The 51,997-nt window shown below is 72.3% G+C and carries 42 protein-coding genes; 21 read left to right on the top strand and 21 right to left on the bottom strand.

Annotated elements, in window-relative coordinates; translation table 11 throughout:
* Positions 1–181 precede the first annotated feature (181 nt).
* The gene (trxA, locus tag ACFFGY_RS20550; protein ID WP_377046406.1) at positions 182–511 is read left to right on the top strand and encodes a thioredoxin TrxA; all 330 of its coding nucleotides are present in this window, start codon (positions 182–184) and stop codon (positions 509–511) included.
* A 41-nt stretch (positions 512–552) separates the two neighbouring features.
* Complete coding sequence (locus ACFFGY_RS20545; protein WP_377046405.1) at positions 553–744, top strand: hypothetical protein; 192 nt, start codon at positions 553–555, stop codon at positions 742–744.
* Between the two features lie 31 nt (positions 745–775).
* Here ACFFGY_RS20545 and ACFFGY_RS20540 read toward each other — a convergent pair whose 3' ends face one another.
* Both ACFFGY_RS20540 and accD read right to left on the bottom strand, forming a co-directional pair.
* Complete coding sequence (locus tag ACFFGY_RS20540; protein ID WP_377046404.1) at positions 776–2,113, bottom strand: bifunctional folylpolyglutamate synthase/dihydrofolate synthase; 1,338 nt, start codon at positions 2,111–2,113, stop codon at positions 776–778.
* An 80-nt stretch (positions 2,114–2,193) separates the two neighbouring features.
* Positions 2,194–3,174: an acetyl-CoA carboxylase, carboxyltransferase subunit beta gene (accD, locus tag ACFFGY_RS20535; protein ID WP_377046403.1), complete on the bottom strand. Its 981-nt coding sequence runs from the start codon at positions 3,172–3,174 to the stop codon at positions 2,194–2,196.
* Between the two features lie 244 nt (positions 3,175–3,418).
* Here accD and ACFFGY_RS20530 point away from each other — a divergent pair, with 244 nt between their 5' ends.
* Positions 3,419–5,545, top strand: coding sequence for an AI-2E family transporter (locus tag ACFFGY_RS20530; RefSeq protein ID WP_377046402.1), 2,127 nt, complete (start codon positions 3,419–3,421; stop codon positions 5,543–5,545).
* 55 nt (positions 5,546–5,600) lie between these two features.
* Here ACFFGY_RS20530 and ACFFGY_RS20525 read toward each other — a convergent pair whose 3' ends face one another.
* Complete coding sequence (locus ACFFGY_RS20525) at positions 5,601–7,937, bottom strand: FdhF/YdeP family oxidoreductase (protein WP_377046401.1); 2,337 nt, start codon at positions 7,935–7,937, stop codon at positions 5,601–5,603.
* 241 nt (positions 7,938–8,178) lie between these two features.
* Between ACFFGY_RS20525 and ACFFGY_RS20520 the strand changes: the two genes are divergently transcribed.
* A complete protein-coding gene (locus ACFFGY_RS20520) occupies positions 8,179–8,637 on the top strand; it encodes a GNAT family N-acetyltransferase (protein WP_377046400.1) in 459 nt (152 codons plus the stop codon).
* 163 nt (positions 8,638–8,800) lie between these two features.
* Here the strand turns inward: ACFFGY_RS20520 and ACFFGY_RS20515 are convergent, their stop codons facing one another.
* Positions 8,801–9,298 (bottom strand): GNAT family N-acetyltransferase, encoded by a 498-nt coding sequence (locus ACFFGY_RS20515; RefSeq protein ID WP_377046399.1) that lies wholly within the window; start codon positions 9,296–9,298, stop codon positions 8,801–8,803.
* A 575-nt stretch (positions 9,299–9,873) separates the two neighbouring features.
* Between ACFFGY_RS20515 and ACFFGY_RS20510 the strand changes: the two genes are divergently transcribed.
* Entirely contained in the window at positions 9,874–11,127 is a 1,254-nt protein-coding gene (locus ACFFGY_RS20510; protein ID WP_377046398.1) for an alginate lyase family protein, read from the top strand.
* A gap of 167 nt (positions 11,128–11,294) precedes the next feature.
* Here ACFFGY_RS20510 and ACFFGY_RS20505 read toward each other — a convergent pair whose 3' ends face one another.
* Entirely contained in the window at positions 11,295–12,140 is an 846-nt protein-coding gene (locus ACFFGY_RS20505; RefSeq protein WP_377046397.1) for an MBL fold metallo-hydrolase, read from the bottom strand.
* Between the two features lie 181 nt (positions 12,141–12,321).
* Here ACFFGY_RS20505 and ACFFGY_RS20500 point away from each other — a divergent pair, with 181 nt between their 5' ends.
* Positions 12,322–13,932 carry an ABC transporter substrate-binding protein gene (locus ACFFGY_RS20500; protein WP_377046396.1) on the top strand — a complete coding sequence of 537 codons (1,611 nt, stop codon included), beginning with the start codon at positions 12,322–12,324 and terminating at the stop codon, positions 13,930–13,932.
* Positions 13,933–14,175: 243 nt separating this feature from the next.
* Here the strand turns inward: ACFFGY_RS20500 and ACFFGY_RS20495 are convergent, their stop codons facing one another.
* The 3 genes from ACFFGY_RS20495 to ACFFGY_RS20485 all read right to left on the bottom strand — a co-directional run bounded on the left by ACFFGY_RS20495 (position 14,176) and on the right by ACFFGY_RS20485 (position 19,094).
* On the bottom strand, positions 14,176–16,122 hold the full coding sequence (locus ACFFGY_RS20495; RefSeq protein ID WP_377046395.1) for an alkaline phosphatase family protein: 1,947 nt from the start codon (positions 16,120–16,122) through the stop codon (positions 14,176–14,178).
* 133 nt (positions 16,123–16,255) lie between these two features.
* Positions 16,256–17,701: a metalloprotease TldD gene (tldD, locus tag ACFFGY_RS20490; protein ID WP_377046394.1), complete on the bottom strand. Its 1,446-nt coding sequence runs from the start codon at positions 17,699–17,701 to the stop codon at positions 16,256–16,258.
* A gap of 67 nt (positions 17,702–17,768) precedes the next feature.
* Entirely contained in the window at positions 17,769–19,094 is a 1,326-nt protein-coding gene (locus tag ACFFGY_RS20485; RefSeq protein ID WP_377046393.1) for a COX15/CtaA family protein, read from the bottom strand.
* A gap of 60 nt (positions 19,095–19,154) precedes the next feature.
* Here ACFFGY_RS20485 and ACFFGY_RS20480 point away from each other — a divergent pair, with 60 nt between their 5' ends.
* From ACFFGY_RS20480 to ACFFGY_RS20470, 3 genes are all read left to right on the top strand, one after another.
* Positions 19,155–20,192 (top strand): glycosyltransferase family 2 protein, encoded by a 1,038-nt coding sequence (locus tag ACFFGY_RS20480; protein ID WP_377046391.1) that lies wholly within the window; start codon positions 19,155–19,157, stop codon positions 20,190–20,192.
* A 1-nt stretch (position 20,193) separates the two neighbouring features.
* Complete coding sequence (locus ACFFGY_RS20475) at positions 20,194–20,910, top strand: TVP38/TMEM64 family protein (protein ID WP_377046390.1); 717 nt, start codon at positions 20,194–20,196, stop codon at positions 20,908–20,910.
* 125 nt (positions 20,911–21,035) lie between these two features.
* Entirely contained in the window at positions 21,036–21,932 is an 897-nt protein-coding gene (locus ACFFGY_RS20470) for an EamA family transporter (RefSeq protein ID WP_377046388.1), read from the top strand.
* A 196-nt stretch (positions 21,933–22,128) separates the two neighbouring features.
* Here the strand turns inward: ACFFGY_RS20470 and hflX are convergent, their stop codons facing one another.
* Positions 22,129–23,508: a GTPase HflX gene (hflX, locus tag ACFFGY_RS20465; RefSeq protein WP_377046386.1), complete on the bottom strand. Its 1,380-nt coding sequence runs from the start codon at positions 23,506–23,508 to the stop codon at positions 22,129–22,131.
* A 317-nt stretch (positions 23,509–23,825) separates the two neighbouring features.
* Between hflX and trpB the strand changes: the two genes are divergently transcribed.
* A complete protein-coding gene (trpB, locus tag ACFFGY_RS20460; RefSeq protein ID WP_377046384.1) occupies positions 23,826–25,043 on the top strand; it encodes a tryptophan synthase subunit beta in 1,218 nt (405 codons plus the stop codon).
* Between the two features lie 14 nt (positions 25,044–25,057).
* Positions 25,058–25,888 carry a tryptophan synthase subunit alpha gene (trpA, locus tag ACFFGY_RS20455; RefSeq protein ID WP_377046383.1) on the top strand — a complete coding sequence of 277 codons (831 nt, stop codon included), beginning with the start codon at positions 25,058–25,060 and terminating at the stop codon, positions 25,886–25,888.
* Positions 25,889–26,032: 144 nt separating this feature from the next.
* On the opposite strand, the gene ACFFGY_RS20450 is transcribed toward trpA, so the two are convergent.
* A complete protein-coding gene (locus ACFFGY_RS20450; protein WP_456316177.1) occupies positions 26,033–26,290 on the bottom strand; it encodes a sulfurtransferase TusA family protein in 258 nt (85 codons plus the stop codon).
* Between the two features lie 114 nt (positions 26,291–26,404).
* Here ACFFGY_RS20450 and ACFFGY_RS20445 point away from each other — a divergent pair, with 114 nt between their 5' ends.
* The 3 genes from ACFFGY_RS20445 (at position 26,405) to ACFFGY_RS20435 (ending at position 28,376) form a co-directional block, all read left to right on the top strand.
* Entirely contained in the window at positions 26,405–26,845 is a 441-nt protein-coding gene (locus tag ACFFGY_RS20445; RefSeq protein WP_377046381.1) for a MucR family transcriptional regulator, read from the top strand.
* Between the two features lie 161 nt (positions 26,846–27,006).
* Positions 27,007–27,477 carry a Fur family transcriptional regulator gene (locus ACFFGY_RS20440; protein ID WP_377046380.1) on the top strand — a complete coding sequence of 157 codons (471 nt, stop codon included), beginning with the start codon at positions 27,007–27,009 and terminating at the stop codon, positions 27,475–27,477.
* Positions 27,477–28,376, top strand: coding sequence for a GNAT family N-acetyltransferase (locus tag ACFFGY_RS20435; RefSeq protein WP_377046379.1), 900 nt, complete (start codon positions 27,477–27,479; stop codon positions 28,374–28,376). The genes ACFFGY_RS20440 and ACFFGY_RS20435 overlap by 1 nt, the downstream gene beginning before the upstream one ends.
* 142 nt (positions 28,377–28,518) lie before the next feature.
* Here ACFFGY_RS20435 and rhaM read toward each other — a convergent pair whose 3' ends face one another.
* Complete coding sequence (gene rhaM, locus ACFFGY_RS20430) at positions 28,519–28,833, bottom strand: L-rhamnose mutarotase (RefSeq protein ID WP_377046378.1); 315 nt, start codon at positions 28,831–28,833, stop codon at positions 28,519–28,521.
* Positions 28,834–28,916: 83 nt separating this feature from the next.
* On the opposite strand from rhaM, the gene ACFFGY_RS20425 reads away from it, so the two are divergent.
* Together ACFFGY_RS20425 and ACFFGY_RS20420 are read left to right on the top strand one after the other, a co-directional pair.
* Positions 28,917–29,681 (top strand): SDR family NAD(P)-dependent oxidoreductase, encoded by a 765-nt coding sequence (locus ACFFGY_RS20425; protein WP_377046377.1) that lies wholly within the window; start codon positions 28,917–28,919, stop codon positions 29,679–29,681.
* Positions 29,682–30,073: 392 nt separating this feature from the next.
* Positions 30,074–31,360, top strand: a complete 1,287-nt coding sequence (locus ACFFGY_RS20420; RefSeq protein WP_377046376.1) for an arabinose transporter — start codon at positions 30,074–30,076, stop codon at positions 31,358–31,360.
* A 161-nt stretch (positions 31,361–31,521) separates the two neighbouring features.
* On the opposite strand, the gene ACFFGY_RS20415 is transcribed toward ACFFGY_RS20420, so the two are convergent.
* From ACFFGY_RS20415 to ACFFGY_RS20405, 3 genes are all read right to left on the bottom strand, one after another.
* Positions 31,522–32,124 (bottom strand): hypothetical protein, encoded by a 603-nt coding sequence (locus tag ACFFGY_RS20415; protein ID WP_377046375.1) that lies wholly within the window; start codon positions 32,122–32,124, stop codon positions 31,522–31,524.
* Positions 32,125–32,270: 146 nt separating this feature from the next.
* The gene (gene rpsA, locus ACFFGY_RS20410) at positions 32,271–33,983 is read right to left on the bottom strand and encodes a 30S ribosomal protein S1 (protein WP_377046374.1); all 1,713 of its coding nucleotides are present in this window, start codon (positions 33,981–33,983) and stop codon (positions 32,271–32,273) included.
* 437 nt (positions 33,984–34,420) lie between these two features.
* Entirely contained in the window at positions 34,421–34,873 is a 453-nt protein-coding gene (locus tag ACFFGY_RS20405; protein WP_377046373.1) for a GNAT family N-acetyltransferase, read from the bottom strand.
* 281 nt (positions 34,874–35,154) lie between these two features.
* Between ACFFGY_RS20405 and ACFFGY_RS20400 the strand changes: the two genes are divergently transcribed.
* Both ACFFGY_RS20400 and ACFFGY_RS20395 read left to right on the top strand, forming a co-directional pair.
* A complete protein-coding gene (locus tag ACFFGY_RS20400) occupies positions 35,155–35,973 on the top strand; it encodes a class I SAM-dependent methyltransferase (RefSeq protein WP_377046372.1) in 819 nt (272 codons plus the stop codon).
* 267 nt (positions 35,974–36,240) lie between these two features.
* Positions 36,241–37,818 (top strand): ABC transporter substrate-binding protein, encoded by a 1,578-nt coding sequence (locus tag ACFFGY_RS20395; protein WP_377046371.1) that lies wholly within the window; start codon positions 36,241–36,243, stop codon positions 37,816–37,818.
* 338 nt (positions 37,819–38,156) lie between these two features.
* Here ACFFGY_RS20395 and ACFFGY_RS20390 read toward each other — a convergent pair whose 3' ends face one another.
* From ACFFGY_RS20390 to ACFFGY_RS20380, 3 genes are all read right to left on the bottom strand, one after another.
* Entirely contained in the window at positions 38,157–38,498 is a 342-nt protein-coding gene (locus tag ACFFGY_RS20390; protein WP_377046370.1) for a hypothetical protein, read from the bottom strand.
* A gap of 96 nt (positions 38,499–38,594) precedes the next feature.
* On the bottom strand, positions 38,595–39,284 hold the full coding sequence (locus ACFFGY_RS20385) for an endonuclease III domain-containing protein (RefSeq protein ID WP_377046369.1): 690 nt from the start codon (positions 39,282–39,284) through the stop codon (positions 38,595–38,597).
* Positions 39,285–39,646: 362 nt separating this feature from the next.
* Positions 39,647–43,147, bottom strand: a complete 3,501-nt coding sequence (locus tag ACFFGY_RS20380; protein ID WP_377046368.1) for an FG-GAP-like repeat-containing protein — start codon at positions 43,145–43,147, stop codon at positions 39,647–39,649.
* A gap of 372 nt (positions 43,148–43,519) precedes the next feature.
* Here ACFFGY_RS20380 and tcuC point away from each other — a divergent pair, with 372 nt between their 5' ends.
* Positions 43,520–44,824 (top strand): MFS transporter, encoded by a 1,305-nt coding sequence (gene tcuC, locus ACFFGY_RS20375; protein WP_377046367.1) that lies wholly within the window; start codon positions 43,520–43,522, stop codon positions 44,822–44,824.
* A gap of 322 nt (positions 44,825–45,146) precedes the next feature.
* Here tcuC and cmk read toward each other — a convergent pair whose 3' ends face one another.
* Together cmk and aroA are read right to left on the bottom strand one after the other, a co-directional pair.
* Positions 45,147–45,827: a (d)CMP kinase gene (cmk, locus tag ACFFGY_RS20370; RefSeq protein ID WP_377046366.1), complete on the bottom strand. Its 681-nt coding sequence runs from the start codon at positions 45,825–45,827 to the stop codon at positions 45,147–45,149.
* Positions 45,828–45,858: 31 nt separating this feature from the next.
* Positions 45,859–47,211 carry a 3-phosphoshikimate 1-carboxyvinyltransferase gene (gene aroA / locus ACFFGY_RS20365; protein WP_377046365.1) on the bottom strand — a complete coding sequence of 451 codons (1,353 nt, stop codon included), beginning with the start codon at positions 47,209–47,211 and terminating at the stop codon, positions 45,859–45,861.
* Positions 47,212–47,349: 138 nt separating this feature from the next.
* Here aroA and ACFFGY_RS20360 point away from each other — a divergent pair, with 138 nt between their 5' ends.
* Positions 47,350–47,676, top strand: coding sequence for a TIGR02300 family protein (locus tag ACFFGY_RS20360; RefSeq protein ID WP_377046364.1), 327 nt, complete (start codon positions 47,350–47,352; stop codon positions 47,674–47,676).
* A 234-nt stretch (positions 47,677–47,910) separates the two neighbouring features.
* Here the strand turns inward: ACFFGY_RS20360 and ACFFGY_RS20355 are convergent, their stop codons facing one another.
* Both ACFFGY_RS20355 and ACFFGY_RS20350 read right to left on the bottom strand, forming a co-directional pair.
* A complete protein-coding gene (locus tag ACFFGY_RS20355) occupies positions 47,911–49,290 on the bottom strand; it encodes a DUF3140 domain-containing protein (RefSeq protein ID WP_377046363.1) in 1,380 nt (459 codons plus the stop codon).
* Positions 49,291–49,292: 2 nt separating this feature from the next.
* Positions 49,293–50,399 carry a hypothetical protein gene (locus ACFFGY_RS20350; RefSeq protein WP_377046362.1) on the bottom strand — a complete coding sequence of 369 codons (1,107 nt, stop codon included), beginning with the start codon at positions 50,397–50,399 and terminating at the stop codon, positions 49,293–49,295.
* A gap of 418 nt (positions 50,400–50,817) precedes the next feature.
* On the opposite strand from ACFFGY_RS20350, the gene ACFFGY_RS20345 reads away from it, so the two are divergent.
* Positions 50,818–51,997 (top strand): Hint domain-containing protein (locus ACFFGY_RS20345; protein ID WP_377046361.1); only part of this gene is annotated, 1,180 nt, incomplete at its 3' end.

Below are 51,997 nucleotides of genomic sequence, written 5' to 3'. Positions count from 1 at the left end.
GGGGGGGGGGGGGGTTTCTCAGGGGGGATTCCCAGGACGTTGCCTGGGCGTTTCCGCAGCACCCGCCCCTGCCGCCGATGCCGGAGGCACGTCTTCCCCTTCCGCCCGGTCCCCTCCCCCGCTTGACCCGCGCGGCCCGAGTGACGACCTATTCGCCAACGCGTTTTCTCGGAGTGTACCCATGAGTGCCAATACCAAGGCCGTGAGCGACAGCAGCTTCCAGGCCGACGTGCTGGAGGCCCCCGGCCCCGTGCTGGTGGACTTCTGGGCCGAGTGGTGCGGCCCCTGCCGCCAGGTGGCGCCGCTGCTGGACGAGGTCGCGCGCGACTACGCCGGCAAGCTGACGGTGGCCAAGGTCAACATCGACGAGAACCCGGCCTCGCCCAACGACTACGCGGTGCGCGGCATCCCGACGATGATCCTGTTCCGCGACGGCAAGCCCGCCGCCACGCTGGTGGGCGCCCAGCCCAAGAGCAAGCTGCGCGAGTGGCTCGACGGCAACCTTGCCTGAGATCGCGGCGGCGGAGGTCCTGCCCCGCCGCCCCCTTTCCCATGCCTCCTGATCCGCAGCCCGGCGGGGACCGGCCCAGGGCGCGGCCCCGGGCACGGCCCGACTACTTCGGCATGGGGGTGCTGGCCGCCGTGGTGCTGGTGATGCTGCTGCTGTGGTGGGTGTTTCCCTGGATCCAGCGGATCGTGTCCTACCAGGACTGCATCGCCACTGGCCGGATCACCGGCTGCTGAGGCGGCCACCACCGCCTCCCGCCCCTTCCCTTTAGTCCGGAAGGGTGCCGTTGCGCTTGAGGACCTCGCCCGCGAGATAGAGGCTGCCGCAAATCAGCACCCGCGCCGCCGGCCCGTTCCCCGCCGCGCCGCCGATGATCTCCCGCAAGGCGTCCTCGACCCGCGGGCCGATCCGCGCCGCGCCGCCGCTGGCCTCCACCACCTCCTCGGGCGTCATGGCCAGGTGCTGGCCCGGCTCCGCCACCGCCCAGAGGCTCGCCGCGTGCGGCAGCAGGGGGTGCAGGAACTCGGCGGCCGCCTTGCTGCGCTTCATGCCCACCAGCAGGTGCAGCGGCCGGTCATTCCAGCCGCGGAGGTGCTGCGCCAGCACCTCGCCCGCCCCCGGATTGTGCCCACCGTCCAGCCACAGCTCCCAGTCCGGCGGCAGCATCGCCCGCAGCGCGCCCGAGTCGAGCTGTTGCAGCCGCGCCGGCCAGCGCGCCCGGCGCAGACCTTCCGCCGCCGCCGCGTCGGTCAGCCAGGGCGGGTTCCAGGCCCGCAGCGCCGCCAGGGCGAGCGCGGCGTTGTCCGCCTGGTGCGGCCCGGGAAGTGCGGGCCGCGGCAGCGCCACGCTGCCCCGCGCGTCGCGGTAGAGCAGCCCGTCGCCGCGCTCCTCGACCCACCAGTCCCGGTCCCGCCGCAGCAGCGGCGCGCCCACCTCGGCCGCCGTTGCCTCGATCACCGCCATGGCCTCGGGCGGCTGCCGGCCGGTCACCAGCGGCACGCCGGGCTTGGCGATGCCGGCCTTTTCCCGCGCGATGGCGGCGATCGTGTCGCCCAGGAAGTCCATGTGGTCCATCGACACCGCGGCGATCGCCGTAGCGGCGGGGCGGGGCACCACGTTGGTGGCGTCGAAGCGGCCGCCCAGCCCGACCTCCAGCACCAGCAGGTCGGCCGGCACGCGCGAGAACAACAGGATCGCCACCGCCGTGGTGATCTCGAACACGGTGATCGGCTGGCCGCCGTTGCGGCGCTCCACCTCTTCCAGCGTGTCGGCCAGCACCGACTCCTCCACCAACTGGCCGGCGAGGCGGATGCGCTCGTGGAAGCGCACGAGGTGGGGCGAGGAATACACGTGCACCCGCTGCCCCGCCGCCTCGGCGACGGCGCGGGTAAAGGCGCAGGTGGAGCCCTTGCCGTTGGTGCCGGCGACGTGGACCACCGGCGGCAGCTGCCGCTCCGGATTGCCGATCGCGTCCAGGCAGCGCTGGAGACGATCGAGGCTGAGGTCGATCAGCTTCGGGTGCAGCGCGTGGAGGCGGTCGATGATCGCCTCCGACCGCCCGTCGCCGACCGGCAGCCCGGCGGGCAGGCCGGGACCCGCCGGCACCTGGGACCCCGGCAGGTGGGACCCCGGCAGCTGGCTCCCTAGGGGCGAGCCCGCGCTGGCTGGCATCGGCCCGGACCGCCTCAGTTCTTGGGCGCGGCTGGTTCGGCCGGCGGTGCCGGCCGGCCGGGGCGCGGGGCGGCGATGTCGGGCGGGGGCGGCACGGCGGCGCCCACGGGCTCGAGTTCCGGCTCCTCCACCGGGGTGCCCGGCGGCACCGGCTCGCGCAGCAGGGCGATCAGGCGGGCCAGCGTTTCCTTCATGTCGCCGCGCTTGACCACCATGTCGAGGATGCCGTGCTCCAGCAGGTATTCCGCGCGCTGGAAGCCCTCGGGCAGCTTCTCGCGCACCGTCTGCTCGATCACGCGGGCGCCGGCGAAGCCGATCAGCGCCTTGGGCTCGGCGATCTGGATGTCGCCCAGCATGGCGAAGGAGGCGGTAACGCCGCCGGTGGTCGGGTCGCACAGCACCGCGATGAAGGGCAGGCCGGCTTCCTTGACCATGCGGGTCGCGATCACGGTGCGCGGCATCTGCATCAGGCTCAGCGCGCCTTCCTGCATGCGGGCACCACCGGAAGCGCTGAACACGATCAGCGGCGCGTCCTGCAGCACGGCCAACTTGGCCGCCGCCACCAGCGCCTCGCCCACGCCGGCGCTCATGGAGCCGGCCAGGAAGTTGAAGTCGAAGGCCGCCACCACGGCGCGCCGGCCCTCGATCGTGCCGTGGCCGACCACCACCGCCTCATCCAGGCCGGTCTTGGTCTGGGCTTCCTTCAGCCGGTCGACGTAGCGGCGCTGGTCGCGGAAGCGCAGCGGGTCGAGCGGCGCCTTGGGCAGCTCGATGCGCTGCCAGCCGGCGTCCAGCGTGTAGTCGAGCCGGCGCGTGGCGCCGATGCGCATGTGGTGGCCGCAATGGGGGCAGACATGGAGCCCGCGCTCCAGGTCGCGGTGGAACACCATCTGCTCGCAGCTCGGGCACTTGACCCAGAGGTTCTCCGGCACGTCGCGCTTGGTGCCGAACAGCGTCTGAATCTTCGGCAGGGCCCAGTCGGAGATCCAGTTCATTCACATAGTCCTGTCTGATCGCACCGCACGTCGCGAGCGGCGGAGGTAGGCGCGTCGGGTGGTCGGGCGCAAGACCCTTGCTGCAACGAGCCGAACAGGAACAAGGAACCCGCGGCCCTTCCCGGCGTTGGCCGAGGGTCCGGTACCCCCTTGCCGTGCCGGAACGGAACGCGGGCGCCGCCGCGTCCGCCCCTTCGCAACACCCGCCGCGGCCCATGCGCCCGCCCCGTCCAAGCAGGAGACGATGCCCAAGGCCGCAGCACCCTCCTCCTCCCCCTTCGGTCCCCGGCGGATGCGCGTGCGCGCGGCGGGGCTGCCGGCACCGGGCCTGAGCACCCTCTACGCCGTGGCCGCCACGGTGGGCGTGCTCTACCTGACGCGGGAGCTGCTGGTGCCGCTGGTGCTGGCATCGCTGCTGGCCTTCGTGCTGGCGCCGGTGCTGCGGCTGCTGCGCCGCGCCCATATCCCGCGCGTCGGCGCGGTGCTGATCACCGTGGTGATCGGCTTCGGGGCGATCGCCGCGGTGGGCGGCGTGATGGGGCAGCAGCTGGCGCAGCTCGCCACCGACCTGCCGCGCTACCAGCGCACCGTGACCGAGAAGCTGGGCGGCCTGACCGGGAATGGCAGCCTGCTCGGCCGTGCCTCGGCGGTGCTGCACGAACTCGGCAACAACCTCCAGCGCGAGGAACGCCGCCCCGAGCCCGCCGCGCGCTCCTCCCAGCCGCCGCCGATGCCGGTGGAAATCCACCAGGCCGAGCCCGGAACGCTGGAACTGATCCAGCGCGTGGTCTCGCCCCTGCTGGGCCCGGTGGCGACGCTGGGCATCGTGGCGGTGTTCGTGATCTTTCTGCTGCTCTACCGCGAGGACCTGCGCGACCGGCTGATCAAGCTCGTGGGCTCGCGCGACCTCCAGCGCACCACCGCCGCGCTGGACGAGGCCGCGACGCGGCTGAGCCGGTATTTCCTGGCGCAGGTGATCATGAATGCCTGCTTCGGCGTGGTGATCTCGCTGGGCTTGTGGCTGATCGGCGTGCCCAACCCGGCGCTCTGGGGGGCGCTGGCGGGGCTGATGCGCTTCGTGCCCTTCGTGGGCATCATCATCGCGGTGGTGTTCCCGGCGCTGCTCGCCATGGCGGTGGATCCGGGCTGGGGGACGCTGCTGTGGACGCTGGCGCTGTTCGGCGTGGCCGAGCCGCTGATGGCCCAGGCGGTGGAACCGCTGGTCTACGGCCACAGCACCGGCCTCACCCCCATCGCGGTGCTGGTGGCGACCGCCTTCTGGACCTGGCTCTGGGGGCCCCTGGGCCTGTTGATGGCGATGCCGCTGACGGTGGGGCTGGTGGTGCTCGGCCGGCACGTCGAGCAGCTGGAATTCCTCGACGTCCTTCTGGGCGATCGTGAGGCGCTGGCGCCACCGGAAGCCTTCTACCAGCGCCTGCTGGCGGGCGACGGCGACGGGCTGGCGGAACAGGCGGAGCTGCGGCTGAAATCCGCGCCGCTCTGTGCCTATTACGACGAGGTGGCGCTGCCCGGCCTGGCGCTGGCCCAGGCGGACGCTGCGCGCGGCAGCCTGGAGGAAGACCGCCTCCAGACGCTGGGCGGCCGCGTGGCCGGGTTGCTGTCGGACCTGGAGGACCACGAGGACGACCCGGCGGCGGAGCCGCTGCTCAACGACGGGCCGGTAACCGACAGCATGCCGGGAAGCGGCGCGGCGAAGGAGCGCCCGCTGCTGAACAGCCCGGCGGCGGAAAGCCCGTCGACGGATGACCGTTCCCTGGCGGACCGCCTGGCGCAAGGCGCCGCGCGGGCCGTCGGCGCGGAAGGACCCGAGGCCGCGCGACCCGGTCCGGGGGCACGGCCCGCCACCCCCGTACGCCGTGCCGTGCCCCCGGACTGGGCCGCGCCGGGCGCCGTGCTGTGTATCGCCGGCCGGGGCCGCTTCGACGCCCAGGCGGCCATCATGCTGGGGCAGGTGCTGGCGCGCTGGGGGATCGGCACCGTGCTGCGGCCCAACGAGGCGCTGCGCGAGCTGCGGCCCGGCAGCACGGACGCCGCCGAGGCCGCCTCGCCGGTGCGCGCGGTCTGCCTTTCGGTGCTCGACGGCGGGGCCGGCGTGGCGAGCACGCGCTTCGCCCTGCGCCGCCTGCGCCGCCGCTTCCCCGACGCCCTGCTGCTGCTGGGCGCCTGGAACGAGGGGCCGGGGGGCCCGCTGAGCGAGGCGATGCAGACCGAGCACACCGACCATCGCGTGGTGGGCTCACTGCGCGAGGCGGCGCGCCTTTGCCAGGAGGCCGCCCTGCGCGACACCCCGGCGCCGGCGCCCGCGCCGGGTCCTGGCCGGCTGGCCGCGGAGGCGGCACCGGCCGGTTGACGGACGGCCCCGCGGCGGAAGCGGCCCTGCCGGCCGCCTCGGGGCGAGCCGGGCTTCAGCCGGGGCCGGGCGGCAGGCCCTGTTCCGGCTGGGTGCGACCGGAATGGAAGTCCTTCTCGACGTGGATTCGCACCGGGATGGACTTGGCCGCCGGCGTCTTGCTTTCCTCGGCATGGTGGCCGACGGGGAGCAGCGGGTTGCATTCGGGATAATAGCCGCCGACGCAGCCGCGCGGGATGTCGAAGCCGGTCAGGCGCAGCTTGGCGACGCTGCGGTGCTCGCCATCCTCGGACACGGTTTCCACCCCCACCACGTCGCCGTCGGACAGCTGCATCGCGCGGATGTCCTCGGGGTTCATGAACAGCACCTCGCGCGTGCCCTTCACGCCGCGGAAACGGTCATGGTAGCCGTAGATCGTGGTGTTGAACTGGTCGTTGGAGCGCAGCGTCACCAGCCGGAACTGCCCGTCCTGATCCGTGAAGCCGGTGGCGTTCAGCGACTTGGGCAGGCGGAACTCCGCCTTGCCGGATTTGGTCTTCCACACGCGCTCGCGCGCCGGGACGGGGCGGTGGAAGCCGCCAGGCACCGACATGCGGTCGTTGAGGCCGCGGAGTTCCTCCGGGTAGGTTTCCTCGATGGCATCACGCACGCGGCCGTAATCGGCCACCCAGCCGTCCCAGTCCACCTTGGGATTCGGCGCGAGCGTCGCCTTGGCCAGCCCCGCCACGATCGCCGGTTCCGACAGGAGGTTCGGGCTCGCCGGCTCGCGCTCACCGTAGGAGGCGTGGATGCAGGCGGTGCTGTCCTCCATCGTCACGCACTGGTCGCCGGTCGCCTGCGTGTCGCGTTCGATTCGGCCGCGGCAGGGCAGCAGGAAGGCCACCTCGCCGTTGATGAGGTGCGAGCGGTTAAGCTTGGTGGCCACCTGCACCGTGAGATGCATCCGCGTCCAGGCGGGTTCCATGCGGTCGGTGTCGGGAATGGCGCGCACGAAATTGCCGCCCAGGCCGATAAAAGCCCGCACCTTGCCGCTCAGGATGCCCTCGCAGGCCTCCACCGTGTTCATGCCCTTGTCCCGCGGCGGCTCGAAGCCGTACTGCCCGGCGAGCTTGTCGAGCGGCACCAGCTCCGGCTTTTCCGAGATGCCCACCGTGCGCTGGCCCTGCACGTTGGAATGGCCGCGCACCGGGCACATGCCGGCGCCCGGCTTGCCGATGTTGCCGCGCAGGAGCATCAGCGCCACCAGCATGTGCAGGTTCTGCTCGCCGCCCACGTGCTGCGTCAGCCCCATGCCGTAGATCGCCATGGTGGTCTTCGCCCGGGCATAGACGGCGGCGGCCTCGATCAGCGCCGAGCGCGGCAGGCCGGATTCCCGCTCGATTTCCTCCCAGGAGGTCGCGCAGATCCGCTGCGAGAATTCCTCGAAGCCCGTGGTGTGCTCGGCGATGAAACCGTGGTCGAGGATGCCGGCCTCGCCGCGGGCGCGCGCGGCGTCGTCGGTCTCGATCAGCCACTTGCACATCCCGGCCATGGCCGCGATGTCGCCGCCTGCCTTGACCTGGTGGTACTGCGCGGAGATGCGGGTTTCCGCGCCCGTGCTCATCTCCACCGGGCTTTGCGGGTTGGTGAAGCGTTCCCAGCCCCGCTCGCGCAGGGGGTTGAAGGTGATCACCACCGTGCCGCGGCGCACGGATTCCTGCAGCTGGTGCAGCATGCGCGGCGCGTTCGAGCCGACATTCTGCCCGAAGCTCAGGATGCACTCGCAGTGCTCGAAATCCGCCAGCGTGGTGGTGCCCACCGGCGATCCGATCACCTCTTTCAGCGCCACCGAGGTGGTTTCGTGGCACATGTTGGAACTGTCGGGCAGGTTGTTGTGCCCGTACAGGCGCGCGAAGAGCCCGTACATGTAGCTCGTCTCGAGCGAGGCGCGGCCCGAGGAATAGAAGACCGTGGACTTGGGATCCAGTTTGCGCAGCTCCGCCCCGATCTCGCGGAAGGCGTCTTCCCAGGAGACCGGAACGTAGCGGTCGCTCGCACGGTCGTAGCGCAGCGGGTCGGTCAGGCGCCCCTGCTGCTCCAGCGCGTAGTCGCTCCAGCCACGAAGTTCCGTGACGGTGTGGGCGGCGAAGAAGGCCGGCGTGGTGCGGTGGCTGGTCAGCTCCCAGGCAGTGGCCTTGGCGCCGTTCTCGCAGAACTCGAAGGGGTTGGGGCGGGACGGCTTGGCCCAGGCGCAGCTGACGCACATGAAGCCGTCGTTCTTGTTCTGGCGGTACAGCTCCCGCCCCGTGGCGGGCGGCACCTTCTCGCGCAGCATGATGTCGCCCAGCGAGCGTACCGAGCCCCAGCCGCCAGACGGCGCGTCATAGGGTCCGATGGACACGTCCTGGCTCATCACTCACATTCCTCCGCCAATTCCCTTCAATGAGCGTTCGGCAGGGTCGGTTGCGCAGGGTGCGGATGAATTGCGCGACAGGCTTTCGCCGCCGGGCGGTCCCGCCGTCCAGCGACGCGCTGCGCCCCCGTGACACCACCCTGGTGACACCCCCTGGTGATACCCCTTGGGGCGCGCCACCGGCGCGCCCGGCGGCGCGCGCTCCTTCCCAGAACCACCGCTTCCGAGGACCCAAGGATCGATGCCCCACACCGTGACGCTGCCCGACGGGCACGAGATCAGCGACGACCGCGCCCGGCTGGACATGGAGTTCGTGCATGCTTCGCTCGCCGATGCCTACTGGGCCAGGGGGCGCTCCCGCGACCTGACGGAGCGCAGCTGGGCGCACTGCCTGTGCCTCGGCCTCTACGCGCCCAACGGCGCCCCCGCCGGCTTCGCCCGCGTGCTGACCGACTACACCTTTCGCGCCCACCTGGCCGACGTGTTCATCCGGCCCGCCTCGCGCGGGCTGGGCCTTGGGGTGGCGCTGGTGGACACCATCCTGCGGCACCCCGAACTCGGCACCGTGACGCACTGGACGCTGACCACCGCGGATGCGCAGGAGCTCTACACCCGCTTCGGCTTCCGGCGCAGCGAGGCGGATGACCGCTGGATGACGCGCACCCTCGCCCAGTCCACGGCCTGGGACGCGCCGGCCTAGAGCGTGTTGCGGACCGCCTGGCGGTTACGGTCGCGGAAGGTCGACCGCCGCTCGGGGTGACAAGCAGACTCTCCTGCCTTGCGTGTTCGTGGAAGGATGCTGGTGCGTAGGAAAACCCTATCGGCGTCAGGGCGCTGCGCGTCTTGCACGCCGACCGGCAGCATCACCCAAGAGCCTTGGTATAGAGGCCGTAGGGCACGCCGTGGATGTCGGGGGCGGCCCTGAGCCTGACGAAGCCCATCCGCAGATACATCGGCAGCGCCACGTCCATGATGGGCGTCGTGTGCAGGGCGATAATGGGCGAGCCGTCCCGTTCGGCACGTTGGATGCACGCCTCCGTCAGTCGCCGGCCGAGGCCCTGCCCACGCGCCAGCGGCGTCACGACGAGCATCCGGATGATCGGCCAAGCCGGATCGAAGAACCCCGCCTTCGGCTTGTGGGGGCCGATGTAGGCGACACCGCCGACGAGCCGACCGTCATCCTCGGCGACGACGATCTCGCCGGCCTCGGCAAGGGTGCCCATCCGGGTCAAGCCGGCAGCCATGGCGGGCCAGTCCGAGTAGGTGTCCTTGAACTGCTCGAAGGCCGCAAGCGCGACGTTGCCGAGGGCGGCGGCGTCCTGCGGAACGTAATCCCGCAACTTCGCGGTCGTCATGCTCATGGTGGTGTCCTGCTGCCGAGATGAAGACAAAGAAAAACCCCCGGAGCCTGGGGCTGCGGGGGTTCGGAGATGCGGGCTGATACCGCCTCGGGGAGAGGGATCGCTAGGGAGCGGACCTCACCGGGGAGGGGCCATTCTGCACGCAGTCGCAAAAGCCGCCGCTCGGAAGCAGCGACGGCGTCGGTTCGCGGTGCGGAGGGGAAGGCCACCCATGGGGCGGACGTTAGTGGTCCGCCCGAACACCCGTCAACGAGGCTTGTTGCTATCCTTCCACCCCTCTGGAGCTGCTTTGGGTTGAGGGCGGATGGCGAAGCCGGGCCGCGTTTTCCTCCTTCCGCAATTCCCCGATCAGGCCTGTAACACGCTTTGGTGGCGCGGAACGGCGCGCTGCTTCCCAGGGGCCGGCGCTGGCACGGCCGACCGTACCCGCACGGGGTGCGGGCAACCGGCAAGGTTCGGGCGAGACGTCCCGCCCCCTTGCCGTTCCAGCCTCGAGGGCGATCAATGTCGCGACGCCGGTCCTGCGCGGGACCCAACCACGCGCAGCGGGAAACGCCGGCACGGGAGGGATCACCATGCGGCTCATCCTGCTGGCCGGCCTGCTGGCCGGCCTGCTCGCCTGCCTCTGCGCCGCCCTGCCGGCCCAGAGCCGGGCCGAGCCCGCGCGCTTCCTCAGCTACGACCCTGACGCCCTGGCCCTGGCACGAAGCCGGCTCGCGGCGGGGGATCCGCTCTACACCCCTTCGCGCGACGCGCTGCTGCGCCGGGCCGAAGCCGCGCTCACCCATCCAGCGCCGACCGTGACCGCCAAGACGCTGCTGCCCGCCTCGGGCGACCGGCACGACTACTACAGCTTCGGCCCCTACTGGTGGCCCGACCCCGCCAGGCCCGGCGGGCTGCCCTATATCCGCCGCGACGGGCAGACCAACCCGGCCAGCAAGACGGAGGCCACCGACAGCGCGCGCCTGGCCAGCTTCGGCGAGGACGTGGGCAGCCTGGGCCTGGCCTATGCGCTGACCGGCGAGGCGCGCTTCGCGCGCAAGGCGGCGGAGATGATCCGCACCTGGTTCGTCGACCCCGACACCCGCATGAACCCCAACCTCGCCCATGCGCAGGCGATCCCGGGCATCGTGGAGGGGCGCGGCATCGGCATCATCGACGGCCGCTGGTTCCTCGACGTGATGGACGCGGTGGAGCTGATCCGCCCCGCGGACGCCCTCACGCCCGCCGAGTACGAGGCGGTGCGCGACTGGTACCGCGCCATGACCCGCTGGCTGCTCAGCAGCCCCGAGGGCTTCGAGGAAAGCAACTGGCACAACAACCACGGCAGCTGGTTCGACGCGCAGGTGGTGGGCTTCGCGCTGTTCACCGGGCAGGAGGACGTGGCGAAGCAGCAGTTGCGCATCACCGCACTGCGCCGCGTCGCCGGGCAGTTCGACCGCGAGGGCCGCCAGGTGGCGGAGCTGGAGCGCACCCGGCCCTGGCACTACAGCCAGTTCAACCTTCAGGCCTACACCCGCCTCGGCCGCTACGCCGAGCTGGTGGATGCGGGCCTCGCCAACGACCTCGACCACACCGACCTGTGGCACTTCACGCTGGACGAGCACGGCCTCCATCGCGGCTTCAGGTTCCTGGCGGGCTTCGTGGGCGGGGAAGCGCGCTGGCCCTATCGCGAATTGCAGGAGGGCGACGGCATGGACCTCGCCGTGGGCAACATGATGGCCGCGGCGCGCGCCTGGCCGGAGGACGCGGCGATCCGGGGCGCGGCCGAAACCCTGCTGCGCCGCTATCCCGGCCAGGTCGAGGCGCTGCTTTGGCCGCTGCGCTGAGGCCGGGCGCGGGTTCCGCGTCACCCGGCTGACCAGCAAGCGGGCAGCGGGGGCTAGCCTGCCGGACGCGGGCATCCGGCGGAAGCCTGCCGGTCACCGCCGGTCCTCGGCCGCCGCCCGACATCAGCGGACGCCGCGTTCCACGAGGCGGCGGGCGCAGCAGCCCCTCAGGCGTCGGCCAGCGTTCCCCGGACGGCGGGCAGCGGCATCGGGTCGGCCACCGGGTCGTGGGTGCAGATCACCTGCACCTCGTCGGCGTGGTGGCGCATCAGGGCCCGCAGCGCCGCCTGGCTCTGGTTGCGGGCGCGCGAGCTCACCTGCATCAGCACTTCGTAGCCCTGGGCGAGCGGCGGGCAGCGCGGCTTCTCGCGCAACTCCCGCAGGTTGAAGATCGCGTCGCCCGCGTGCAGCAGCCAGCCCTGGGTGGTGCGCACCGCCACGCCGCAGTGTCCCGCGGTATGGCCAGGCAGCGGCACCATCACGATGCCCTCCGGCAGACCCTGGAGGTCGCGCACCGCCGGCATCCCGTACCAGCGCGCGCCGGAGGTGCGGTCGTATTCCCGCATCACCGTGTGCAACTGCTCGGGCCGGTAGCGCGCCCGGGCGATGGCGCCGTCCCGCCGCCGCGCCGCGTGCGCCTCGGGCGCCAGCACGTGCACCGTGGCCCAGGGGAAGTCCGACAGCCCGCCGGCATGGTCGAAGTCGAGATGCGTCATCACGATGTGACGCACGTCCTTCGGGTCGAGGCCCAGCGCGCCGATCTGCCCGTGCGCGGTGTCGCCGGGCTTCACCACCACGCGGTCGGCGTTGCGGAAGACGGGGTCGAGGCGGTTGGCGGCGTCGAACACGTCGCCCATGCCGAAGCCGGTATCCACCAGCACGAGGCCGGCCTCGCTCTCGATCAGCAGGCAGCGGCAGGTCAGCCTGGCGGCACCCAGGCCTGGGGTGACGCCGTCCCAGAGGGCGCCGCCGAAGGGCCGCATGCAGCCGCAGATCAGGGTGTGGATTCGCATGAGGGGTGAACACCGACACCCGGCCGGTGTTTCATGCCCCGGCACGGAAGCGTCCCGATCCCCGCCGGACACCCCCGGACCATGCGGCCGCGATCCCGGGCCACCCTGCCAATTCCCCGCCCAGAAGTGCTAGGAGCGGGCGTTCCCCGTGAAACCGCCACACACGAAGAAAGTGCTTCCCATGAACCGGCGCGCCTTCCTGGCCGCGGCCTCCGCCGCCTCCGTCCTCCGCTACGACGCCCTGACCTCCGCCTTCGCCGACACGCCGAAGACCATCCTGGTGGTGGCGCAGCAGCTGGACAACGTCACCAGCCTCGATCCGCACGAGAGCTTCGAGGCCGTGGCGGCCGAGATCGAGACCAACCTGTACCAGAAGCTGCTGCGCCCGCGCCCCGACAAGCCGGAGGAGCTGCAGGGCGACCTGGCGGACTCCTGGACCGCTTCGGCCGACGGCAAGCGCCTGACCTTCAAGCTCAAGGGCGACGCCGTCTTCGCGTCCGGCGCCAAGGTCACGGCGGAGGACGCGGCCTTCTCGCTCCAGCGCGCGGTGAAGCTCAACAAGGCGCCGGCCTTCATCATCAACCAGTTCGGCTTCACCGCCGCCAATGTCGAGGAGCGCATTCGCGCCACCGACGAGCACACGCTGGAGATCGCGCTGGACGGCACGACCTCGCCGGCCTTCGCGCTCTACTGCCTGTCGGCCAATGTCGGCTCGGTGGTGGAAAAGAAGCTCGTGCTGTCCCACGCGCAGCGCGACGACAAGGGTGGTGACGACCTCGGCAATGGCTGGCTGAAGACCAACTCCGCCGGCTCCGGCGCCTGGGTGCTGCGCGCCTGGCGGCCCAGCGACAGCGCCACGCTGGAGGCCAGCGCCGCGCAGGCCAAGCGCGGCCCGATCCGCCGCATCATCCTGCGCCACATCACCGATCCTTCCGCCCAGCTGCTGCTGCTGCGCCAGGGCGATGCCGACATCGCCCGCAACCTGACCACCGAGCAGCTCCGCACCCTGCAGAGCGACGGCGACTTCACGCTGGTGCGCAAGGCGCAGGCCTCGCTGGTGCTGATCCAGCTCAACACCGCGCACCCGCAGCTGGCCAAGCCGCAGGTTCGGCAGGCCATCAAGTGGGCGATCGACTACCAGGCGCTGCAGCAGAACCTCGTGCCGCTGACCCACGCGGTGCACCAGAGCTTCCTGCCCGACGGCTTCCCGGCGGCGGTGAACGACACGCCCTTCCACAAGGACGTGGCGAAGGCCAAGGCGCTGCTGGCCGAGGCCGGCGTGCCGGACGGGTTCGAGATCGTGATGGACCACTACTCCGCCCAGCCGAACCCCGACATGGCCCAGGCGCTGCAATCCAACCTGGCCGAGATCGGCATCCGCCTGCGCCTGCTGCCCGGGGAGAACCGGCAGGTGCTGACCAAGACCCGGGCGCGCCAGCACGAGATGGCGCTGACCTCCTGGGGCGCCGACTACTTCGACCCCAACTCGAACGCCGAGGCCTTCTGCGTCAACACCGACAACGGCCCCGACGCGCGCAACCGCACGCTGGCCTGGCGCAACTCCTGGAAGGATGACGGCTTCACCGCGCGCGTGGCGGAAGCGCTGCGGGAAACCGACGGCGCCAAGCGCCTCGCGCTCTACGACAGGCTCCAGCGCGACCACATGGAGCAGTCGCCCTTCGTGATCCTGTTGCAGACCACCGCCACCGCCGCCTGCCGCAAGGGTGTCACCGGCGTGCGCCTCGGCACGCTGCCGGACAGCAACTCCTACGAGGGCGTAGCGAAGAGCTGAGGCGTCGGGCACGGCGGCGGGACAAGGACCGCTGCCGTGCCGCGCGCGGGATGCGGGCGCGGCTGCTCCGGGCGGAAGGCAGGTTTTCGGCTCCCCCGCCCGGACGCGCGGCGGCAACGCCCGCCTTCCCCGCCGGCAAGGCCTCGACCGCCTCGTTTCGGCCGCTGCCGGCATCACGGCGCCGGAAGCGGCCGGGATGCCGGCACCGGGTTCGATGTTGACCGGGTTCGATGTTGACCGGGTTCAATGCCGGCTGGCGTGCTGCTCCACCGGCGGCGCGTCCTCGGCCGGCAGGCCCAGGGTGCGGCCCGGATAGCCGGCGGCATCGAAGTAGCGGACCTCGCCCACGGACTGGAAGCGCACCACGGTGCGCCGCCCGGCCTCGTCCGGCTCGGACCGGTTCTCGCCGCTGCGCCAGGCCGGCATGGCGCCGTTGGGCGTCGCTTCCGTCAGCACGCGGCCGACCAGGTGCCCCTTGTCGGGGATGCGCAGGTCCAGCAGGCGGGCGATGGTCCTGCCGAGGTCGGCGTTGCTGGCCGGCGCCGGATCGGCGAAGTGCTGGCGGAAATCGGGGCCAACGGCGCCCATGATGTTGCGCGTGTCGGCGCGGCTGAAGCTGCCGTGCATGCCCTGGCCCTGCTGCAGGCCGCTGTCGGCCACTTCCACGCCACAGGTGGTGACATCGGCGCAGCCCGTGCTGAAGCTCCGGAAGTTCACCGCGATCGCCGGCATCGGCGTCACGGCCGAGCCTTCCAGCGCGATCGCCGACAGCGGCAGCGTGCCGGCGAAGCGGCCCAGCTTGCTGTCCACGAACAGGCCGCTGGTGTAGTCCTGCGCCGCCAGCGCCGCGACCACCTTCGCCGCCAGCGCCTTGTCGCCGTTCGGCAGGTAGACCAGGTCCGACCCGCCGTTGGACGCCACCACGACGTCCGGATGCGCGGGATCGGCGCCGATCAGCCCGTTGCCGCGTGACGGGAAATGTCCGTCCTCCAGCCGGGCGTTCCTGGCGTCCGGGTCGAACAGCGGCATGCCGAGCGCGTGCGCGAGGTCGATGGCGGCGAAGCCCATCGGCAGCTGCCCGGTGTTCACGCCGTCGTAGCGCTGCCCGGCCGCCCAGCTCGTGGCGCTGTCCTTGGAGATGGTGGAGAAGCCGTGGTCGGAGGTGATGATCACGTCGGTGTCGCCCTCCAGCCCCTGCGCGCGCAAACCGTCCAGCAGCCGGCGCAGGTCGTCGTCGGCGTTGCGGATGGCGGCCAGCGAGGTCGGGCCGTTGATGCCGGGCACCAGGCGCCCGAGACTGTCACCCTGGTTGTGCTGCGAGCCGTCCGGGTCGCGCGACCAGAACACCAGGGCGAAGGGCTTGTTCCGCGCCTTGAACAGCGGCAGCACCGCCTTGGTCGCGACGTCCGCGAACCAGTTCTGCTGCTCGATGTTGGCGACCGTGGTGCCCGGCTGGGTGCCCGTGCCGGCCTGGGCGTTGTCGCCGCGCGTGGGGGCCTGGGTGGGCAGGTTCGCGGCGGCCAGTGCCTTCTGCACCTCATCGGACAACGGCACGCCGCCGCTGCGCCCGGTCATGTCGTCGGCGACGATGGTGTGCTGGCCCGTACGCTCGGTGCTGTCGAAGATCAGCGCCGGGCCGACCTTGCCGATCGTGGCCGTGGACAAGCCGGCGTCGCGCGCCGCCTTCAGGATGGTGTCCTCGTTCAGGTAGTTCCCGCTGAAGTGCTCGTCCACGTCGGCCAGCACGGGGTCGCTTTCCAGGAAGGGCGTCAGGCTGTTGCCGGCGCCCGGCACGGGGAAGCCGCTGTAGATGGTGTTGCTGAAATCGCCGGTGTCGCCCAGCAGGTGACCGGTGGCCATGCCCGACGCATTGGCCGTGGTGAAGGTGGGAAACAGCGAGTGCGTGTTGGTGAAGCGCACACCGCGCTGCATCAGCGCGTACAGGGTGGGCGCGGTCCGCTCGTTCACCATGCCGGGCCTGAGGCCGTCGGCGACGAACAGCACGACGTTGTGGCGGTGCTGCGCCGCGGGGCGGGCGCGTTGCGCGGCGGGAGCGGCAGGCTGCTGTGCCAGGACGGGCTGCATCAGAGCGGGCGCGACCAGCGCGGTGCTGGCAATCAGGGCGGCGATCAGGCTTCGCATCGGGACCTCGCTCAGGAACACCCCGCCGATACGCGCCGTATGTGACACTACGGTGATGGTTTCGCGAAGGACCCGTGACGGCGGCCACGACGGCTGAGCCGCGCGGCAAGGAGCAGGCCGGAACACCGCGCGCCCGTCCCGGACCGCCGGGAGGCCCCGGCTGGGGGCGGAGCCGGCCCCGTCAGACCGCCGTGCCGCCCACCGTCAGCCCGCTGAGGCGGATCGTCGGCTGGCCCACGCCCACCGGCACGCCCTGGCCGTCCTTGCCGCAGGTGCCGATGCCCGGATCCATCGCGAAGTCGTTGCCGACCATCGAGACCTTGGTCAGCGCGTCGGCGCCGCTGCCGATCAGGGTCGCGCCCTTCACCGGCGCGGTGATCCGCCCGTCCTCGATCAGGTAGGCCTCGCTGGCCGAGAACACGAACTTGCCCGAGGTGATGTCCACCTGCCCGCCGCCGAAGTTCACCGCGTAGAGGCCGCGCTTGACGGAGCGGACGATGTCGTCGGGCGGGGCCTCGCCGCCGGTCATCACCGTGTTGGTCATGCGCGGCATCGGGATATGGGCGAAGCTTTCGCGCCGGCCGTTGCCGGTGGGTTGGACGCCCATCAGCCGGGCGTTCTGCCGGTCCTGGATGAAGCCCACCAGGATGCCGTCCTCGATCATCACGGTGCGCGACGTCGGCGTGCCCTCGTCGTCGACGGTGAGCGAGCCGCGGCGGTCGGGGATGGTGCCGTCATCCACCACCGTCACGCCGGGCGCCGCGATCCGCTGCCCCATCAGCCCCGCGAAGGCCGAGGCGCCCTTGCGGTTGAAGTCGCCTTCCAGCCCGTGCCCGATCGCCTCGTGGAGCAGGATGCCGGGCCAGCCCGGCGCCAGCACCACCTCCATCTCGCCGGCCGGGGCCGGGCGGCTGTCGAGGTTCACGCGCGCCTGGCGCAGCGCCTCGGCCACGGCGGCCTGCCAGGATGCCTCGTTCAGCACGCGCTCGTAGCCGAAGCGGCCGCCGGTGCCGAAGGAGCCGGTTTCGCGCCGCCCGTCCGCTTCCAGCACCACCGACACGTTCAGGCGCACCAGCGGCCGCAGGTCGGCCACGCCGCCGCTCCGCCCATCGGGGCGCAGGATGCGCACCGCCTGCCATTCGCCCGAGATCGTGGCGCTCACCTGCCGCACCCGGGGGTCGAGGGCACGGGCATGGGCATCGATCGCCATCAGCACCGCAGCCTTGGCCGCGAACTCCATGCCCGAGAGCGGGTTGGCCGCGTCGTAGAGCCGCGCGTTGGTGGCGCGCGGCGGTGCCGCGGCCACGTCGGCCTGGCGGCCCGGCAGGGCGCGCACCGCGTCCGCCGCGCGGCGCAGCGCCGCCTCGCCGAACTCGCTGGCATGGGCGTAGGCCGCGCCCTCGCCCCGCACGGCGCGCAGGCCGAAGCCGCGCGCGGTGTCGAAGCCGGCGGCGCGGATGCGGCCGTCGTCGAGCGAGAGGCTCTCGCTTTCGCGGTATTCCAGGAACAGCTCGCCATCCTCGGCGCCGGCCAGCGCCTCGGCGGTGATGCGCGCGGCGCGGGCGGGGTCGAGGTCGCGGAAGAACAGCCGGTCCGTGATGGCCAGGGCGTCGGTGGCGGCGCTCATGCCGGGATCTCCCAGAGGGTTGGAAACGGGAGGGTCGGGAACGGTAGGGTCGGAAACGGGCGCGGCATCACCGGCCCACCGCCGCGGCACGGGCCGGCGGTGCGCCGGGCGCCGCCGGCGAAGCCGCTGCGACGGCGGGAACGGTTGCCGCCGCGCCGCGCGGGCGGCGCAGCGCGTGCATCGTGCCCAGCGCCGCGGTCAGCACCGCCACGGCCACCGACTGGTGCAGCGTGCCGAGCGCGAAGGGCACCCCGTGGATCAGCGTCGACACGCCCAGCCCGTACTGCGCCAGCGCCGCCAGCCCCAGCAGCGCGCACCAGCGCCGCGCCCGCCCGGCCGGCAGCCGCGCGAGGCCAAGCCCCGCCGTCACCAACACCAGCAACAGCGTCACGGTGGCGAGCAGGCGGTGGTTGAACTGCACCGAGGCCACGTTCTCGAACAGGTTCCGCCAGGCGGGCTCGAGGAAGAAGTAGCCTTCCGGCACCAGGTGCCCGTCCATCAGCGGAAAGGTGTTGTAGTCGAGTCCGGCCTTGATCCCGGCCACGAAGCCGCCGGCCAGCATGGTCAGCACCACCAGCCCCGCCACCGGATGCGCCAGGGCGCGGAGCGGGCGGGCACCCGGCGTGGCCTCACGCTCCGGATGGCGCAGCGTCATCGCGGTCCAGACCAGGACGGAATACAGCAGCAGCGCCAGCGCCAGGTGGATCACCAGCCGCCAGGGCGACACCGCGGTGCTGTCGGCCTCGAAGCCCGAGGCCACCATGAACCAGCCCACCGCGCCCTGCAGCCCGCCGAGGATCAGCAGCAGCACCAGCCGCGGCTTGAGCCCCGCCGGCACCCGCCCGCGCGCCCAGAACCACACCAGCCCGCCGGCGAAGACCAGCCCGATCAGCCGGCCCCAAAGGCGGTGCGTCCATTCCAGCCAGAAGATGCTCTTGAAGCCCTCGATCCCGAAGCCCTGGTTCACCAGCGCGTACTGGGGAATGGTGCGGTACAGGTCGAAGAGGCGCTGCCATTCCGCGTCGCTCACCGGCGGGATCGCGCCGCTCAGCGGTGCCCATTCCATGATCGACAGGCCCGAGCCGCCGAGGCGCGTGGCCCCGCCGAGCGCCACCATGATCCACACCATCGCGGCCACCGCGATCAGCCACAGCGCCACGGCCCGGCGGTCGCGTGTTGCCTGATCTGAGGCGGCACGGGGCGGCACGGGGGCGCCGGGCGGGGCGAGCACCACCGCCGGATGGCCCGGGCGGCCGCTGCCGGCCCCTTGGGTGCCGGAGGCGCCGGGCGCCCCCGTGGCCGTTGCGCTGCCCTGGGGCGGCGCGGCGCCGCCCGGCCCCTGGCGCGCCCCTGCGGAAGAGGGGCCCTGTTTCGCGGAAGTTCCGTCTGGCATGAGGGGGATCATATAGGCGCGCTGGACCGCGCCGCGACCCCCTGGTAACCCGCGCCCCCCATGTCCCTGGCTCATCCCGCCATCTCCGTCGTCGTGCCGATGCGCAACGAAGGCCCCAATGTCGAGCCGCTGCTGCGCGAGATCGCGCTCGCGCTGGACGGCGTCGCGCACGAGATCCTGTGCATCGACGACGGCTCCACCGACGACACGGCGGCCGAGCTGGAGCGCATGCGCGCCGCCGGCCTGAGCGTGCGGCCGCTGCGCCACCGGCGCTCCTGCGGGCAGTCGGCCGGCGTGGTGACCGGGGTCCGCGCCGCTCGCGCCCCCTGGATCGCCACGCTGGACGGCGACGGGCAGAACGACCCGGCCGACATCCCGAAGCTGTGGCGTCGGGCCCAGGCCGAAATTAACGGGGCCGCGATCAGCGGCGCCGGGCTCGATGGGTCCGGGATCAACGGAGCCCAGGCCGGTGGCACCGGCGCGGCGGGCGCGCTGGAACGGGTCGCGGGGGCTGCGACCGCGGTGGAGGGCGCCGCCAGCGGCCCCGGCGCGATCCTGGTGGCGGGCTGGCGCACCACGCGGCGCGACACCACCGTCAAGCGGCTGAGCAGCCGGATCGCCAACCGGGTGCGCGCCCGGCTGCTGGGCGACGCCACGCCCGATACCGGCTGCGGGCTGAAGGTGTTTCCGCGCGCCCTGTTCCTCGCCCTGCCGCCCTTCGACCACATGCACCGCTTCCTGCCGGCCCTGGTGATCCGCCAGGGCGGGCGGGTGGTGAGCGAGCCGGTGAACCACCGCCCGCGCACCCGCGGCGTGTCGAACTACGGCACGCTGGACCGGCTGGCGGTGGGGCTGGTGGATCTGCTCGGCGTGATGTGGCTGCAGCGCCGCTGGAAGCGGCCGGAGCTGCTGCCCGAAGCCCCCGGCACCCTGGCGCGGCCCGTGGAACAGGGGGACGATGTGGCCCGGGGCAGCGGCCTCGCCGACGCGGCGCGCCCCGGCGGTCAGGTGAGTGAAGCGGTGGGCGATGCGGCCCGGCGCGACGGCCTGCCCGCTGCCCCTGCCCCGGCCAACGGGCTCGGCGGAACCCCGCGCTGAGATGACGCCACCCCCTGCCGACACCGGGTTGCCGCAGCCCGACCGCGCGCGTGGCCCCTGGAACGCGATCGGGCGGCTGCTGCTGCTGGCACTCGGCCTGGCGCTGGCCGGCTGGGTGATCCGCGAGGTGGGCGAGGACCACGGCCTCAGCTTCGCCAGTGCCCGGCTGCGCGACGACGGCTGGTGGGGCGAGGCGCTGTTCGTCCTGGTGGGCGCCGGTGCCGCCGCCGCCGGGGCGCCGCGGCAGGCCGTGGCCTTCCTGGGCGGCAGCGCCTTCGGGGTGCTGGCCGGTGGGGTGCTGAGCCTCGTGGCGCAGGTGCTGGGCTGCGCGGTGGACTTCCTTTGGGCGCGGCTGGTGGGGCGGGAATGGGCGGCGCGGCGGCTGAACGGCCGCTTCGGGCGGCGGCTCAAGCCGGTGCACGACGTGCTGGTGGGCGCGCCCTTCGGCACCACCCTGGCGCTGCGCCTGCTCCCCGTCGGCAACAACCTGGCGCTGAACCTGCTGGCCGGCCTGTCGGGCGTGCGGGCGGCGCCCTTCATCCTGGCCTCGGCGGTGGGCTACGTCCCGCAGACCGCCGTTTTCGCCCTGCTGGGCGAGGGCGTGGCGGTGGACCGCACGGCGCAGCTGATCCTGGGCGTGGCGCTGTTCGCCGTTTCGGCGGGGCTGGGCTGGTGGCTGCTGCGCCGCCACCGCGCCGGCCGCGCCCTGGGGGGCTGACGGCGCGCCGAGGGGCGGCCGTGCCCGACCTGTGCCCCGCCCTCCGCCACGGGGATGGGAGACCCGCACGCTGACCCTGCCCGCCCGGCTGGGCGCGTCCGGGCCGTCGTGGCAGGGTCCCGCGCATGAGCACCGCGACCCTGCCCCTCCGCCACGCCCTTCTCGCGCTGGCGGTGGTGGCGGTCTGGGGGATCAACTTCGTGGTGGCCCGGCACGGGCTGGACCAGTTCCCGCCCTTCCTGTTCGCGGCGCTGCGCTTCACCTTCGCCCTGCTGCCGGCCGCCTTCTTCCTGCGCCGCCCGCATGTCCGCTGGGGCAACATGGTGGCCTACGGGCTGCTGATCGGCACCGGGCAGTTCGGGCTGCTCTACTTCGCGATGCGCGGGCTGATCTCGCCGGGCCTCGCCTCGCTGGTGATGCAGGTGCAGGTCTTCTTCACGATCGGGCTGGCGATGCTGCTGACCGGCGAGCGCGTGCGGCCCTACCAGTTCGCGGCGCTGCTGCTGGGGGCCGCCGGCATCGCGGTGATCGCGGCCAACACCGGCGGCGAGACCACGGTGCTCGGCCTCGCGATCACGCTGCTGGCGGCGCTGAGCTGGGCCTGCGGCAACATCGCGGTGATGCGCTCGGGCGCCAACGACATCCTGGGCTACGTGGTCTGGGCCAGCCTGTTCTCGGCGCCGCCGCTCTACGTGCTGAGCTTCGTGCTGGAGGGCTGGCCCGCGATGCGCGACAGCCTCGCCACCGCGGGCGCCGCCGCCTGGGGAACCGTGGCCTACCAGAGCTTCGGCAACACGCTGTTCGGCTACGCCGCCTGGGGCTGGCTGCTGCGCCGCTACCCTTCCGCCACCGTCAGCCCCATGGCGCTGCTGATCCCGGTGGTGGGGATGGGCAGCGCTGCGCTGCTGCTGGGCGAGTCGCTGCCCGCCTGGAAGCTCGGCGCGGCGGGGCTGGTGATCGGCGGGCTGGTGGTGAGCCTCCTTTGGCCGCGCTGGCGGGCGCGGCAGGCCCGGCACGCCTGACGCCGGAACCGGGCGCCACGCCGGACAGGACGTTTCCCGGCTGGCCTCGCCCCCTCCCCTTGGAAGGCCGGGGCGGGACCGAGGCCAGGTGGACGCGAGGGGGCCTTCGCGTCACGGCATCGACAGTCGGCAGCAGCGTCGGCGCCGCACGCTGCCCATGCCCTTATCGAGGTTGCGCCACCGCCGGCGGGGCGGCTCAGCCCGCGGCGAGGCTGCGCCGCAGCCGCGCCAGGGCGCCGGGCAGCCCGCGCACCCGCAGCACCCGGCCGGTCTCGTTGTAGTCCTCGGACAGCACCCGCGCGCTCTCGTAAACCTCGCCGATCAGCCCCTGCCTGCTGTAGGGCAGCACCAGCTCGTCCTCCACCATGGATTCCTCGAAGAAGGCGATGATCGTGTCGCGCAGGGCGCTGACATCCCCGGGCCGGTGGGCCGAGAGCTGGATCGCGTCGGGGTAGCGCTCGCGCAGGGCGGCGCGGCCGGCCTCGTCCACCCGGTCCATCTTGTTCAGCACCAGCCGCGACGGCACCGCGTCGGCGCCGATCTCGCCCAGCACGCCCCGGCTCACCGCCAGCTGCGCTTCCCAGGTCGGGTCCGAGGCATCCACCACGTAGAGCAGCAGCGAGGCTTCCAGCGCTTCCGTCAGCGTGGAGCGGAACGAGGCCACCAGGTCGTGCGGCAACTGCTTGATGAAGCCCACCGTGTCGGACACCAGCACGCGCGGCCTGGTTTCGGGCTGCAGCACGCGCACCGTGGTGTCGAGCGTGGCAAACAGCTTGTCCTCCACCAGGACCTGGCTCCCCGTGAGCGCCCGCATCAGCGAGGACTTGCCGGCGTTGGTGTAGCCCACCAGCGCCACCCGCAGCTGGTCGCGCCGGGCGGCGCGCCGGTTGTCGCTGTCGCGCTGCACCGCCTCGAGCTGTTCGCGCAGCTCCGCCAGACGGTCGCGGATCTTGCGGCGGTCGAGGTCGAGGTTGCTCTCGCCCGCGCCCGGCCCCTGCTGCCGACCGCCGCCGCCCGAGGACTCCCGCAGGCGCGGCGCCACGTATTTCAGCCGCGCCATCTCGACCTGCAGCTTGGCTTCGCGGGTATTGGCGTGACGGTGGAAGATCTCGACGATCACGCCGGTGCGGTCGAGCACCTCGGCGCCGGTGGCACGCTCCAGGTTGCGGATCTGGCTGGGCGAAAGCTCGTGGTCCACGATCACGAATTCGGGCCGTGGCCCCGTCCCCTCCGCCGTGGCGGCCGCGTCGTCATCGCCCGCCGCATCCTCATCGGACGGCGCGTCGGCGGCACCCTCGAAGCGCTGCCGCGCCTTGGAGCGCGCCCGCGGCGCCATGGTGCCGACCACGCCGGTTCCGCCCGTGAGCGCCGCCAGCTCGGCCAGCTTGCCGCTGCCCAGCAACGCGCCCGCGCCGGTGCCCTCGCGCCGCTGCGACACCGATCCCACCACCTCGTAGCCCAGCGTCTTCACCAGCCGCGCCAGCTCGGCCAGGCTCGCTTCGTGCGCCGCGTCGTCGACCTCGGGAAGCTGGATGCCGACCAGAACGGCGCGCGGGATGGGGGGCTTGGTCTCCATGGCGGGGGTCTAGCACGGATCGCGCCCGCGCCCCCGGCTGCCCGGGCCTTTTCCCGCCTGCCGCCCCGTTGCCCCCGGTGATGTGACCTCGGGAGCCAGGCTCCGACAGCCGACGCGGCAGCCCCCGCGCGCCATGTCTGGGCCGGGCCTCAGCGTCCCGTCCGCGCCATCCTCCGGCCTGGGCCCCTGTCACCGCGCCGCCGCACGCGCTATCTCGCGCAGAACCAGGTCCAGACCGCCCGGGCCGGGTGAACTCCAGCCGCCTCCTCCATGCCAGACGGGACGCGCGCCGCCAGCCATCGTTTAAGGACAGTGCCGTGAACGAGATCCTGCCCAACAGCCTTCGCGCCGGTCCCAACGACCGCGGCCGCTTCGGTGATTTCGGCGGCCGCTTCGTGGCCGAAACGCTGATGCCCAACATCCTGGAGGTCCAGCAGGCCTTCGAGGAGGCCAAGCGCGACCCGGCCTTCGAGCAGGAATGGCGGCTGCTGCTGAAGGACTACGTGGGCCGGCCCTCGCCGCTGTGGCTGGCGGAGCGGCTGACGAAGCACCTCGGCGGCGCCAAGGTCTACTTCAAGCGCGAGGAGCTGAACCACACCGGCGCGCACAAGATCAATGCCGTGCTGGCGCAGATCCTGCTGGCGCGCCGCATGGGCAAGACGCGCATCATCGCCGAGACGGGGGCCGGCCAGCACGGCGTGGCGACGGCCACGGTGTGTGCCCTGTTCGGCCTGCCCTGCACGGTGTTCATGGGCGCCACCGACGTGGAGCGGCAGCGGCCCAACGTGTTCCGCATGAAGCTGCTGGGCGCCGAGGTGAACGCGGTGACCGCGGGCGCGGCCACGCTGAAGGACGCGATGAACGAGGCGCTGCGCTACTGGGTCGCCAACGTCCACGACACCTACTACTGCATCGGGACCGTGGCGGGTCCGCACCCGTACCCGGAGATGGTGCGCCATTATCAGTGCGTGATCGGCGACGAAACGCGCGAGCAGCACCTGGCGGCCGAAGGGCGGCTGCCCGACGCGCTGGTCTGCGCGGTGGGCGGCGGCTCCTCCGCCATGGGGCTGTTCCATCCCTTCCTCGATGATGCCGAGGTCAAGATCTACGGCGTCGAGGCGGCGGGACGCGGCATCGAGAGCGGCGCCCACGCGGCGGCGATCGGCGGCGGTGCGCCGGGCGTGCTGCACGGCAACAAGACCTACCTCCTGCAGAACCGCGACGGGCAGATCACCGAGGCGCATTCCATCTCGGCCGGGCTGGATTACCCGGGCATCGGGCCGGAGCATTCCTGGCTGCACGAGATCGGCCGGGTGAACTACGTCGGCGCCACCGACGACGAGGCGCTGGAAGCCTTCCAGCTCTGCTCGAAGCTGGAGGGCATCATCCCGGCGCTCGAGTCCGCGCACGGGCTGGCCTACGTGATGAAGCTGGCGCCCACCATGCGGCCGGACCAGACGATCGTGCTGAACCTGTCGGGGCGCGGCGACAAGGACATCTTCACCGTGGCGCATCACCTCGGTGTCCAGCTGTGAGAGAGGGTGCAGCCGTGAACCGCATCGCCGCCCGCTTCGCCGAGCTCAAGGCGCGCCACCGCGGCGCGCTGGTGACCTACCTCCAGGCCTTCGACCCGGACCGCGACACCTCCGCCGCGATCCTGCGCGGGCTGCCGGCGGCGGGCGCGGACCTGATCGAGATCGGCGTGCCCTTCACCGACCCGGCGGCCGACGGCCCCTCGATCCAGCGCGCGGGCCTGCGGGCCCTGGCGGCGGGCGCCAGCATGGCGGGCGTGCTGGCCATGGTGCGGGAGTTCCGGGAAGGCGAACGCGACACGCCGGTGGTGCTGATGGGCTATCTCAACCCCATCATCGCCTACGGGCCCGAGCGCTTCTGCCGCGATGCCCGCGCCGCCGGCGTGGACGGGCTGATCGTGGTGGACATGCCCCCTGAGGAAGCCGACGAGCTCGCGCCCTATGCCGCGGAGCAGGGACTCGACCTGATCCGGCTGATCGCGCCCACCACCGGCGACGCGCGGCTTCCCTTCGCGCTCGAGGGCGCCGGTGGCTTCGTGTACCACGTGGCGATCGCGGGCATCACCGGCACGCGCTCCGCCACCGCGGAGGAGCTGGGGCACAACATCGACCGCATCCGCGCCGCGACGGCCTTGCCGGTGGCGATCGGCTTCGGCATCCGCACGCCCGACCAGGCGGCGGCGGCGGTGCGGCTGGCCGATGCGGCGGTGGTGGGCACCGCCCTGGTGGACGCGCTGGCCGCCACGCTGGACGAGGCCGGCCGCGCCGGGCCGCGCACGGTGGACGCGGTGCTGGACGCCGTGGGCGCGCTGTCGGGCGCGGTGCGGGCCGCGCGGATCATGGCCTGAGGCCGCGGGCCCGGACGAGGGCGCGCCTTCCGGGCCACATCCGGGGCGGAGGGCGACCCGGCGAGGGTCCCGCTCCCCTTGATCCGGGCCGCATCCCGGGCGGCGGGGGGCGGCGGCCTCCGGCCCGTTCCTCCGCCGGCCGTTTCAGCCCCGGCGCAGCCAGAGGCGGGTGGTGCCGTCCTCGCCGCTTTCCTGGCGCAGCACGGCGTGGCCCTGTTCCTCCGCGGTGCGCGGAACGTTGCGTCGGGGTTCCTCGCCGCGCAGCGTCACCAATAGAACTTGCCCCGGCGCGAGACGGTCGAGGGCCAATCGGGTCCTGACAAAGGTCATGGGGCAAATGTCGCGGGTGATGTCGATCTGTGCATCCGCCACCAGTTCTTGCGCGTCGGTTGTTCTGTTCATCACCGCTCCTGTTGTTTCCCGGTTCGAGAAGGTATATCCCCTGGCATGCCCGCCGGGGAAATCCCGGATCATTGCCGCGCTATTTGGCCGGTACCGCGATCAGCGAGGACACGTATGACGGACGTGGATAGTCCCGAAGAACCGCGCGGCGACGTGCTGTCGCTGACGGCACAGATCGTGGCGGCGCACGTCAGCAACAACAGCGTGCAGCCCGACGCGCTGCCGGCGCTGATCACCGAGGTGCACCGCGCGCTGCTCGGCCTGGGCAAGCCGGTGGAAGCGCCCGCGATCGCCCGGCCCGAGCCCGCCGTGCCCGTGAAGAAGAGCGTCACGCCGGAATACCTGGTGTGCCTCGAGGACGGCAAGAAGCTGAAGATGCTCAAGCGTCACCTCAAGACCGCCTACGACATGACGCCCGAGCAGTACCGCGAGCGTTGGGGCCTGCCGCCCGACTACCCCATGGTGGCGCCCAACTATGCCGAGCACCGTTCCTCGCTGGCCAAGCGGATCGGCCTGGGCACCCGGCCGCACAGCCGCAGCCGCCGCGCGTCCTGAGCGGCGCTGCCGCCCGGTGGCGCGCCTCACAGCGACGCGCCGCGGTCGGGGCAGGAAGCCGAACGGGCTGTTTGCCGCCGCCCGCCGGGACCGGGTAAGGTCTTACACCGCCCCGCAGCGCCGCCTCGCGCCGCGCGGCGCACTGGACTAGAAACGGACGCATGGACGCAGCACGCCCTGACCCTTCGCGCATCGAACGTCTCTGCGTCGAGCGCGGGCTGAAGATGACCGGACAGCGCCGGCTGATCGCGCGCGTGCTGAGCGAGGCGCAGGACCATCCCGACGTGGAGGAGGTCTACCGGCGCTCGCTCGCCATCGACAACAAGGTTTCCATCGCCACCGTTTACCGCACCGTCCGCCTGCTCGAGGAAAAGGGCATCCTGGAGCGGCACGACTTCGGCGGCGGCCGGGCGCGCTACGAGCCTACCGACCACGGGCACCACTACCACCTGATCGACGTGGACAGCGGCCGGGTGATCGAGTTCGAGGACGAGGCCCACGAAACGCTGGTGCGCGAGATCGCGGCCCGCCTCGGCTTCACGCTGATCGGCCAGCGGCTGGAACTGTTCGGCCGCAAGCCGGAGGGCGCGGCCCAGCCCTCGGCACGCCGTCAGGAGCCGGACCCGGAGTGATGAGCGTGGCCCAGGCGGGACACGGCCAGGGGACGGGCGAGCAGCCTTCCGAGCTTCGTGCCGAGGATCCGGGACTCAAGGCCCGCGAGGCGGCCGCCGCCGTGGAAGGCCCCGGCTTCGGGGAGCTGCGCGCCGGCGAGCTCGGCGTGCGCATCGCCGAGCACGCGTGGGAGATCGAGGCGGCGCAGCGCCTGCGCTGGAAGATCTTCTACGAGGAGATGGGCGCCCACCCCGCGCCCGGCATGACGCCCGGCCGCGACGTGGACCTGTTCGACGCGGTGGCCGACCACCTGCTGGTGGTGGACTACAACCTCGGCTCCGGCCCGGAATCGGTGGTGGGAACCTATCGCCTGATCCGGCGCGAGGCCGCGGCGCGGATCGGCCATTTCTATTCCGCCGACGAGTACGACATCACGCCCCTGATCGACCGGCCGGGACAGGTGCTGGAGCTCGGCCGTTCCTGCGTGGGCGAGAACCACCGCACCCGCGGCACGCTGCAGCTGCTGTGGCGCGGCATCGCGGCCTATGTCCAGAAGCACCGGGTGGAGCTGATGTTCGGCTGCGCCTCGCTGCCCGGCACCGACCTCGAGGCGCTGGCGGAACAGCTGACCTACCTGGCCACGCACCACATGGCGCCGCCGGAGCTGCGGCCGCGCGCCCTGCCCGGCCGCTACGAGGAGATGCGGCGGATGGACCCGGCCGCCGTTCGCCGCTCCGCCCTGTCGGACCTGCCGCCGCTGCTGAAGGGCTATCTCCGCCTCGGCGGCTTCGTGGGCGACGGCGCGGTGGTGGACCAGCAGTTCAACACCACCGACGTCTGCGTCATCGTGAAAACCGACCTGATGACCGACAAGTACTTCCGCCACTACGAGCGCAAGGCGGGCTGGGGCTCGGAGTAAGGAGCCGCTCCTCCGGCGGTTCGCCTTACTATCTTACTATCTTACCATCTTACTTCCCCGCCTCGCCGCCGGGCCGGCGCCGGGGGAGCCGCCCGCACGCCCCGCCCGGCAGAACCCCTCCCCGCACCCGGGCGCCCCAGCCTCAGGCGAGGTGGAACACCGTGTCGAGCGGGATGCTCACCGGCGAGCCGTCGGGGTTGGTTTCCATCAGCGGTGCCATGCTGTCCCACCAGCGCCGCATCACCGGCAGCCCCGGCAGCGCGTCCATGCCGTGATCGTCCTCGCGCCACAGCACGGCGAAGAGCGCGTCGGTCTCCGCATCGTGGTGGATCGAGTAGTCGCGGATGCCGGCCGCCCTGAGCGCCGCCGCCAGTTCCGGCCAGATCTCGTCGTGCCGGCGCCGGTACTCGGCCAGGTGCCCCGGCCGCAGCTTCATGCGGAAGGCGATCTTCTGCATAGTTTTCCCTTCTCCCCGGCGCCCCCGGGCCATCCGGCCCAAGCCTAGCGGCTTCGCGCCGGGACACCACGATGGAGGCTGTTATGCTGCTCCAGGGAAAGACGGTGCTGATCACCGGGGCCTCCGCCGGGATCGGCCGCGCCACGGCGGTCGCCGCCGCGCGGCACGGGGCCGACGTGGCACTGAACTACCTGGGCGACCCGGCCGGCGCCGAGAGCGCGGTGCGCGAGATCGAGGCGATGGGCCGCCGGGCACTGGCCCTGCCCGGCGACGTGGCCGAGCCCGCCACGGCCACCGCCTTCGTGGAGGCCGCCACCGAGGCGCTCGGCCGGGTCGACGTCTTCGTCAACAATGCCGGGATCTGTCCCTTCCACGCCTTTCTCGACATGCCGACGGAGGTGCTGGAGCGCACCCTGCGGGTGAACCTGCACGGCGCCTTTCACATGGTGCAGGCGGCGGCGAACCAGATGGTGCGGCAGGGCGGGGGCGGCGCGATCGTGGCGGTCTCCTCGATCTCGGCGCTGGTGGGGGGCGAGTTCCAGACCCACTACACGCCCACCAAGGCCGGGGTGCACTCGCTGATGCAGTCCGCCGCCATCGCGCTCGGCCGGCACGGGATACGGTGCAATTCGGTGATGCCGGGCACCATCCTGACCGACATCAACAAGGAGGACCTGGGCCGGGAAGACGGCAAGCGCGCCGCGATGGAAGCGCGCATCCCGCTGGGCCGGCTGGGCGAGCCGGAGGACCTCGCCGGGCCGATCCTGTTCCTGGCCTCGGACCTCGCGCGCTACGTCACCGGCGCGGCGCTGCTGGTGGATGGCGGGATGTTCGTGAACCTGCAGTAGGGCGGGGGCGCAGGGCTTCGGCGCCCCGCCCCGTGCATGGGCGCCTCCGTGTTTGGACGCCCCCTGCCTGAACGCCCCGTATCTGGACGCCCCTTACCTGGACGCCCTCCGCCTGAGCGCCCTGTGCCCTGGTGCACCGTGCTTCGCCAGGGCGACGAGCCGGAACGGGACGCCCGCCACCATGAGGGCGAGGCGGACCGGGCACAGGCGACCCTGGCGCATCGCGCGTCGCGGCTTGCCGATCCCCACCGGGCCGGCTAGACGCTGCGCCGTGCCAGTCGCACTGGCCGTAAGCGTTCAACGTCAACCAACGCACTCAACGATCCCCGTGGTCGGAGTGCGTCTGCTTGCGCCGGACGCCGCCGAGCGGGGACCAGTGTGGAGAACACATCATGGTTCGCGCGTCGGAACGCGACGTTCGCGCGTCTGGACACGACGTTCGCGCGTCGGAACACGGCGTTGGCACGCCGGAACGCGAGGTCGGTACGCCGGAACACGACGTCCGTGCGTCACGAGGCGACGCGGGCGGGCGCCGCCTGCTGCTGCTGGCCCTCATCCTCTTCGTCTCCTACCTCTGCGTGGCCGTGTCCCTGCCGGTGGTGCCGCTCTTCGTCACGCGCAACCTCGGGCTGGGCAATGCCTGGGCCGGGCTCGCGGTCGGCAGTGCCTTCGTCGCCACCATCCTGACCCGCGGCCTCGCCGGCACGCTGTCGGACCGGCGCGGGCCGAAGCGCGCGGCGGCCTGGGGCCTGGGCTTCTACGTGGCGGGCGGCCTCGTTTCGGCGATGGCAGGCGTGCTGGCACAGGGCTGGCCGGGGTTCGCGGTGCTGATCCTGGGGCGGCTCGTGGTCGGCCTCGGCGAGAGCCTGGTGGCGGTGGGCGTGATCGCCTGGGGCATCGCCAGTCTCGGGCCGCAGCGCTCGGGCAAGGTGCTGGCGCTGCTGGGCGCCTCGCTCTACGGCGCCTTCGCGGTGGGCGGGCCGCTCGGGCTGCTGCTGCTGGAACGCCTGGGCTTCGCGGGCACCATGCTGCTGGCGGCGGTGCTGCCGGCGCTGGGCCTCGTCGCGATCTGGCCACTGGCGGGCGCGGCGGCACATCCGGAGGTCGTGCGGCCGCCCTTCCGCCGCGTGATCGGACGGATCTGGCGACAGGGCAGCGTGGTCTGCCTGCAGGGCGTCGGCTTCGCCGCGATCGGCGCCTTCTTCTCGCTCCACTTCGCGCATGAGGGCTGGCCGATGGCGGGGCTCGGGCTGACGGGGTTCGGCCTGGGCTTCGTGATCGTGCGCGCGCTGTTCGGGCACCTGCCGGACCGGCTGGGCGGGCTGCCGGTGGCCACCGGTTCGCTCGCGGTGGAAATGGCCGGGCTGCTGGTGATCGCGGTCGCGGGCGACCCGCGGGTGGCGCTGCTGGGCGCCTTCCTGACGGGTCTCGGCTGCTCGCTGGTGTTTCCGGCCATGGGGCGCGAGGTCGTCCGCCTGGTGGAGCCGCCGCTGCGCGGCACCGCTTTAGGCGCCTATGCCGGGTTCCAGGACCTGGCCTACGGGCTGACCGGGCCGCTGGCGGGTCTGCTGGCCGATCGGGCGGGCTATGGCAGCGTGTTCCTGGCGGGCGGGATCTCGGCGGCGCTGGGGCTGGCGGTCACGCTGCGGCTGCGGCGGCGGGTGGTGGCGATGGTTTAGCAGCGCCGCCAGGGCAGTCGTCGCCTCGCACCGCTGATGCTCCGATCGGTCAGGAACCCCGTCGGAGGCTTAGCCGATCCAATCCGGCCGGCGGATTGGCAAACCAGTCCTGGGATCACCGGGCACTGGTGCCCTCAGGAAAGCGGCGCCCCGGTGGACGGTCAGCGGATGATCCGCACCGGCGGCGCCAGCAAGGTCGGAAGAGCCGCGAGCGGTGCGATCAGCCATAACGCTGACGGGGTTTCCGCCATCTGAAGGCCGACCCCGAGGATCAATGCCGTGGCGCCGGACAGCATCCGCAGGTCCGGCTGCAAGGGGACCTGCCGCCTCGGTCCTCGATCCTGCATTGCCAGTTCATAGGCGATTGGGCCGGCCAAAGCTCCACCCAGAGCGATGCCTGCCAGGGCCGCGCCTAGGATACCGAAAGGTCCAAGGATCAGGGCCGGCACCACAGAGATCACACCGATCACGAGGCCACTCACCCCTCCGACCATCACGACGCCGATGGCGACAACAAAGCCGCGGGCAGCGATCAGAGCATCTCTGATGCCGAAGGGTCCAAGCGGCGCGAGGATGAGCGGCAGCAGCCAGAGATGGCTCCAGCACAACAGCAAGGCTAGCGGGAAACCCATCCAGGCACCCACAGGCCAGTTCCACCATGCCGCAGGCAAGATGATGCAGAGGCCGCACAGGAACCAGTCCAGCAGAAGGCCCACACTCAGCCAGGTCGAGAGGTTCAGCGGGGAAGGAGAGGATCTTGCCAACGGCGGTCCATCTGCAGATGCCCAGGGAGGCGGCGTGGGCTCCCGTCTCGTACCTGGCCAAACAAAACACCAATTCCAGAAACGCGAAACGCCCCGGGGATATCCCCGGGGCGTTCCCGTTCAACCCATCGCGGTGACGCGGTGGATCAGTCCTCGGTGCCCTGGTTGCGGCGACGGATCGCGGCACCCAGGATATCGCCCAGCGAGGCGCCGCTGTCGGAGGTGCCGTACTCGCGCACCGCCTCACGCTCCTCCTCGACTTCCTTGCCCTTGATGGTCAGGCTCAGGCGACGGGCGGCGCGGTCCACCATGACGACCTTGGCATCGACCTTCTCGCCCACCGCGAACTTCTCGGGGCGCTGGTCGTTGCGGTCGCGGGCGAGCTCGGCGCGGCGGATGAAGCCCGTGAGGACCTCGTCCACCTTCACCTCGATGCCGTTGCTCTCGATCTTGGTCACCACGCCGGTGACGATCTCGCCCTTGCGGACGCGGTCGAGAACCTCGGCGGCCGGGTCGGACTGGAGCTGCTTGATGCCGAGCGAGATGCGCTCCTTCTCGACATCGACGTCCAGCACCTTGGCCTGAACCACGTCACCCTTGTTGTAGTTCGCCATGGCCTGCTCGGCCGGGAGATCCCAGCTGAGGTCGGACATGTGGACCATGCCGTCGAGATCCGGGCCCAGGCCGATGAACAGGCCGAACTCGGTGATGTTGCGGATCTCGCCCTCGACGGTCGAACCCGGGGCGTGCTGCTCCAGGAAGACATCCCAGGGGTTGCCCTGCGCCTGCTTGAGGCCCAGCGAGATGCGGCGCTTCGGCTCGTCCACGTCCAGGATCACCACGTCCACTTCCTGGGTGGTGGCGACGATCTTGCCCGGGTGGACGTTCTTCTTGGTCCAGCTCATCTCGGACACGTGGACCAGGCCCTCGACGCCCGGCTCCAGCTCCACGAAGGCGCCGTAGTCGGTGATGTTGGTCACGCGGCCGGAGAACTTGCCCTGCACCGGGTACTTGACCGCAACACCCTCCCACGGGTCGGCCATCAGCTGCTTCATGCCGAGCGAGATGCGCTGCGTCTCGCTGTTGAAGCGGATGACCTGCACCTTGACCTGCTGACCGATAGTCAGGGCCTCGGAGGGGTGGTTGATGCGGCGCCAGGCGATGTCGGTGACGTGCAGCAGGCCGTCCACGCCGCCCAGGTCCACGAAGGCGCCGTAGTCGGTGATGTTCTTCACCACGCCGTCGAGGATCATGCCTTCCTTGAGGCCCTGGATCAGCTCGGAACGCTGCTCCGCACGGGTCTCCTCCAGCACCGCGCGACGCGACACCACGATGTTGCCGCGGGCGCGGTCCATCTTGAGGATCTGGAAGGGCTGCGGGCTGCCCATCAGGGGCCCGACGTCGCGCACGGGGCGGATGTCGACCTGGGAGCCGGGCAGGAAGGCCACGGCGCCGCCGAGGTCGACGGTGAAGCCACCCTTGACGCGGCCGAAGATCGTGCCGTTGACGCGGACCTGCGCCTGGAACTGCTTCTCGAGGTTGGTCCAGGCTTCCTCGCGGCGGGCCTTCTCGCGGCTCAGGACGATGGAGCCGTCCTTGTCCTCGTAGCGCTCGACGAACAGCTCGACGGTGTCGCCCGGCTTGACCTCGGCCTTCTGGCCCTGGGGGGCGAACTCGCGCAGCGGAACGCGGCCTTCGGACTTCAGGCCCACGTCCACGACGGCGACGTCATCGTCGATGCGGACGACGCGGCCGGTGACGACGGAGCCGGCAAAGCCGGTATCGGGCCCGAGCGTCTCGTCGAGCAGGGAGGCGAAATCCTCCATGGCGGGGCGCTCGAGGGTGGTGGCAGATGCCATGTAGCGGTGTTTTCCTGTGGGTGACGGCGCCCCGCGTCGCGAGGATCGTGCCGTCGGGGTCCTGCGCCCCGGCGATCCGCCGCCCGGCCTGCGGAGGCGGGAGGAGGAGCCTGAACGTCTTGCCCGCCATGTCGCGGGCCGGTTTCGGGAAAGGGCCTGGGGAATGGCACGGGGCCACGCCGGCAGCACGCGAGGCATGCCTTCCTCGCGATGGTGCGGCTTATAGCGCGCGGGGGGCCAGATCGTCAAGGAAAAGCGGCGGCTGATGGGGTGGAAAGCGAGGATCCGGAGCCCGGGCGGGAGCCGCCGGAACCGGTTCGCGAGGGAGGCGGAACCCTGTCGGCCGGGAGCCGGGAGGGCGTCGCGCCCGGGGCCGGCGGCGACGCCCGTGGGGACCGCGAGGGTGCCGCGCCCGAGGCCGGCGGGTCGGATGGACCTCAGGCCAGGGGCTTGCGCATGAAGACCCGCTTCAGCCCCTTCTCCTCGGCCCGGTGGGTTTCCGCGTAGCCGCGGCGGGCATACAGGGCGATGTTCTCGGTCATGGCCTCGTTGGTGTAGAGCCGGATGGCGCGGTGGCCCGCCTCCCGGGCGCGCTGCTCGGCGAAGTCCAGCAGCCGGCGGCCCAGCCCCGATCCCTGGGCGGCCGGGGCGACGGCCAGGTTGTCCAGCAGCATCGCCTCCGCCTCGGGGATCAGCACTACGAGGCCCTGCACGGCGCCGCCCTGCTCCAGGACATGGACCCGGCCGCGCGACACCAGAAGGGCGTAGTCGTCCGACATGGGCCCCGGCTCCCGCCCGATGCGGCGGATAAAGGGGGTGTAGGCGTCGCGGATGATGGCCCCGATGGCAGGCAGGTCGTCCGGTGTGGCGAGGCGGGGATCACGCGGCATGGGCGCATGTTGCCCCGGCGGCATCGGGGTTGTGAACGGGCTCCCCGGTCCTGGGCCTCGGGGCAGGTGTTCCGGTTGGATGGCGTGACGGGTGTTCCGGCCGGGTGTCGTGACGGGGTGGGGGGCGTGAACAGGTGCTCCGGCCTCGTGCCGCGAAGGCGCCGGTCACCCTGGGTCCTGCGGCCCCGGTTCTTGCCACCGGCGGGGATGAACGTTCCGCAACTGGCTTCGGCCGGAGGGCGGGCCTAGCCTCCCCTGCCCTCGCGCCGGAGACCGCCGCCATGAGCCTCGTCGTGCCCTTCGAGCCTGATCGTTTCCGCTCCGCCGCCGGGCATTACCGGACGGGGCGGCAGAACTACGCGCCCGGGCTGATCGCGCGGGTGGAACAGCTTTGCGGGCTGCGGCCCGGCGACGCGGTGCTGGACCTGGGCAGCGGGCCGGCGCCGCTGGGGGTCGCCTTCGCCGCGCGCGGCTACGACGTCACCGCCGTGGACCCGGCGCCCGAGATGCTGCGCGACGCGGCCGAGGCGGCGCGCGAGGCCGGGGTCACGATCCGGCTGGTGGAGGGCAGCTCCTATACGCTGGAGCCGTCGCTGGGCCGCTTCGCGCTGGTGGCGATCGGGCGGGCCTTTCACTGGATGGACCGGGCCGACACGCTGCGGCGCCTGGATGCCATGGTGCCACCGGGCGGCTGCGTGGCGCTGTTCAGCGCCTCCAACCCGGCCGTTCCCGCCAACCGCTGGAGCGACACCTACGAGGCGCTGCTGCGCGGGGCCGACAGCGGGCTGTCGCCGCGCCGGCTGCGCGACCGCGCCGACTGGCTGAGCAACGAGGCCGTGCTGCTCGACGGTCCTTTCCCGCGGATCGAGCGGGTCGCGGTGCTTGAGCGGCGGCAAACGCCGGTCGAACACTTCCGCGACCGGGCGCTGTCGATGTCCAGCACCTCGGCCGCGCGGATCGGCGAGGCGGCGGCGCAGCGGCTGGGCGAGGAGGTGCTGCGCGCCATGGCCGCCTTCGCCGAGGACGGGATGGTACCCGAGGTGGTGGAAAGCCGTGCCGTGCTGGCCTGGCGCGAGGGCGAGCACGAGGGGGCAGGCTGAGGCGCGCGCGCCGGACGGGACGGCGCGCCGCCCCGAGGGTGTGGCTGTGGGCGGGTCCCTGGAGCGGGACGCTGCCCCGGGCCGGCCGCGTGCCAGACCCTCACCCGACGCGGTAGGCGCCGGAACCGGCCGGTTCTAGGGTCGGGTTATGCTGTTCCGCAGCATCAAGAGAAAACAGGAAACACCAGGAATGACCGAGAGCCCTCAACCGTGGCTCGCCACGCCCGGCCTGCGCCTTTCGCGCGAAGCCGGGGAGAGCGCCGCGTGATGCGCCGCCGCACCCTGCTGGCGGGGGCGGCCGCCACCGCCGCGCTGCCGCTGTGCCGTCCCGCCGTGGCGCAGCCCGCCGCCGTGCTGCGCTTCGTGCCCAACGTGGACCTGCCGGTGCTGGACCCGATCGCCAACACCGCGGCGCAGGTCCGCAACCACGCCTTCCTGATCTACGACACGCTGTTCGGCCTCGATGAGAACTTCGCGCCGCAGCCGCAGATGCTGGAAGCCGCGGGCGCGGAGAATGACGGGCTGCTGTGGAACCTGCGGCTGCGGGAGGGTTTGCGCTTCCATGACGGCGCGCCGGTGCTGGCGCGCGACTGCGTGGCCTCGATCCGGCGCTGGGCCTCGATCGACGGGTTCGGCATGACGCTGATGGCGGCCACGGATGCGCTGGAGGCGTCCGACGACCGCACGATCCGCTTCCGCCTCAAGAAGCCCTTCCCGCTGCTGCCCAACGCCCTGGGCAAGATCTCGCCCAATATCTGCGCCATCATGCCCGAGCGCCTGGCGAAGCTGCCCGCCACGCAGCCGGTGCCGGAGGTGATCGGCAGCGGTCCCTTCCGCTTCGTGCCGGCCGAGCGCGTGCCGGGGTCGCGCATCGTGTACGAGCGCTTCGACGGCTACGTGCCGGCACCCGGCAAGCCGGGGCTGACCAGCGGCGCCAAGGTGGTGAACGTGGCGCGCGTGGAATGGGTGATCATGCCCGAGGCCGCCAGCGCCGTCAGCGCGGTGCAGACCGGCGAGGTGGACTGGCTGGAAGCGCCGCCGCCCGACCTGCTGCCGGTGCTGCGCGGGGATTCCGGGCTGAAGGTCTCGGTCAACGACCGCACCGGCGTGGTGCCGATCCTGCGCTTCAACACGCTGCACGCGCCCTTCGATAACCTCGCGATCCGTCAGGCCGTGCTGAGCGCGGTGCGGCAGCGGGATTTCATGGAGGCGTTTTCCAGCGAAAGCGCCAACTACCGCACCGATGCCGGCATCTTCTGCCCCGGCACGCCGATGTCGACCGCTGCGGGGCTCAAGGAGACCCTGGGCACCCGCACGGTGGAGGAGGCGAAGCGCGCGATCGAGGCCGCCGGGTACAAGGGCGAGCGCGTGCTGATGATGGAGCCCAGCGACCATCCGGTGAATTCCGTGATGGGGCAGGTCGGCGCCGACCTGTTCAAGAAGCTCGGCCTGCAGGTGGACGACCAGACGATGGACGCCGCCACCATGTTCCAGCGCCGCGCCAACCGCGAGGACCTGGCCCATGGCGGCTGGAGCTGCTTCCCCTCGGCGGTCGCGGGCATCGACGTGCTGGACCCCGCGGAAAGCTTCCTGGCGCGCGGCAACGGCAAGGATGCCTGGTACGGCTGGCCCGACGACCCGAAGCTGGAACAGCTCCGCCTGTCCTGGTTCGCGGCGCCGGACCTCGCGGCACAGAAGAACATCGCGGCGGAGATGCAGCGCGAGGTGCTGAGCTTCGCGCCCTACCTGCCGCTGGGCCAGGTGCTGCAGCCGACCGCCTGGCGCAACGGGGTGACCGAGGTGCTGCCCGGCTTCGCCAAGTTCTGGTCGGTGCGGAAGAGCTGAGGACGGTTGGCCGCGCGTTCGCCGGGCGCGCGTTCCCGGGGAGGCAGGAGAAAGAATTCTCCCGCCTCCCCGGACCCCTCCACCCTCATCTTTTTCCGGGGCGCTGCCGCAGGAGCGTGGCCGGGGTCATGCGCTCCGGGTCATGGACCCGGAGCGAGGGACGCGTCAGCCGGCGCTGACCGCCAATATTTCTCCTTCTCCGCCGCACTGGCGGCAGCCGTTCCGCGACCGGCCCCCACCGCCAGGCGGCAGCGTCCCGGAAGAAGATGAGTGGGGGTCCGGGGGAGAGAATTCCTTCTCTCCCCCGGACGCGACCGGTCCGATCACCCAGCCGCCTGTCAGGCGTTGCCGTGCGCCGTATCCAGCATGTGCTCCACCGCGGCGCAGGCCTGTTCGCCGAGGTCGCCGTCATGGCCCATCACCAGCACCTTGCGCCCGGCGCGGATCGTCGCGGCAAGGTCGGCCAGCAGTTGTTCGGGCACCCGCAGGCCCGTGCCGGCCTGTTCGGGCAGGAGCCAGAGCCGGTCGCGCGGGGCCATGCTGTTTTCCGGGTTTTCTTGGTCGTGCAGCACCGCCTGGAACGGCAGCGCCGCGACCAGTTCCAGGGAGAAGGGCGGCCCCTCGCCCGCCACGAGGTTGCCGTCGCCGTCATAGACCGCGCCGCAGTCGCCGATCGTCATGGTGGAACCTCGTGCTGCCCGGCTGGGGCCGGGGGGGGTTGGGATGGCGGGCGGCGGCCCCAGACCCGTCGCCCTTCGCGTCGCGGGCCGCCGGCCTCAGCGGTGGCCGGCGACGCCGACCTGCCGGCACATGTCCAGCATCACGCAGCCCGAGCAGCGCGGCAGTTCCCCGGTGCAGACGTGCTTGCCGAAGGGCACCAGCCGCTCGTTGATCTCCACACGGTAGCGTTCCGGCAGCACCGCCTGCAACGCGGCCTGGGTGCGCTCGGGCGTGCTGGTCGCGACCAGGCCCCAGCGGTTGGTGACGCGGTGGACGTGGATGTCCACGGCGATGAAGGGCCGCCCCAGCGCCACGCCGAGCGCCAGCGCCGCGATCTTGGGGCCGACGCCGCGGAAGCGCATCAGCGCCTCGGGCGTGTCGGGAACCTCGCCGCCATGCTCCGCCTCGATCTGGCGCGACAGGGCGATGAGGTCGCGCGCTTTGGGCTCGGGAAAGGTGACGCCGCGCAGGAGGGGCAGCAGCGCCGCTTCCTCCATGGCGGCCAGCGCCGCCGGGGTGCGCGCCACGGCGAAGAGGCGCAGGCAGGCGGGCAGCACCGCCTCGTCGCGGGTGCGCGCCGACAGGAGGCTGGCGACCAGCTGCTCGAACAGGCTGCCGAAGCCCCGGTCGCGCAGGTCGAACATCGCGGCCTTGGGGAACGGCGCCACGGCGGCGCGCAGCCGCCGGAACGCTTCGTCGAAGTCGAAGGGCTCGGGGGCGGGCGCGGCGGCAGCGGCACGAGACATGCGGGAGCCAACGCCCGGCGCGGGCCAGGGTTCAGCCGGGCCAGGGTTCCGTGGGGCCGGGGTTCCGTGGGCGCAGGATTCGGCGGGGTCAGGGTTCGGCCTGGCCTGGCGAAGGCCGCGGGAGGATGCCGCGCCGCGAGGGCGGCGCGGGGGCCGGAGCCGGGCGCGGCGCCCTTCCCGGCTGGCGCGAGCCCCAGTGGCGCGTGCCCCCCGGTGGCGCGAGCCCCAGTGGCGCATGCCCCGGCGGCGCATGCCCCGGCGGCGCATGCCCGGGCGGCGCGTGCCCCGGCGGCGCCGTTCGGGACGCCGCCAAGTGTCCCACCCGGGAGGTCAGCCCCCGGGCGGGCGGTTCGGCGTCGCCGTCACAGTGCCCACTGGAGATGGGCCTGCGCCTCGGCGGAGGTGGCGAAGACCATCACGAGGTCGCCGCGATCCGCCGCGTGGCTGGCCAGGAGGTTGTCGTAGTAGCCGATCTCCTCCTCGCTGCCGGCGCGGCCCAGCCCGTGCTGGTACAGGTCGGCCACGAAGTCGTGGTCGCTCTGCGCCCCATGGAGGGCCTGGAACTCGGCGGAGTTCTCGATGATGTCGCCGACCTGCGTCAGGCTGCCGCCGGAGGCCAGCCAGTCGACGTGGAAGCTGAGGCCGCCCGCCTCGGCATCGCGGTTGAGGCCGGCCTCGTAGGCGGCGCGGACCACGCCGGCCTCCGCGCCCGGCACGAAGATGCCGGCGCCGGTGATGCTGCTCCAGCGCTGCTGCGCCTCGGCGGAGTCCGCCACCGTAGCCAGAACCTGCGCGCGCGAGGTGCCGGCGGACAGCAGCCCGTTGAAAAAGGCGCTGCCGCCCTCATCCGTCGGCCGGCCCAGGAGGTTGCTGTAGATCCCGTCCACGAACTGCTCGTTGGTTTCGCCCGCGTGGCCGGCCTGGTACTCGGGGCTGTCCAGGAAGGCCGCGGCGACCTGCAGCTTGTCCAGCCCGCCACCGGCGGCATGGGCCCAGTAGCCCAGGCCGTTGTCGTCGCCCGCGCGGCCGAGCACGGCGCCGTAGAGGCGCGTGAGGTAGGCCGCGTCGCTGTCGGCGGCGTAGCTGATCGTGCCGTCGGCCAGCTGGATCGTGTCGGTGCCGGCGGGCGGCTGGAGGACGTCGCCCGCGGCCAGCTGCGCCGCGAGGTCGGCGGAACTCAGCAGGTCGTTGTGCGAGATGCTGTCCGACGGCGTGGCGAGCGTGATCGTGCGCGGCAGGACCGTGCCGCTGATCTCGCTGCTCATCGATTCCGCGTTGCCGGCCTCGTCGGTGTAGGAGGCCACGAGCTGGAGGCGGTGCCCCACATCCTCCGTGGTCAGCGTGTAGCTGGCCCCGGTGGCGCCCTCGATGTCGCTGAACACCCCTTGCGCGTCGCCGCGCTGCCACTGGTAGTGGACTTCGCCCATGCCGTCGGCGTCGGTCAGGCTGTTGCCCGCCGTCAGCACGCTGCCGCGCTGCAGATCGCCCGCGATGGTCACCTCGCCCACCGGGGGCGCGTCGGGCTGTGGCTGGGGCTCGGGTTGGGGCTGGGGTTCGGGCTGGGGCGCGGTGGCGGCGACCGCCTCCGTGGCGCCGCTCCGCACGACCTCGGTGAAGCCCTCGCCATCGACGTAGCTGATGGCGAGCTGCATGCGGTACCCGACGTCGTTCTGCGTCAGGGTGTAGCTCGCCCCCGTGGCGCCCGCGATGTTGGCGAAGACGCCCGGCAGGACCTCGCGCTGCCACTGGTAGGTGAAGGGGCCGATGCCGTCGAGGTCGGTCAGGGTCGCCGAGGCGCAGAGGATGTCGCCGGCCACCGCGTCGCCGTTGATGGTGAGCGTGCCGGTGGGCAGGTGGTTCTCCGGCAGGCCGACGGTGTCGGTGCCGGCGCTGGTGACCTGCTCCGCCTTGTTCTCGCCGTCGGTGTAGGAGGCGACGACGCGCAGGTGGGTGCTCACGTCGTCCTGGGTCAGCTTGTAGGTGCTGCCCGTGGCACCGGTGATGTCGGAGTAGTGGCCGTTCCCGTCGTCGCGCTGCCACTGGAAGCTGACCGGGCCCATGCCGTCGACGTCGCTCAGCTGGCTGCTGGCCGTGAGCACCCGCCCGCGCAGCAGCTCACCCGAAACCTCGACCGTGCCGGTGGGCTCGCTGTTGATCGCCACCTCGTGGGTCGCCGCGGTGTAGCTGACGGCGTTGCCGGCCACGTCGGTGACGGCGGCCGGGTTGCTCAGCGCCAGGGTCAGGTCGCCGTAGCCGCCGACCGAGGCCACCGTCACGGTGTAGGTGTTGTCCGCCACGGACACCGCCACGATCTTGCCGTGCGCGGTGCCGGTGCTGCTGAGCTTGAAGTCGCTCTGGTCGAGCTCGGCCACGGCTTCGCTGAACTGCACGGTGAAGCTCAGCTTCTGCGCCGTGCTGTCGAAGGAGGCATCGATCGAGGCCGTGGCCGTGGGGCCCAGCCGGTCGATGCTGTAGCTGTCGCTCTCGACCAGGGGGCGGGTGTTGTCGGCCACCACCACCCCGTCGCCGGAGGTGAAGACGAGATCGGGGCCGACACCACCGTCGAGGTCTGCCAGCGCCAGGTCCATGATGCCCTGGCCCGCATAGGCGGTGGGGGCGCCGAAGGTGCCGTTGCCCTGGCCGTCCAGGACCAGGAAGCCGGTCTGGGTGGTCACCAGCAGGTCGAGCTTGCCGTCGCCGTTCACGTCGCCCAGCGCGAGGTTGCCGTAGGCGGCGCCCTCGACGGCGATCTCGGTGGGCGACCCGAAGGTGCCGTCGCCCTTGTTGAGCAGCACCGAGACGGAGTCCTTCGCGCCCGCGACCACGAGGTCGGCCCGGCCATCGCCGTTCAGGTCGCCCACCGCCAGGAAGCGCGCGTCGGAGGAGAGCGTGTAGTCCTGCCGCGTTCCGAAGCCGCCGCCCGCCGCGGCGGACAGCACCGACACGGTGTTGCCGCCGCCCCAGCTCACGAGCTCCGCCAGGCCGTCGCCGTTCAGGTCCGCCGCCACGACCGAGTTGGCCGAACCGCCAACGTCGAAGCTTTCGATGACGCCGGAGGCGAACTGCCCCTGCGCGGTCGCGTAGTGCACCACCAGGTGGCCGTCGCTGTCCGGCACGACGATGTCGACCAGACCGTCACGGTTCACGTCGGTGACCGCCACGTTCCACTGCAGGCCCTCGACGGTGAAGGTGATCTCCTCGGCGAAGGTGCCGTCGCCCTTGTTGAGCAGGACGCCGACCTGGCTGCTGTCGCCCTCGTGGAGCGTCGCCATGGTGCCCAGCACGATGTCGTCGTGGCCGTCCCCGTCGACGTCGGCCACGGTGACCTGCAGCGGGGCGTGCGACAGCACGCGGGTGTCGCTGGCAACGAAGTTGCCCTGACCGTCGTTGCGCAGGACCGTGAGCGTGCTGTTGAGCGGATCGACCGTGACGAGGTCCACGTCGCCGTCGCCGTCGACGTCGCTCGCGGCGAGCCCGGCCACCGTGGAGAGCGTGGATGAGGTCGGGGACAGCAGGATCTCGCGCTCCGCCGGCACCTCGAAGCCGCCGCTGCCGCCTGCCAGGCTCCTGTCATGAAGGTCGTACACGCCGGTGCCGTCGAACAGCAGCGACAGAGTGCCCTGCTCACCGGCCGGAACGCTCACGGTGATGCGGAACTGCGTGCCGTCGCTGCCGTCCACGGGCTCCACCGCCGTGATCGCCGCCGAGTCGAGACCGGTCTCGTGCAGCGCGAAGTTGGCCATCTTCAGGTTCGTCACGGCCGCGGAGAAGCTTGCCGTGAAATGCACTTCGGCCGCGCCGGAAGCGGGATCGTCGTCCAGGGCGATGCCCAGGAGCTTCGTTGGGGGCAGGGGCAGGGTCAAGGCTGGCTCTCCGCAGCGGTTGTCATGCGGTCGCGGCAAGCCTGCCCGGTCGTTGGGCCGGCGGAGTTTTTCCGCGCCGGGCGGGAGACTGCGTCGGGTGAGGTTGCGCGAAAGTTACGAACGAGCCGGTTTTTCCCCGCTATCCTGCCCCGCCCGATGCCTTGCCGGCGCCGCGGTGCTGACCGTCCTCCGTTCCGGAGAGCGACACGGTAGGGCGTTTCGCCGCGTGGCCGGGGGCGCGGGGGCGCCTGCCCGAACCGCCCGCTCCCCGGATGCGGGCAGGGCAGCAATGCCGTGGGCCGTCAGCGGCGCGGGTGGTTTTCGCCCGGCGGCGGGTTTAACCCTGTTCCATCAGATACAGGACCGAAGCCTTTGGCTCACGAACAGACACGTGGCGAGAAGATCAAGTCCGTGTTCCGCGTCGCCTCCGGGAACTTCCTGGAGATGTACGACTTCACGGTCTACGGCTACTACGCCGCCGCGATCGGGCGCACCTTCTTCCCCAGCCAGGACCCCTTCGCCTCGCTGATGGCCTCGCTGGCCGCCTTCGGGGTGGGCTTCCTGATGCGCCCGCTGGGTGCCCTGGTGCTGGGCGCCTATATCGACCGCCACGGCCGCCGCGCCGGGCTGCTGCTGACGCTGGCGATGATGGCGGTCGGCACGCTGAGCATCGCGGTGGTGCCGGGCTACGCCACCATCGGCATCGTGGCGCCGCTCCTGGTGCTGCTGGGACGGCTGCTGCAGGGCTTCTCGGCCGGCGTGGAGCTGGGGGGCGTGTCGGTCTACCTGTCGGAGATCGCGACCCCCGGCAACAAGGGCTTCTACGTGAGCTGGCAGTCGGGCAGCCAGCAGGTGGCGGTGATCTTCGCGGCCCTGCTGGGCGTGCTGCTGGCCAACATGCTGACGCCGGCGCAGATGGATAGCTGGGGCTGGCGCGTGCCGCTGCTGGTGGGCTGCCTGATCGTGCCCTTCCTGTTCTACGCCCGCCGTTCGCTGGAAGAAACCGAGGCCTTCCTGGAGCAGACCCGCCACCGCCGCCCCACGACGCGCGAGATCCTGCGCTCGATGGCCGATAACTGGCGCGTGGTGCTGCTGGGCATGTTCCTGGTCACCATGACCACGGTGTCGTTCTACTTCATCACCGCCTATACCCCGACCTACGGGCGCGAGGTGCTGCACCTGGCGTCGTCCGACGCGCTGATCGTGACGCTGTGCGTGGGCGTGTCCAACCTCATCTGGCTGCCGGTCGGCGGCTGGGTGTCGGACCGGCTGGGGCGCTTCCCGGTGCTGGTGGGCTGCACCGTGCTGGCGATCCTGACGGCCTACCCGGTGATCTCCTGGATGGTGTCGGCGCCCTCCTTCGAGCGGCTGCTGATCGCCGAGCTGTGGCTGTCCTTCATCTACGGCTCCTATAACGGCGCCATGGTGGTGTACCTGACCGAGATCATGCCGGCCGAGGTCCGCACCTCGGGCTTCTCGCTGGCCTACTCGCTGGCCACCGCGACCTTCGGCGGCTTCACGCCCGCGGTCTGCACCTGGCTGATCGAGGTCACCGGCAACCGCGCCTTCCCCGGCCTGTGGCTGTCCGCCGCGGCGGCGCTGGGCCTGATTGCCACGCTGCTGTCGCACCGCCGGGCGCGGGCGGCGGAACGGGCCGAGGGCGTGCTGATCTCCTGAGGGCCTCGCCCGGTCCCGGGCGGGCGCGAGTCCCAGGGGGAGAGAAGGAATTCTCTCCCCCTGGACCCCCACTCATCTCTTTTCGGGACGCTGCCGCAGGGCGGTTGCGCCCGGTCGCGACGCGGGAAGCCGCGACGCAAAATAGAAGAACTTCTTCCCAGCCCTGGCTGAAGCGTCCCTCGCTCCGGGTCGGTGACCCGGAGCGCACGACGTCGGCCGCGTTCCCGCGGCAGCATCCTGAAAAGAGATGAGGGGATGGGGTCCGGGGAAGGGGAGAATGCCTTCTCCCCTTCCCCGGCCACGGCGGCCGGGAACGACGGCCTCAGCCGAGGTTGAGCTTCGCCCGCACCACCGCCATCGCCGCCGCGAAAGCGGCCTCGGCGTCGAGCGTGGTGGTGTCGAGCAGCACCGCGTCCTCGGCCGGCTTCATGGGCGCTGCGTCGCGGCCGGCGTCGCGGGCGTCGCGGGCAGCCATCTCGGCGGCCACGGCCTCCAGGGCGACGGATTCGCCGCGCGACTGGCGTTCCAGCCAGCGGCGATGGGCGCGCGCCTCGGCGCTGGCGGTCACGTAGAGCTTCACCGGCGCCGCCGGAAACACCACCGTGCCGATGTCGCGCCCGTCCAGCACGGCGCCGTGGTCGCGCCCGAAGTTGCGCTGGAAGTCGAGCAGCAGGGCGCGCACGGCGGGCATGGCGGCGACGCGGCTGGCCGCCCCGTCGGTGTCCGGGGCGCGCAGGCCGGGGCGCACGAGGTCCTCGGCGGTGAGCGCCCGGGCCACGGCCTCGGCCGCGGCGGGGTCGGCCGGATCGGCGCCGCTGTCGAGCACGCGGCGGCCCACGGCGCGGTACAGCAGCCCGGTGTCGAGGTAGGGCACGCCCAGCTCCGTCGCGAGGCGGCGGGCCAGCGTGCCCTTGCCGGCAGCGGCGGGGCCGTCCACGGCGATGATCGGGCGGGTGGCCGGGTCCGGGGGCGCGTCGGCGGGCCGGGTTTCGGCGAGGGTCATGCCTGCCTCCATGTCTCGGGGGTTGGGCGCCTCAGGCCGGGGTGATCGCGCCGCCGCCGGCCGCGCGGTCGAGCAGGGTGGCGAAGTCGGGGAAGGAGGTGTCGATAAAGGCACTGTCGTCCACCGCCACTGGCTGCTCCGACGCCAGGCCCATGACCAGCGCGCTCATGGCGATGCGGTGGTCCATGTGAGTGACGACCGTGCCGCCGCCGGCGGGCGGGGCGCCGTTGCGCTCCATCACCAGGTCATCGCCCTCGGCCCGCGCGGCCACGCCGTTGGCGGCCAGCAGCGCGATCGTGGCGGCGAGGCGGTCGCTTTCCTTCACCCGCAGCTCCGCCAGGCCGCGGAAGCGGCTGGTGCCGGTGGCGCAGGCGGCGGCCACCGCCAGGATCGGGTACTCGTCGATCATGGAGGGCGCGCGTTCCGGCGGCACCTCCACGGCATGGAGGGCGGAATGGGTGGCGGTGATGTCGCCCACCGGCTCGCCGCCCTCGGTGCGCTCGTTGGTGACGGCGAGGTCGGCGCCCATCTCGCGCAGCGTGGTGAAGAGGCCGGTGCGCAGCGGGTTCAGCCCGACGCCGCGTACCGTGAGGCGGGAGCCCGGCACGAGCAGCGCCGCCACCAGCGGAAAGGCGGCCGAGGACGGGTCGCCCGGCACGGTGATCGGGGCGGCGGTCAGCTCGGGTTGTCCGTCCAGCTCGATGACGCGGCCGGAGCCCTGCACCGTGACGCGCACGGTGGCGCCGAAGTGGCGCAGCATGTTCTCGGTGTGGTCGCGCGTGGCCTCGGGCTCCTCCACGCGCGTGGTGCCGCGGGCGCAAAGGCCGGCCAGCAGCACGGCGGACTTCACCTGGGCCGAGGCCACCGGCAGGCGGTAGTCGAGCGGCAGGGGGTTCTTCGCGCCCTCGACGGCCAGCGGCAGGCGACCGCCTTCACGCGAGCTGAAGCGGGCGCCGGAGGCCGCCAGCGGGTCGGTCACGCGGCGCATCGGCCGCTTGCGCAGCGAGGCGTCGCCGGTCAGCACCGCGAAGATCGGGTGGCCCGCCAAGAGGCCGCAGATCAGCCGCGCGGCGGTGCCGCTGTTGCCCATGTCCAGCACGTCGGCGGGCTCGATCAGCCCGCCCACGCCGCGGCCGGCGACGCGCCAGCGGCCGGGGCCGAGCCGTTCGACCTCGGCGCCCAGCGCCCGCATGGCGGCGGCGGTGCGCAAGACGTCCTCGCCTTCCAGCAGGCCCTCGATGCGGGTTTCGCCCACCGCCAGCGCGCCGAACATCAGCGCGCGGTGGCTGATCGACTTGTCGCCGGGGACGGTGATGTCACCCGTCAGACCCTGTTGCGGCCGTGCCGCACGCAGCGGCCGCGTGCTTTGGGATGCGTCCTGCATGGGATCGGCGTTTGACACGCGAGGGGGTGCGTGGCAATCGCGCGCCCTCCCTTCGCCGGCCCTCATCCCCGCCCCGACCCGCCCCGCGCGGGCCGCGGCGGGCGGGAGGCTCCCGGCCAGCAGCCAGGACTTCCCACGATGGTCAAACCCGAACTGGGCACCAAGCGCACCTGCGTGGCGTGCGGGACGAAGTTCTACGACCTCGCCCGCACCCCCGCCGTCTGCCCCAAGTGCGGCACCGAGCAGCCGGCCGAGCAGCCGCGCCTCAAGCGCGCCGCCCCGCCCGCCGACGACAAGCTGCGCAAGCGCGCGGTGGCCGGCAACGCGGATGCCGACAACGATGAGGTCGAGGCGGACGCCGATGCCGACGACGCGGGCGTCGAGGACAGCGAGGACCTGGACGACGCGGACGAGGATCTCGGCGAGGAGATCGGCGTCGAGAGCGAGAACGACGAGGAGGGCTGAGGCCCTCCCCTCTCCGCCCTTGGTCGGAGGACGCAATGCCCGGGTGGTGCCGACGAGGAACCGCCCGCCCCGAAACCCCGCCGGTTCACGCCGGCGGGGTTTTTCGTTGCGCGGCGGACGACCCGGCCCGTCCGGCGGCGGAAGCGCGATGCCACGCCGCCCACCAGCGCGGGAAATCGCGCCGCAGCCGGCCGGGCCGCGGGGAACGGGCGGCGGTGAACCGCCCCCAGGCCGTCAGCGCTTGCGGCGCGGGGAAGCCTTGTTGCCGGCCGTGCTGCGGGCGGGCGCCTTCTTCGTGGCGCGGTTGGCCGGGGCGCGGGTGGCGGCGCTCCGCGCGGCGGGCTTGGCGGCCGTGGCGCGACGCGACGGGGCCTTGGTGGCCGTGGCCTTGCTGGCGGCGGTGCGGCTGCGGGCCGCGGGCTTCGCGGCCGCCGTCTTGGCCGTGGCCTTGGTTCTGGGGGCCGCGGCGGGCTTGCCTGCCGGCGCGGCGCGGCGGGAAGCGGTGCTGCCGGCGCGCTTCGTGGCGGGGGTGGCGGCCTTGGCGCGGCTGCCGGCCCGACTCGCCTCGGGCTTGGTGGCGGTACGCGGCGCGGCAGCCTTGCGGGTGGCGGTTCCGCGCGCGGCGGTGGCCTTGGCGGCGGGCGCCTTGCGGCTGGCGGCGGTCTTCGCGGGCGCCTTACGGGTCGCGGGAGCCTTCGCGGCGGGCGCCTTGCGGCTGGCCCCTGCGCGCGCGGCGGTGGTCTTCGTGGCTGCCGGCTTGCGGGTGGCAGCCGTCTTCGTGGCCGCCGGCTTGCGGGTGCCGGGGGCCTTGCGGGTGGCGGTTCCGCGCGCGGCGGTGGCCTTGGCGGCGGGTGCCTTGCGGGTGGTGGTGCTCCGGCCGCTCTCGGCCGCCGCGGAGGATGCCGCCGACGCGGCCGCCTTCGACGTGCTTCCTCGGGTTGCCGCGGGCTTCGCGCTGGCAGAACGGCGCGCCGTGGCGGCGCGGGTGGCGCCACCCTCCTTCGCGCTGGCGGAGCGCGACGCGGCGGTGCGGCCCGTGCTGCTGCGGCGGGCGCGCGGGGCCAGTGCTTCCTCGGCGTCGGGGCCCTCGGCGGGCTGTGCCTTTGCCCGGCTGCCGCCTCGCTTCGCCGCCGGCTTCGGCGCGGCCTCACCCGCGCGGCGCCTGGTGGCGCGGGGGCGCTTGGGCGGGGCTTCCTTGGTCTCGTCCTCGCCCTGCGACTCGGCTTCCGAGGGCGCGACGCCGGGTTCGCCCTCGCCGCGGCCGTCCTTCACCGGGTCGTGGCCCCAGTTCATCAGGCTGTAGCGCCAGCGGCTGTGTTCCACCGCCGCATCGTCCGACGGGCCCTGCGCCAGGTGCCGGTGGACGTAGCTGACCACGCGGCGCATCTGCGCCAGCGCTTCCTCGTCCGGCTCGCCATCGTGTTCCAGCTGCTGGAGAATCCAGCGGCCGGACTGGTGGCCCACCGCCTCGCCGCCCTCGTTGCCGTCACCGTGCCAGCCGACCTCGCCGCTCTCGGGCGTGTCGAGCCAGCGGCGCAGCTCCTCGGCACTCATGTTCACCGCGTCGCGGAATTCCCGGCGCAGCTGCTGCGGGTCCTGCTCGTCCTGGCTCATCGTCAGCTCTTTCTCGGGGATGTGGTGCGCCGGCCGGCGGCGGACTTACGGGCCGCGGCGGCGCGCGACGCGGTGGCGCGGGGCTTGCCGGCGGGCTTGCGGGTGGAGGCGGCGGGCTTCGCGGTGCCGGCGCGCTTCGAGGGCGCCGTCCTGGTGGCTGCCTTCTTCGTGGCCGGGGCGCTGGCGGCCGCGCTGCGCTTGGCGGGCGCGCGCTTCGCGGCGGTTGCCTTGGCGGGGGTCTTCCTCGCGCTCGAAGTCCTTGAGGCGGACGTCTTCGAAGCAGACGCCTTCGAAGCAGAGGTCTTCCGAGTGGAAGTCTTCGGAGCCGGGCTCTTCGAGGAAGAGGTCTTCGAAGTTGAACTCCGCGAGGCGGCGGCCTTGCGGCTGGGGGCTTTCGCTGCCGCGGTCTTGCGGGCCGGGGCTTTCCGCGCGGGGGCCTTCGTCGTCGCCTTGCGCGCCGGGGCGCTCGCCGCCGCCTTGCGCGCGGGCGCCTTGCTGGCCGGCGCCTTCGCCGCGGCACTCCGGGTGGCGGGGCGCGCCGCGCCGGATGCGGCGGCACGCTTGGGCGCGGCCTTGCGGGCCGGGCTCGCGGAAGCGGCGCCGCGCCGCGCGGCGGTCCGGCGCGCCGGGGCGGCCTCGTCGTCCTTGCCGGTCTTGCGGCTGCGCGCGGTCTTGCGGGCGACGTCGGCGGGCTGCTTCGAGAACTGCCGGCCCTCGGCCGTGTCGCGGCGCTTGCGGGCGGTGGTGCGGTCGTACTCCTCCTTGCTCAGCGACTCGCGCGCCTTGCGGGGGAGGTAGCGTTCGCCGCTCTCGCCGGACTTCTCGCCCGACTTCGTGCCCCAGTCCTCGTCTTCCCACTGGCGGAGGTGGTTGTCGGGCTTGCGCTCACCCTCGTAGCCGCCGCCTTCCTCCTTGTACTCGTTCACCGCCATCTGCGCCTTGCGCGCGGACCACTGGCCGGGCTTGCCGCCCTTGGGGCCGGCGGTGACCTTGCGCTTCACCTTGTCCCAGAGCTTGGGATCGGTCTTCTCGGCGGTGCCGGAGGATTTCGTGCCCTTCGCGGACGTCTTGCCGCGCCCCGTGCCGGAGCCTGTGCTGCGCGTGGCCATGCTGTTCCTGGCTCCAACCCTGTTGCGGTCCGGCCGCGCGCGGCCCCTGGGTCGGGAGCCTGGCTCGGTGGGGTGCGGCGCCGTTTCACGGGCGCGCGGTTGGAAACGGGAACGCGGGGGCGGAATCGCGGTTTCCCGTAACGTCCCGGTGAGCGGCGGTGATGTCGATGCACCGCGCCATGGTAACCCATGATTGCAACCCGGCACTTCCTGGCAGGAGACGCTTTTCCCGGAGCGAAGCGTCGATCTGCGTTAGCGCCATAGGAGATCTACCTGGAGTTGCAGGAAGTCCGGCAGAATGGCTTATCCCGCACGACTGGTTGCGGTACACGAGAAATGTCTCTTAATTCGGGACGAACGGTTGCCCGTTTACCAACTATTCATCACTGTGCGCGTCGAAACGACTCGGGGATGAATCATGGGAACGCAGCAGGGTGGTGACGGCAACGACACGCTGGTCGGGGAGCCGCCCAGCGAACTGAACCCCGACCACCTGGATACCCTGCTGGGCGGTGGCGGCGACGACGTCCTGCTGGACGGCAGCTTCGGCCTCGATCCCATCGATCCCACCGGTCCCCTCGACGTGCCTTATCCCGATGGCAAGGGCGGCGACCTCCTGCAGGGCGGCGACGGCGACGACGTCGTTTACGCCACCGGCGCCGACACGCTCGACGGCGGGGCGGGCATCGATACCCTGCACACCAGCTTCGGCCACGACCAGAGCGGCAGCTTCGCGCTCGACGCCGGCGGCGCGCCGCAGGTGGTGCCGGGCGGCGCGCTGATCTCCGGCTTCGAGCGCATCGACATGACGGGCTCGGCCGGCGACGACACGATCGTGGGCGGCGCGCTCAACGACACGCTGTCGGGCGGCGGTGGCTCGGACGTGCTGCGCGGCGGCGGCGGCGACGACCTGCTGTCCAGCGCCGGGGGCGGTCTGCTGGACGGGGGCGCGGGGCTGGACACGGCGCGCTTCGACTTCAGCAACCACGCCACGGGCGGCAACCCGGAGCAGCTCATCACCGATGCCTACCGCTTCGAGCGCGTCGAGGGCGATGCCGGCGGGCTGCGGATGATCGACCATGCCGGCACCGTCACCACGCTGCACGAGGTCGAGCTGGTCAACTTCCAGTCGATCACCCGCTATTCCATCTTCGACGTCACCTACACCACCGCCACGCTGCAGAGATGGGCGGATCAGGAGCCCTGCTACGCGCGCGGCACCCGCATCCTGACCGATCGCGGCGAGGTGCCGGTGGAGGAGCTGCGCGAGGGCGACCGCGTGCGCGTGCTGCTGGGTGACGGTGGTTTCCGCCCCGTGCGCTGGGTCGGCCATCGCCGCGTCGCGCTGCGCCACCATCCCATGCCCGAGCGCGCCCGGCCGGTGCGCTTTCGCGCCGGCTCGCTGGCCGAGGGCGTGCCGCACCGCGACTTGGTGGTGAGCCCGGATCACGCGCTGTTTCTCGGCGGCGTGTTGGTGCACGCGGAAACGCTGATCAACGGCGCCACCGTGGTGCAGGAGGAGGTGGCCGAGGTCGAGTACTTCCACGTCGAGCTCGACGCGCACGACGTGATGGTGGCGGAAGGCGCCGCGGCGGAAA

The sequence above is a fragment of the Roseomonas elaeocarpi genome (assembly GCF_042433915.1).
Lineage (GTDB): Bacteria > Pseudomonadota > Alphaproteobacteria > Acetobacterales > Acetobacteraceae > Roseomonas > Roseomonas elaeocarpi.
Note: the sequence above shows the minus strand (reverse complement) of the source record. Positions and strands in the feature narration are given on the sequence as shown.

Bases quoted from the DNA above. Each gene is read 5' to 3' on its own strand.
- trxA (WP_377046406.1), top strand. From the start codon at position 182: ATGAGTGCCAATACCAAGGCCGTGAGCGACAGCAGCTTCCAGGCCGAC.
- ACFFGY_RS20545 (WP_377046405.1), top strand. From the start codon at position 553: ATGCCTCCTGATCCGCAGCCCGGCGGGGACCGGCCCAGGGCGCGGCCC.
- accD (WP_377046403.1), bottom strand. From the start codon at position 3,174: ATGAACTGGATCTCCGACTGGGCCCTGCCGAAGATTCAGACGCTGTTC.
- ACFFGY_RS20530 (WP_377046402.1), top strand. From the start codon at position 3,419: ATGCCCAAGGCCGCAGCACCCTCCTCCTCCCCCTTCGGTCCCCGGCGG.
- ACFFGY_RS20525 (WP_377046401.1), bottom strand. From the start codon at position 7,937: ATGAGCCAGGACGTGTCCATCGGACCCTATGACGCGCCGTCTGGCGGC.
- ACFFGY_RS20520 (WP_377046400.1), top strand. From the start codon at position 8,179: ATGCCCCACACCGTGACGCTGCCCGACGGGCACGAGATCAGCGACGAC.
- ACFFGY_RS20515 (WP_377046399.1), bottom strand. From the start codon at position 9,298: ATGAGCATGACGACCGCGAAGTTGCGGGATTACGTTCCGCAGGACGCC.
- ACFFGY_RS20510 (WP_377046398.1), top strand. From the start codon at position 9,874: ATGCGGCTCATCCTGCTGGCCGGCCTGCTGGCCGGCCTGCTCGCCTGC.
- ACFFGY_RS20505 (WP_377046397.1), bottom strand. From the start codon at position 12,140: ATGCGAATCCACACCCTGATCTGCGGCTGCATGCGGCCCTTCGGCGGC.
- ACFFGY_RS20500 (WP_377046396.1), top strand. From the start codon at position 12,322: ATGAACCGGCGCGCCTTCCTGGCCGCGGCCTCCGCCGCCTCCGTCCTC.
- tldD (WP_377046394.1), bottom strand. From the start codon at position 17,701: ATGAGCGCCGCCACCGACGCCCTGGCCATCACGGACCGGCTGTTCTTC.
- ACFFGY_RS20485 (WP_377046393.1), bottom strand. From the start codon at position 19,094: ATGCCAGACGGAACTTCCGCGAAACAGGGCCCCTCTTCCGCAGGGGCG.
- ACFFGY_RS20480 (WP_377046391.1), top strand. From the start codon at position 19,155: ATGTCCCTGGCTCATCCCGCCATCTCCGTCGTCGTGCCGATGCGCAAC.
- ACFFGY_RS20475 (WP_377046390.1), top strand. From the start codon at position 20,194: ATGACGCCACCCCCTGCCGACACCGGGTTGCCGCAGCCCGACCGCGCG.
- ACFFGY_RS20470 (WP_377046388.1), top strand. From the start codon at position 21,036: ATGAGCACCGCGACCCTGCCCCTCCGCCACGCCCTTCTCGCGCTGGCG.
- hflX (WP_377046386.1), bottom strand. From the start codon at position 23,508: ATGGAGACCAAGCCCCCCATCCCGCGCGCCGTTCTGGTCGGCATCCAG.
- ACFFGY_RS20450 (WP_456316177.1), bottom strand. From the start codon at position 26,290: ATGAACAGAACAACCGACGCGCAAGAACTGGTGGCGGATGCACAGATC.
- ACFFGY_RS20445 (WP_377046381.1), top strand. From the start codon at position 26,405: ATGACGGACGTGGATAGTCCCGAAGAACCGCGCGGCGACGTGCTGTCG.
- ACFFGY_RS20440 (WP_377046380.1), top strand. From the start codon at position 27,007: ATGGACGCAGCACGCCCTGACCCTTCGCGCATCGAACGTCTCTGCGTC.
- ACFFGY_RS20435 (WP_377046379.1), top strand. From the start codon at position 27,477: ATGAGCGTGGCCCAGGCGGGACACGGCCAGGGGACGGGCGAGCAGCCT.
- rhaM (WP_377046378.1), bottom strand. From the start codon at position 28,833: ATGCAGAAGATCGCCTTCCGCATGAAGCTGCGGCCGGGGCACCTGGCC.
- ACFFGY_RS20425 (WP_377046377.1), top strand. From the start codon at position 28,917: ATGCTGCTCCAGGGAAAGACGGTGCTGATCACCGGGGCCTCCGCCGGG.
- ACFFGY_RS20420 (WP_377046376.1), top strand. From the start codon at position 30,074: ATGGTTCGCGCGTCGGAACGCGACGTTCGCGCGTCTGGACACGACGTT.
- rpsA (WP_377046374.1), bottom strand. From the start codon at position 33,983: ATGGCATCTGCCACCACCCTCGAGCGCCCCGCCATGGAGGATTTCGCC.
- ACFFGY_RS20405 (WP_377046373.1), bottom strand. From the start codon at position 34,873: ATGCCGCGTGATCCCCGCCTCGCCACACCGGACGACCTGCCTGCCATC.
- ACFFGY_RS20400 (WP_377046372.1), top strand. From the start codon at position 35,155: ATGAGCCTCGTCGTGCCCTTCGAGCCTGATCGTTTCCGCTCCGCCGCC.
- ACFFGY_RS20395 (WP_377046371.1), top strand. From the start codon at position 36,241: ATGCGCCGCCGCACCCTGCTGGCGGGGGCGGCCGCCACCGCCGCGCTG.
- ACFFGY_RS20390 (WP_377046370.1), bottom strand. From the start codon at position 38,498: ATGACGATCGGCGACTGCGGCGCGGTCTATGACGGCGACGGCAACCTC.
- ACFFGY_RS20385 (WP_377046369.1), bottom strand. From the start codon at position 39,284: ATGTCTCGTGCCGCTGCCGCCGCGCCCGCCCCCGAGCCCTTCGACTTC.
- cmk (WP_377046366.1), bottom strand. From the start codon at position 45,827: ATGACCCTCGCCGAAACCCGGCCCGCCGACGCGCCCCCGGACCCGGCC.
- aroA (WP_377046365.1), bottom strand. From the start codon at position 47,211: ATGCAGGACGCATCCCAAAGCACGCGGCCGCTGCGTGCGGCACGGCCG.
- ACFFGY_RS20360 (WP_377046364.1), top strand. From the start codon at position 47,350: ATGGTCAAACCCGAACTGGGCACCAAGCGCACCTGCGTGGCGTGCGGG.
- ACFFGY_RS20355 (WP_377046363.1), bottom strand. From the start codon at position 49,290: ATGAGCCAGGACGAGCAGGACCCGCAGCAGCTGCGCCGGGAATTCCGC.
- ACFFGY_RS20350 (WP_377046362.1), bottom strand. From the start codon at position 50,399: ATGGCCACGCGCAGCACAGGCTCCGGCACGGGGCGCGGCAAGACGTCC.